Source organism: Thioalkalivibrio nitratireducens DSM 14787 (assembly GCF_000321415.2).
Lineage (GTDB): Bacteria > Pseudomonadota > Gammaproteobacteria > Ectothiorhodospirales > Ectothiorhodospiraceae > Thioalkalivibrio > Thioalkalivibrio nitratireducens.
The window spans coordinates 1,816,460-1,874,130 of the sequence record NC_019902.2 but is presented as its reverse complement, the minus strand read 5'-3'; the positions used below and the strand labels follow the sequence as shown (position 1 = coordinate 1,874,130).

At 66.2% G+C, this 57,671-nt stretch carries 45 protein-coding genes and 1 other RNA gene (2 of these 46 running past the window's edge); 32 read left to right on the top strand and 14 right to left on the bottom strand.

Translation table 11 applies throughout. The features are described from left to right. The 11 genes from TVNIR_RS08740 to TVNIR_RS08690 all read left to right on the top strand — a co-directional run. Window positions 1-122: the 3' end of a restriction endonuclease subunit S gene (locus tag TVNIR_RS08740; protein WP_083499411.1), read on the top strand. It extends 1,213 nt beyond the left edge of the window; 122 of the gene's 1,335 nt are visible here — the last part of the coding sequence; its start codon lies off the left edge, out of view; its stop codon occupies window positions 120-122. Next, window positions 115-2,790 carry a TrlF family AAA-like ATPase gene (locus TVNIR_RS08735; protein WP_015258645.1) on the top strand — a complete coding sequence of 892 codons (2,676 nt, stop codon included), beginning with the start codon at window positions 115-117 and terminating at the stop codon, window positions 2,788-2,790. Before TVNIR_RS08740 ends, TVNIR_RS08735 begins: the two co-directional genes overlap by 8 nt. Before the next feature lie 33 nt (window positions 2,791-2,823). After that, complete coding sequence (locus TVNIR_RS08730) at window positions 2,824-4,065, top strand: RNA-binding domain-containing protein (RefSeq protein ID WP_015258644.1); 1,242 nt, start codon at window positions 2,824-2,826, stop codon at window positions 4,063-4,065. Continuing rightward, window positions 4,062-4,289: a DUF1016 N-terminal domain-containing protein gene (locus tag TVNIR_RS08725; protein WP_015258643.1), complete on the top strand. Its 228-nt coding sequence runs from the start codon at window positions 4,062-4,064 to the stop codon at window positions 4,287-4,289. Before TVNIR_RS08730 ends, TVNIR_RS08725 begins: the two co-directional genes overlap by 4 nt. Next, complete coding sequence (locus TVNIR_RS08720; RefSeq protein ID WP_015258642.1) at window positions 4,286-5,779, top strand: Fic family protein; 1,494 nt, start codon at window positions 4,286-4,288, stop codon at window positions 5,777-5,779. The genes TVNIR_RS08725 and TVNIR_RS08720 overlap by 4 nt, the downstream gene beginning before the upstream one ends. A 4-nt stretch (window positions 5,780-5,783) precedes the next feature. Next, window positions 5,784-8,900: a type I restriction endonuclease subunit R gene (locus TVNIR_RS08715; protein WP_015258641.1), complete on the top strand. Its 3,117-nt coding sequence runs from the start codon at window positions 5,784-5,786 to the stop codon at window positions 8,898-8,900. After that, window positions 8,897-9,607, top strand: coding sequence for a M48 family metallopeptidase (locus tag TVNIR_RS08710; protein WP_015258640.1), 711 nt, complete (start codon window positions 8,897-8,899; stop codon window positions 9,605-9,607). The genes TVNIR_RS08715 and TVNIR_RS08710 overlap by 4 nt, the downstream gene beginning before the upstream one ends. Window positions 9,608-9,748: 141 nt before the next feature. Further along, window positions 9,749-10,969, top strand: coding sequence for a YcjF family protein (locus TVNIR_RS08705; protein WP_015258639.1), 1,221 nt, complete (start codon window positions 9,749-9,751; stop codon window positions 10,967-10,969). Further along, entirely contained in the window at window positions 10,966-12,525 is a 1,560-nt protein-coding gene (locus TVNIR_RS08700) for a GTPase domain-containing protein (protein WP_043739535.1), read from the top strand. Before TVNIR_RS08705 ends, TVNIR_RS08700 begins: the two co-directional genes overlap by 4 nt. A 201-nt stretch (window positions 12,526-12,726) precedes the next feature. Next, window positions 12,727-13,623: an NAD(P)-dependent oxidoreductase gene (locus TVNIR_RS08695; RefSeq protein WP_015258637.1), complete on the top strand. Its 897-nt coding sequence runs from the start codon at window positions 12,727-12,729 to the stop codon at window positions 13,621-13,623. A 503-nt stretch (window positions 13,624-14,126) separates the two neighbouring features. Next, window positions 14,127-14,573, top strand: coding sequence for an OsmC family protein (locus tag TVNIR_RS08690; protein ID WP_015258636.1), 447 nt, complete (start codon window positions 14,127-14,129; stop codon window positions 14,571-14,573). Between the two features lie 315 nt (window positions 14,574-14,888). Here TVNIR_RS08690 and TVNIR_RS08685 read toward each other — a convergent pair whose 3' ends face one another. The 3 genes from TVNIR_RS08685 to TVNIR_RS08675 all read right to left on the bottom strand — a co-directional run bounded on the left by TVNIR_RS08685 (window position 14,889) and on the right by TVNIR_RS08675 (window position 17,219). After that, on the bottom strand, window positions 14,889-15,251 hold the full coding sequence (locus tag TVNIR_RS08685; RefSeq protein ID WP_015258635.1) for an ArsC family reductase: 363 nt from the start codon (window positions 15,249-15,251) through the stop codon (window positions 14,889-14,891). Between the two features lie 52 nt (window positions 15,252-15,303). Continuing rightward, the gene (gene dapD, locus TVNIR_RS08680) at window positions 15,304-16,131 is read right to left on the bottom strand and encodes a 2,3,4,5-tetrahydropyridine-2,6-dicarboxylate N-succinyltransferase (protein ID WP_015258634.1); all 828 of its coding nucleotides are present in this window, start codon (window positions 16,129-16,131) and stop codon (window positions 15,304-15,306) included. A gap of 221 nt (window positions 16,132-16,352) precedes the next feature. Beyond that, window positions 16,353-17,219: a gamma-glutamylcyclotransferase family protein gene (locus TVNIR_RS08675; RefSeq protein WP_015258633.1), complete on the bottom strand. Its 867-nt coding sequence runs from the start codon at window positions 17,217-17,219 to the stop codon at window positions 16,353-16,355. Window positions 17,220-17,366: 147 nt separating this feature from the next. Between TVNIR_RS08675 and TVNIR_RS08670 the strand changes: the two genes are divergently transcribed. From TVNIR_RS08670 to TVNIR_RS19770, 10 genes are all read left to right on the top strand, one after another. Beyond that, on the top strand, window positions 17,367-17,819 hold the full coding sequence (locus TVNIR_RS08670) for an SUF system Fe-S cluster assembly regulator (protein ID WP_015258632.1): 453 nt from the start codon (window positions 17,367-17,369) through the stop codon (window positions 17,817-17,819). Window positions 17,820-17,853: 34 nt separating this feature from the next. Further along, on the top strand, window positions 17,854-19,302 hold the full coding sequence (sufB, locus tag TVNIR_RS08665; protein WP_015258631.1) for a Fe-S cluster assembly protein SufB: 1,449 nt from the start codon (window positions 17,854-17,856) through the stop codon (window positions 19,300-19,302). Window positions 19,303-19,394: 92 nt separating this feature from the next. Next, complete coding sequence (locus TVNIR_RS08660; RefSeq protein ID WP_015258630.1) at window positions 19,395-19,814, top strand: SufE family protein; 420 nt, start codon at window positions 19,395-19,397, stop codon at window positions 19,812-19,814. A gap of 141 nt (window positions 19,815-19,955) precedes the next feature. After that, window positions 19,956-20,705: a Fe-S cluster assembly ATPase SufC gene (gene sufC, locus TVNIR_RS08655; RefSeq protein WP_015258629.1), complete on the top strand. Its 750-nt coding sequence runs from the start codon at window positions 19,956-19,958 to the stop codon at window positions 20,703-20,705. Next, window positions 20,702-22,045 (top strand): Fe-S cluster assembly protein SufD, encoded by a 1,344-nt coding sequence (sufD, locus tag TVNIR_RS08650; protein WP_015258628.1) that lies wholly within the window; start codon window positions 20,702-20,704, stop codon window positions 22,043-22,045. Before sufC ends, sufD begins: the two co-directional genes overlap by 4 nt. Window positions 22,046-22,121: 76 nt before the next feature. Further along, window positions 22,122-22,667: a putative Fe-S cluster assembly protein SufT gene (gene sufT / locus TVNIR_RS08645; protein WP_015258627.1), complete on the top strand. Its 546-nt coding sequence runs from the start codon at window positions 22,122-22,124 to the stop codon at window positions 22,665-22,667. A gap of 286 nt (window positions 22,668-22,953) precedes the next feature. Then, window positions 22,954-23,274, top strand: a complete 321-nt coding sequence (locus TVNIR_RS08640) for a non-heme iron oxygenase ferredoxin subunit (protein WP_015258626.1) — start codon at window positions 22,954-22,956, stop codon at window positions 23,272-23,274. Window positions 23,275-23,614: 340 nt separating this feature from the next. After that, window positions 23,615-23,998 carry a HesB/IscA family protein gene (locus TVNIR_RS08635; protein ID WP_015258625.1) on the top strand — a complete coding sequence of 128 codons (384 nt, stop codon included), beginning with the start codon at window positions 23,615-23,617 and terminating at the stop codon, window positions 23,996-23,998. 149 nt (window positions 23,999-24,147) lie between these two features. Continuing rightward, window positions 24,148-25,479, top strand: a complete 1,332-nt coding sequence (gene tviB, locus TVNIR_RS08630) for a Vi polysaccharide biosynthesis UDP-N-acetylglucosamine C-6 dehydrogenase TviB (protein WP_015258624.1) — start codon at window positions 24,148-24,150, stop codon at window positions 25,477-25,479. An 83-nt stretch (window positions 25,480-25,562) separates the two neighbouring features. Further along, entirely contained in the window at window positions 25,563-25,760 is a 198-nt protein-coding gene (locus TVNIR_RS19770) for a hypothetical protein (RefSeq protein WP_157092231.1), read from the top strand. A gap of 91 nt (window positions 25,761-25,851) precedes the next feature. Here TVNIR_RS19770 and metK read toward each other — a convergent pair whose 3' ends face one another. Further along, the gene (gene metK / locus TVNIR_RS08625) at window positions 25,852-27,030 is read right to left on the bottom strand and encodes a methionine adenosyltransferase (protein ID WP_015258623.1); all 1,179 of its coding nucleotides are present in this window, start codon (window positions 27,028-27,030) and stop codon (window positions 25,852-25,854) included. 484 nt (window positions 27,031-27,514) lie between these two features. Further along, a complete protein-coding gene (locus tag TVNIR_RS08620) occupies window positions 27,515-27,970 on the bottom strand; it encodes a DsrE family protein (protein ID WP_052316631.1) in 456 nt (151 codons plus the stop codon). Between the two features lie 744 nt (window positions 27,971-28,714). Here TVNIR_RS08620 and TVNIR_RS08615 point away from each other — a divergent pair. Next, complete coding sequence (locus TVNIR_RS08615) at window positions 28,715-29,839, top strand: Fic family protein (RefSeq protein WP_015258621.1); 1,125 nt, start codon at window positions 28,715-28,717, stop codon at window positions 29,837-29,839. Window positions 29,840-30,237: 398 nt separating this feature from the next. Here the strand turns inward: TVNIR_RS08615 and ssrA are convergent. Further along, window positions 30,238-30,597: a transfer-messenger RNA gene (gene ssrA / locus TVNIR_RS19010) on the bottom strand. 103 nt (window positions 30,598-30,700) lie between these two features. Between ssrA and purL the strand changes: the two genes are divergently transcribed. Further along, window positions 30,701-34,588, top strand: a complete 3,888-nt coding sequence (gene purL / locus TVNIR_RS08610) for a phosphoribosylformylglycinamidine synthase (protein ID WP_015258620.1) — start codon at window positions 30,701-30,703, stop codon at window positions 34,586-34,588. Between the two features lie 72 nt (window positions 34,589-34,660). Further along, a complete protein-coding gene (locus TVNIR_RS08605) occupies window positions 34,661-35,143 on the top strand; it encodes a low molecular weight protein-tyrosine-phosphatase (protein ID WP_043739534.1) in 483 nt (160 codons plus the stop codon). Window positions 35,144-35,523: 380 nt separating this feature from the next. Here TVNIR_RS08605 and TVNIR_RS08600 read toward each other — a convergent pair whose 3' ends face one another. Beyond that, a complete protein-coding gene (locus tag TVNIR_RS08600; RefSeq protein ID WP_015258618.1) occupies window positions 35,524-38,673 on the bottom strand; it encodes an Rne/Rng family ribonuclease in 3,150 nt (1,049 codons plus the stop codon). A 622-nt stretch (window positions 38,674-39,295) separates the two neighbouring features. On the opposite strand from TVNIR_RS08600, the gene TVNIR_RS08595 reads away from it, so the two are divergent. The 3 genes from TVNIR_RS08595 to TVNIR_RS08585 all read left to right on the top strand — a co-directional run bounded on the left by TVNIR_RS08595 (window position 39,296) and on the right by TVNIR_RS08585 (window position 42,004). After that, window positions 39,296-40,255, top strand: coding sequence for an RluA family pseudouridine synthase (locus TVNIR_RS08595; RefSeq protein ID WP_015258616.1), 960 nt, complete (start codon window positions 39,296-39,298; stop codon window positions 40,253-40,255). Continuing rightward, complete coding sequence (locus TVNIR_RS08590) at window positions 40,252-40,935, top strand: HAD family hydrolase (RefSeq protein WP_015258615.1); 684 nt, start codon at window positions 40,252-40,254, stop codon at window positions 40,933-40,935. The genes TVNIR_RS08595 and TVNIR_RS08590 overlap by 4 nt, the downstream gene beginning before the upstream one ends. Before the next feature lie 100 nt (window positions 40,936-41,035). After that, window positions 41,036-42,004: a S49 family peptidase gene (locus TVNIR_RS08585; RefSeq protein WP_015258614.1), complete on the top strand. Its 969-nt coding sequence runs from the start codon at window positions 41,036-41,038 to the stop codon at window positions 42,002-42,004. Window positions 42,005-42,118: 114 nt separating this feature from the next. Here the strand turns inward: TVNIR_RS08585 and TVNIR_RS08580 are convergent, their stop codons facing one another. The 6 genes from TVNIR_RS08580 to TVNIR_RS08555 form a co-directional block, all read right to left on the bottom strand. Beyond that, window positions 42,119-42,778, bottom strand: coding sequence for a CsiV family protein (locus tag TVNIR_RS08580; RefSeq protein WP_015258613.1), 660 nt, complete (start codon window positions 42,776-42,778; stop codon window positions 42,119-42,121). A gap of 14 nt (window positions 42,779-42,792) precedes the next feature. Further along, window positions 42,793-46,263, bottom strand: a complete 3,471-nt coding sequence (mfd, locus tag TVNIR_RS08575; protein WP_015258612.1) for a transcription-repair coupling factor — start codon at window positions 46,261-46,263, stop codon at window positions 42,793-42,795. A 105-nt stretch (window positions 46,264-46,368) separates the two neighbouring features. Beyond that, window positions 46,369-46,578, bottom strand: a complete 210-nt coding sequence (locus TVNIR_RS08570; protein ID WP_015258611.1) for a YgaP family membrane protein — start codon at window positions 46,576-46,578, stop codon at window positions 46,369-46,371. Window positions 46,579-46,641: 63 nt separating this feature from the next. Then, window positions 46,642-47,517 carry a carbon-nitrogen hydrolase gene (locus TVNIR_RS08565; RefSeq protein ID WP_015258610.1) on the bottom strand — a complete coding sequence of 292 codons (876 nt, stop codon included), beginning with the start codon at window positions 47,515-47,517 and terminating at the stop codon, window positions 46,642-46,644. A gap of 24 nt (window positions 47,518-47,541) precedes the next feature. Then, the gene (locus TVNIR_RS08560; protein WP_015258609.1) at window positions 47,542-48,576 is read right to left on the bottom strand and encodes an agmatine deiminase family protein; all 1,035 of its coding nucleotides are present in this window, start codon (window positions 48,574-48,576) and stop codon (window positions 47,542-47,544) included. Window positions 48,577-48,587: 11 nt separating this feature from the next. Then, a complete protein-coding gene (locus TVNIR_RS08555; RefSeq protein WP_052316630.1) occupies window positions 48,588-48,920 on the bottom strand; it encodes a hypothetical protein in 333 nt (110 codons plus the stop codon). 373 nt (window positions 48,921-49,293) lie between these two features. On the opposite strand from TVNIR_RS08555, the gene TVNIR_RS08550 reads away from it, so the two are divergent. Further along, window positions 49,294-50,544: a lipoprotein-releasing ABC transporter permease subunit gene (locus TVNIR_RS08550; RefSeq protein ID WP_015258607.1), complete on the top strand. Its 1,251-nt coding sequence runs from the start codon at window positions 49,294-49,296 to the stop codon at window positions 50,542-50,544. Further along, on the top strand, window positions 50,537-51,244 hold the full coding sequence (locus TVNIR_RS08545) for an ABC transporter ATP-binding protein (RefSeq protein WP_015258606.1): 708 nt from the start codon (window positions 50,537-50,539) through the stop codon (window positions 51,242-51,244). The genes TVNIR_RS08550 and TVNIR_RS08545 overlap by 8 nt, the downstream gene beginning before the upstream one ends. 21 nt (window positions 51,245-51,265) lie before the next feature. On the opposite strand, the gene TVNIR_RS08540 is transcribed toward TVNIR_RS08545, so the two are convergent. Next, window positions 51,266-51,886: a DUF2062 domain-containing protein gene (locus tag TVNIR_RS08540; protein WP_015258605.1), complete on the bottom strand. Its 621-nt coding sequence runs from the start codon at window positions 51,884-51,886 to the stop codon at window positions 51,266-51,268. Window positions 51,887-51,999: 113 nt separating this feature from the next. Here TVNIR_RS08540 and TVNIR_RS08535 point away from each other — a divergent pair, with 113 nt between their 5' ends. The 3 genes from TVNIR_RS08535 to gyrA all read left to right on the top strand — a co-directional run. After that, a complete protein-coding gene (locus TVNIR_RS08535) occupies window positions 52,000-54,333 on the top strand; it encodes a DNA internalization-related competence protein ComEC/Rec2 (RefSeq protein WP_015258604.1) in 2,334 nt (777 codons plus the stop codon). Between the two features lie 47 nt (window positions 54,334-54,380). Continuing rightward, window positions 54,381-55,445, top strand: a complete 1,065-nt coding sequence (gene mtnA, locus TVNIR_RS08530) for an S-methyl-5-thioribose-1-phosphate isomerase (protein ID WP_043740427.1) — start codon at window positions 54,381-54,383, stop codon at window positions 55,443-55,445. 80 nt (window positions 55,446-55,525) lie between these two features. Further along, window positions 55,526-57,671: the 5' portion of a DNA gyrase subunit A gene (gyrA, locus tag TVNIR_RS08525; RefSeq protein ID WP_015258602.1), read on the top strand. 467 nt of this gene lie beyond the right edge of the window; 2,146 of the gene's 2,613 nt are visible here — the first part of the coding sequence; the start codon lies at window positions 55,526-55,528; its stop codon lies beyond the right edge, outside the window.

Genomic DNA, 57,671 nt, shown 5'->3' with positions numbered 1-57,671 from the left:
TCGAAGCCCTGCAACAACGACGCATCAAAGCCGCCGCGCTCAAGCAGGCTATGTTGCAGGAGCTGTTGACCGGCCGTACGCGACTAGTGGACCCAATACCGAAGGAGTGCGCCAATGGCTGAAACTGCACACACAAGCGAAATGACCTACACCAAGGCGCGTTTTATCAAATGCGCCTTGCAGGTCAATCCGGCCGACTATATCCGGTACCGAGGTCAGCAACAGACGCTCAGTGAGGATGAGTACAACCAGCAACTGCTGGAAGCGGCGCTGGAGGCCGGGGTTGAAGTGATCGGTGTCGCCGACCATGGTTCAGTGGCGGCGGTGGATAGGATTCGTGGGCTGTTTTCCCAGCACGGTATTGTGGTCTTCCCAGGGTTCGAAATCGCATCAAGTGAGAAGGTCCACTTTGTTTGTTTGTTTGATGAATCAACTGCCACTGATCTGATAAAGATGCACATGGGGGCGTTGAAAGTAGATTTTGAGCAGCCTGAGGTGCCGGTCTATAAGTCAGCCATTGAAATTATTGACTACGTCAATAATAAAGGCGGGTTCATCTATGCCGCTCACGTCACCAACGATGATGGCGTGCTCAAACGACGAATGAATCATGTCTGGAAGCACGAAAATTTGCGTGCTGCACAGATCCCAGGCTCAATCGGGGACCTTAAGGGGGTGGAAGGCGACTTCTACCGCCAGGTCTTGTTGAACAAGAATGCTGACTATCGGCGCCAACGCCCCATGGCGGCGATCAATGCCGCCGATGTCTGCAAGCCGGAACAGATCAAGGCCGATGGGACCTCGTGCCTGATCAAGATGAGCCGCCCCTGCTTCGCTTCGTTCAAGCAGGCCTTCAGTGATCCGGAGTCTCGGGTGCGGCTCAATTCCGACCGGCCAGAGCACTACGCCTCGGCCATCGAAGGGATCCGCTTCGTCGGCGGCTACCTGGACGAGGTGGATATCGAGTTCTCCGACCATCTGAATGCGCTCATCGGCGGGCGGGGCACCGGCAAGTCCACCTTGCTGGAATGCATCCGTTTCGCCCTGGACCTACGGCCCTTCGGCCAATCGGCACAAAAACAGCACGATGCCGTCATCAAGGCCAACCTGGGTCTGGAACGCGGACGGGTAGAGCTTTTCGTTCGTTCTGCGGCCATGCATGGCCGCCACTTCCAGATAAAACGTCGATATGGCGATCAGTCGGTGGTGTTGGATGAAGAGGGCAATGTCTCCCCCCACCAGCCCCATGATTTGTTGCCCGGCCTGGATCTGTTCGGCCAGAACGAGATTCACGAAATGACCCGCGATCGCTCAAGTCGCAACAAGTTGATGGAGCGCTTTCTGGATGGGGAGCAGGCCGACTATGATGCGACCATTGCCGAGGTTCTACAGCGGCTGAAGGAGAACCGGGAAAGCATCGTCAAGGCGTTGCAACAGCGCGAGGAGATCGAGGCGGATGTGGAGCGCCTGCCCAAGTTGCAGGATCAAGCGCGGCAGTTTCAGGCGCTCGGCCTGGACGAGAAGCTGAAGGTCATTCCCCGGCTGGAGAAAGAGAGACGACTCAACAGCCGTGGGACAGACGAAATCGATCGGCTCCGGGAGGCAATCAGCGGGCTCAAGGAGAGCCTGCCCGACACCACCTATCTTAGCGATGCCGCGCTGGAAGGTCTGCCCCATGCGGCCGTGCTGCGACGCCAGAAGGCGGTTCTGGACGGCTTGGTCGAAAAGGCGTGGCAAGCGATTGTGCAGCTGGAAGAGTCGCACCGGGAGTCAACACAGGGGCTGGCGCCGCTAAAGCAAGAGGTTGAAAAAGCCATTAAGGCGGAAGAGCAGAAATTGGAGGCGGCGTTCAAGGAGATTCCGGCCAGCCAGGGAAAAACCGGTCGGCAAATCGGTGCCGAGTATCAGGCCCTACTTCAGCGGATTGAGCGGATCCAGCCCAAACAAGCGATGCTGCAATCCCGCAAGGCCCAGATCGACGGACTATACAGCCGGCGCAAAAAACTCCTTCTGGAGCTTTCAGAGGCGTCCGGTGATCGCGCCGCCGTGATGCAAAAATCGCTAAAGCGTCTCAACCGGCGTCTGGACCAAAAAGTCCGGTTGATACTCACGAGTGAGGGGGATCGAGAGCCGCTGTTCGCATTCCTCTCCGCCTGTGATTTGGAGGGGGTGGGTCCCAAGCGTCTTGCCTGGGTAAAAGATGGCGACTTTTCGGCGGTATCCCTTGCTGAGAAGATTAGAACAGGCGCTGCTGCCCTACAGCAGACAGGGTGGGGAGTTACCCCCGGCGTTGCCGAGGCGTTGTGTCGCCTGCCGGAGCGCAAACTTCTGGAGATGGAGGAGCTGCTTCTGCCGGACCTCAACGAGATTGAACTGAACGTAACTCACGGTGGGCAGCATGTGCAATTTCGACCGATTGATGATCTTTCCACCGGGCAGCAGTGTACTGCTGTCTTGCACCTCTTGTTATTGGGCAATCAGGACCCGCTGATCCTGGACCAACCCGAAGACAACCTAGACAACGCTTTTATCGCCGAGCGAATCGTCAGCGAACTGCGCAACGCCAAACTGACGCGCCAGTTCATCTTTGCAACTCATAACGCCAATATCCCAGTGTTCGGCGACGCGGAGTGGATTGGCGTACTGAGCGTTGAAGAGGGCAAGGGCCGTATACTTCCGCAGCAGCAGGGGGCGATTGACCTGCCCGAAATACAACACCTTGCGGCCGATATCCTCGAAGGTGGCGAGGCCGCCTTTAATCAGCGTCGGGAAAAGTACGGCTTTGAATGATAGGACCGCACGCCACCTCCAGAGGAGAAACGCATGCTGAAGACTGAACTTCTGGAGATTATCGCTAATGGCGAGAACTCCGGTGTCGAGTTCAAGCGCGATGACATCCGACCGGAGCAGTTGGCCAGGGAGGTCGTGGCGCTGCTCAACTTTCAGGGTGGCATGGTGCTGTTGGGCGTTGATGACGATGGCACGATCTCCGGTATCCAGCGTGAAGGACTCGAAGAGTGGGTGATGAATACTATCCAGGCCCGGGTTCACCCGATGTTTCTTCCCTATTACGAAGAGGTCCGCCTGGATGATCAAAAAGTGGTGGCCGTGATCAGTTTCCCCCAGGGGATCTCCAAGCCCTATGTGGTGCGGGATCGGGGCAAGGAAGAGATCTATATTCGTGTCGGCTCCACCTCGCGGCTGGCCACCCGGGAGCAGCAGATGCGCCTGTTCGAGCTGGGCGGCATGCTGCACGCCGAGGTGATGCCGGTGCCGCGCACCGATATGAGCTCGCTGGATGATGCGCGGTTGTTGAACTACCTGCGGGACATTCTGCGTGATCCGGAGATCCCGGCGTCGGAGAAGGCGTGGCAGACCCGTCTGCTGGGCCTCGGTTTTCTCGCCGATGCGGGCGAGCGAATCTGCTGCACCATTGCCGGGTTGGTCCTCTTCGGCAAGAGCCCGCGCCGTTATCTGAGACAGGCGGGACTGAGGGTGTTCGCCTTTGAGGGTACGGAGAAGGCATATGGGGCAGAGCTGGACGAGATCCTGGATGCTCCCATGGTGGGTCGTTGGGATGTCACGGAGTCGGGAAAGGAGCTGGTGGACCGCGGCCTGATTGAGCGCTTTGTCGATGCCATCGGACCCTTTATCTCGCAGGAGGCCGGTGAAGTGGATAGCGGTTTTCGTCGCGAGACCGAATGGTTCTATCCGGTTGAGGCTGTACGAGAGACGCTGGTCAACGCACTGGCGCACCGGGACTGGACCCGTTTCGTCGAGATCGAGGTGGGCAGCTACGCCGACCGACTGGAGGTAATCAGCCCCGGGGCTTTACCCAACTCGATGTCCGTGGAGAAGATGATGGCCGGCCAGCGTTCGCCCCGGAACCCGTTGATCATGGAGGTGCTGCGGGATTACGGCTATGTGGACTATCGGGGGATGGGGGTGCGTACCAAGATCGTCCCCCTCACCCGGGCCCACAGTGGCAGAGATCCCGATTTTGTCGCCACGGAGGATCATCTCAAGACGACCCTGTATCGCAAATCGCCGGGAGGGAGCTCGTGAGCCGGACACCCGCCACAGACCCGGCGCTGGTCGCCGACCTGCGCCAGCTGATCGACGCCGCCCGCCAGCGGGCGGCGGTGGCGGTCAATGCCGAGCTGACGCTGTTCTACTGGCAAGTGGGTAACCGCATCAACCGGGAAGTGCTGCAGGCCCGTTTGCACCAATCCGTCGAGAATGCACGGGCGCGAATCGGCGCGGCAGCAGGCGAGGAAGACAAGGCATGAACCTGGTGGAACTCCTGGAGATCGCGGCTCGTGGTGAAGACAGCCGCCACCAGTTCAAGCGCAATGCCACCAATGCCGATGGCCTCGCCGCCGAATTGGCTGCTTTTGCCAACAGCGGCGGTGGCTGGCTGTTTCTGGGCTTCAATGACGATGGCAGCATCGCGGGGTTGAACGCCGCCGATATTCGGCGGTTGAACCAGCTATTGGGCAATGCGGCCTCACAGCATGTGCGCCCGCCGGTGCATCCGCTGACCGAGAACGTGCAGACGGATCAGGGTATCGTCATGGTGGTGGAGGTGCCCGACGGGCTGGCCAAGCCTTATCTGGACAATCAGGGCCGCATCTGGGTCAAGCAGGGTGCGGATAAGCGCCATGTGACCTCTCGCGAGGAGATGCAGCGGATGTTCCAGCGCGCCGCGCTGGTCTATGCCGATGTGGTGCCGGTGGCGGGCACCTCGACGGACGATATCGACGATAAGGCGTTCAGTGCCTACTTTGATCGGCGCTATGGGGCGAGCAGCGAGTTTTCCGGCCTGACTCGGGAGCAGTTGTTGCAGAACCTGGGCCTGGGCGATGGGAAGGACCTGAACCTGACCGGACTGATGCTGTTCGGCCGCAACCCCCAGCGCTGGCGTCCTGCCTTCGAGGTGAAGGCCGTGGCGTTTCCTGGCAAGGTGCTACACGACACCCGCTATCTGGACAGCGAAGACATCAAGGGCACCCTGCTGGAGCAGTTCCGGGGTGCCTTCGCTTTTATCAAGCGCAATTTACACCATGTGCAGCGCGGGCGCGGTTTCAACACGCCGGGGGAGCTGGAAATCCCCGAAATAGCGCTGGAAGAACTGCTGGTGAACGCGCTTATCCACCGGGACTATTTCACCAGCGCCTCGGTCCGCGTCATGGTGTTTGCCGACCGGGTGGAGATTGTCAGCCCCGGCAATTTGCCGGATAGCCTTAGCCCGGAGGATATTCGCCGGGGCAGAACGATTCGGCGCAATCCCACGCTCACCGAACACGCCAGCCATATCCTGCCGTATCGTGGCATGGGCAGCGGCATCCCCCGCGCCCTGGAAGCCTGGCCGCAGATCGATCTGGTGGATGATCCGGCAGGCAATCAGTTCAGCGCCGTGATCTGGCGGCCTGAGGCGGAGTGGACCGAAGAAGTGACTGACCGTAAGGCCACACCAGTCACCGACCAAGTCACCGACCAAGTCACCGGGGAAGTCACCGGGGAAGTCACCGGGGAAGTCACCGGGGAAGTGGAACGGTTGGCTAGAGCCATTCAGGGCGAGATGAAGCGATCTGAGTTACAGGCGGCCCTGGAGCTGAAGCACGAGGACCACTTCCGGGAAGCCTATCTGCGTCCCGCCCTGGACACTGGTGTTATCGAAATGACGATTCCGGACAAACCTCGTAGCAGCCGACAGAAGTATCGTCTAACCGCTTTGGGCAAGGTGCTACTGAAAGCCAGCCAGGACAAGAAGGAGTAGCCGCATGGTGAGCCGAGCCCGCCCTGAACGCCTGACGCAGAACCGCGTGGTCGATCTGTTCACCCGCACCGAGGCAGAAGGTGGGCTGGGTTATCGCCACTTGGGCGACTGGCACCAGCGTGAGAACAACCGGCCCATCGAGCCGGAGCTGTTGCGCGCCAATCTGCGCGAGCGAGGCTATTCCGAGGCGCATATCGCCGCAGCCCTGCAGAAGCTGGAGGCGGCCGCCGATGTCACCGGGGTAACGCTCTACCAGGCCAATCTGCGCAGCTACAACCTGCTGCGCTACCCGGTGAAGGTGCTGCTCTCTCCGGGGCAGCCGCACGAGGATGTGCATCTGATCGACTGGGAACGGCCCGAGCGCAATGACTTTGCCCTGGCCGAGGAAGTCACGCTCAAGGGCGGGCACGAGCGCCGGCCCGATCTGGTGCTGTATCTCAACGGCATCGCGGTGGCGGTGATCGAGCTCAAACGCAGTTCGGTGGAGGTGGCCGACGGCGTGCGCCAGCTCATTACCAACCAGGAACCGATCTTCAACGAACGCTTCTTCAGCACCGTGCAACTGTTGCTGGCCGGCAGCGATGCCCAGGGCCTGCGCTACGGCACCACCGGCACGCCTGAGCAATTCTTCGTGCAGTGGAAGGACGAGGAAGGTGGCGGCGAAACCTCGCCGGGCGTGTTGCTGGACAGGCCGCTCGTGCAGATGTGCGGCAAGCCACGGCTGCTGGATCTGATTCACAACTTCGTGATCTTCGATTCCGGCCAGAAGAAAGTGCCCCGGCCGCACCAGTATTTCGGTGTCAAGGCCGCTCAGGCGCGCATTGCCGAGCGCGAGGGCGGGGTGATCTGGCACACCCAGGGCAGCGGCAAGAGCATTCTGATGGTGCTGCTGGCCAAGTGGATCATGGAACACGACCCAGCCGCCCGCATTCTGGTCGTGACCGACCGCGACGAGCTGGACAAGCAGATTGTCGGCGTGATGCGCAATGCCGGGGTGGTGGGCGAGGATGATCCGTCCCCGCGCATTACCTCGCGCGCCCAGTTCGTGGAGAAGCTGGGCGCGACCACGCCCCGGCTGCTGTGCGCGCTGGTCCACAAGTTCGATCCGGGCGATCTCAAAGGGGATCCGCCTCCGGTACACGGGCGCTTCCATGTGTTCGTGGACGAGTGCCACCGCACCCAGGGCGGGGCCATGAACCGGCAGATGAAACGCTGGCTGAGTGAGGCGATCTTCATCGGCTTTACCGGCACGCCGCTGCTGCGCAAGGACAAGCAGACCACCCGCGAGGTCTTCGGTACCTACATCCACACCTACAAGTTCCCGGAGGCGGTGGCCGATGGCGTGGTGCTGGATTTGAAATACGAAGCCCGCGATGTGCCCCAGCGCCTGACCTCGCAACAAGCCATCGACAACTGGTTCGAGCAGAAGACCCGCAACCTCAACAACTATCAGAAGGCGGTGCTGCGCAAGCGCTGGGCGACGCTAGAAGAGCTGATGAGCGCCGCCGAGCGCAAGCAGCGCATTGTCGCCGACCTCATCGAGGACTTCAGCCTCAAGCCGCGCCTGAACAATGACCGCGGCACGGCCATCCTGGTGGCGGCCTCGATCTACGATGCCTGCCACTATTTCCGGCTTTTCCAGAACACCTCATTCGGCCCGCACTGCGGCGTCATCACCTCCTTCGAGCCCAACTACAACGCCATTTCCCGCGAGTCGGCCAGCAGCGACGAACGCTACAAGTTCGACACCTACAAGCAGTATGTGTTGGAGGACGGTCAGAGCACCGTGCAGTACGAGACCGAGATGAAGCGGCGCTTCATCGAGGAGCCGGCCAACACCAAGCTTCTGATCGTGGTGAGCAAGCTGCTGACCGGCTTCGATGCGCCCTCGTGCAGCTACATCTACCTGGACAACGAGCTGCGCGATCACAACCTGTTCCAGGCCATCTGCCGCACCAACCGGCTCGACGGCGACGACAAGGATTACGGCCATATCGTCGATTTCAAGCAGCTTTTCGGCGATGTGCAGCAGGCCATCGCGGTCTACAGCTCCGACGAGCTGGATCTGGATGACGGCGGTGCGGCCGAGAACAATGTCGAACTCAAGGACTGGCTGAAGGAAGGCCGCAAGAAACTCGACACCACCCGCGAGGCACTCAAATACCTCTGCGAGCCGGTGCCGCCGCCGCGCGAGGTCGAGCACTATCTGCACTATTTCTGTGGGGATGCGGGTGTGCCGGAGGCGCTGGACGATACCGAGGTGCTGCGGGTGTCGTTTTACAAGGCGGTGGCCAGCTTTGTGCGGGCGTTTTCCGCCATCGCCCAAGAGCTGGAGGCTGCCGGCTACACGGCGGGCGAGATCGCCGATCTGCAGGACGAGGTGGCCTTCTTCAGCGAGGTGCGTGCGGCGATCAAGCGCCACTCGGGTGAGGAGCTGGATGTCAAGCCCTACGAGGCGGACATGCGCCACCTCATCAATACCTATATCCAGGCCGACCCGGCCAGCAATTTGGGCGCGGTGGACAGCTACTCCCTGGTGGAATTGATCGTCGAAACCGGCATTCACGATGCGATCGCCAGGAAACTCAACCAGAAGGGAAAACTGTCGAAAAATGCTGTCGCTGAAGGCATCATCAACAACGTCCGTAAGACCATCATCCGCAACCAACTCACCGATCCGCGATTCTATGAACAGCTCTCCAAGCTACTCGATGATCTGATTACGGACTGGCGCAAGGAGACAGCGTCCTACAAGCAGTTCCTGGAGCGGGCCGAGGCGCTGGTCAAGAAGATGGCGCAGGGGCAGAGCGGTGAGGATATGCCGCCCGAACTGGCCGGCCGGCGCGAGGCCCAGGTGATCTATAACAATCTACCGGGCATCCTGGCCGAATCGCGCCCGGTCAGTGAGGTGCGTGAGCTGTCCCCGGACGAGGAACGACAGCCTCTGAAGATGGCGCTGGCGATCGACCGCGCCATGCGCGAAGAGGCTCCGGCCGGCTGGCGTGGCGACGATGCGCGCGAGCGGCAGGTGCTCAATGCGCTGTTCCCGATCCTCGGGCGAAACCGGCAGGCCACCCAAGCCGTGTTCGAGCTGATCCGGAATCAGGCGGGCTACCCATGACCGAAACGATCACCCTGGGCGAGATTGCCATTGAAGTGACTCGCAAGCCCGTGCGGAACGTGCATCTGTCCGTACACCCGCCGGACGGTCGGGTGACCCTGGTGGCTCCGAGTGAAACCCGCCTCGAGGTGGCCCGCGCCTATGCCATTGCCAAGCTGGGATGGATTCGTGATCAGCAGGCGAAACTGGAAAACCAGGCGCGGGAAACGCCTCGGCTATTTGTCGAGCGGGAAAGCCACTACCTGTGGGGCCGTCGCTATCTTCTCTCGGTGGAAGAGCGAAAGGCGCGCCCCGGCGTCAAGTTGGATCACAAACGCATCATCCTGACCGTCCGGCCCGGTGCCGACCTGGTCAAACGCGCAGAGATCATGCGTGCCTGGCAACGGCAGCTCCTGCACGAAGCCGTACCGCCCGTGATCGACAAGTGGGAGCGCAAGCTGGGCGTGTCGGTGGCCGGGTATTTCCTGCAGCGCATGAAAACCAAGTGGGGAAGCTGCAACCCGAGTGCCGGTCATATTCGGCTCAATACCGAACTCGTGAGAAAGCCCAAGGACTTGCTCGAATATATCGTTGTGCATGAAATGCTGCACTTGATCGAGCCTACTCATAACGAACGCTTCATCGCGCTGCTGAATGAGCATTATCCAGTCTGGCGCGAGGCGCGAAATGAGCTTAATGAACTGCCACTGGGCGCTGAGAATTGGTGAACGCTGTTCTTCGGTCCGTAGAACACTCGAGGCCCAACAAGGCGCTACGCCAAACGGCAATTCCACTGTGCTTTATGGCCGCCGATGAGCTTCAGCGTTCGGCGGCTACACCATGGGAGGGGCCGCCGGCCGGATAAGTCGATGCAGTGGAAATTGCCCAACTGGGACTGGAAGGCGTTTCGGGACGCTGTGCTGCGGCCGGAACCGGTACCGGCGATCGATGCCGAGATCGCCGCGCGTGCCCGCGAGCAGGCCCCGGTGCTGTGGCTGTTGGGCAAGGTGCAGTCCGGCAAGACTTCGATCATCCGCGCGGTCACCGGGCATCCGGATGCCGGGATCGGTCTCGGATTCCGGCCCTGTACCGCGCGTTCGCGCGTCTACGACTTTCCCGAGGACGTTCCGATCGTGCGCTTTCTCGATACCCGGGGCCTGGGTGAAGTGGACTACGATCCGGCCGAGGATCTGGAGTTGGTCGCGCGCCGGGCCCATGCGGTGCTGGCGGTGGTGCGCGCGATGGAACCGGAGCAGTCCGCGATCCTCGAGGTTCTGCACCGGGTCCGGCGCGAGCACCCGGACTGGCCGGTGATCCTGGTGCAGACCCGCCTGCACGACGGCTATCCGGACGGGCGCGACCATCCGCCGTATGCGGCGCTGACCACCGACCCGGCGCTCGAGAACCTGCGCCGGGCCCTGCAGACACAGGCAGCCGCCTTCGCAGACCTGCCGGGTCAGGGCGAGTTCGTGGCGGTGCCGGTGGACCTGACCCGGCCGGAGGAGGGGTTCACCGATCCGGAGTACGGGCTGGGCGCGCTGGTCGCGGCGCTGGACCGTGTCTGTGCGCAGGCGCGCGCGGGGATGCTCCGCGAACTGGCTGCGGCCGCTCGCGCTTCGCGCATGGGACAGGTCCATCCCCATCTGCTCGGCTACGCGACCGCGGCCGGGATCACCGACCTGGTGCCGGTGGTCGGTCTGGTGACGGTGCCGACCCTGCAGGGGAAGATGCTGCACAGCCTGGCGTCGCTGTACGGGCTGGAGTGGGATCGGCGCACCCTCTACGAGTTCCTCGGGTCGCTGGGTTCGGGTGCGCTTTTGTTCGCCGGCGCAACGTTCACGGCCCGGCAGATTGGCAAGCTGGTTCCGGTCTATGGCCAGACCGCGGGAGCAGTCGCCGCGGGTGCGGCCAGTGCCGCGGTCACCTACGCGCTGGGTCGAGCGGCCTGCCAGTATCTGGAACAGGTATGGATCGGCCAGCCGGATCCCGACGGGGTCGCGCGCACCTACCAGGGCGCCCTGAAGGAGGCGTACCGGATGTTCCGCCAGAACGGCGGTGCGTCGCCATTGGCCGGCCGGGGGCATATATGAAGACGGCGTGGATGCGTCGGCATCGGGTCTGGTTCGGGCTGGCGATGCTGGTGCTGTTCGTGCTGCCGTTCCTGGCCCTGATTCCGCTGGGCATGTTCTGGCTGTTTCAGCAGGGCTGGCTGCTGTACTGGCTGGGGGTTGCGGCGCTGCTGGGGCTGGCGGCGCACCTGCTGCTGCGCCAGCTGCAGCCGGCGGAGCCGGGATCGGAAGCGCAGACCGCGGCGCCCGCGACGGATTCGCCCCCCGAACCGGACTGGACCCCACGGGATCGGGCGGCGTGGCGCTCGGTGCAGGAAGTGGCGGCCGGCGCCGGGCCCGAGTCGATCAACGACCGCGAACGCATGCTTCAGCTTGCGCGCGAGACGATCGAACGCGTGGCCGCCCACTACCATCCCGACGATCCGCGGCCGATCTGGAATTTCACCGTGCCCGAGGCCCTGTTGCTGAGCGAGCGCATCGCGGCCCGGTTGCGCCGGGTGACGCTGGACAGCGTTCCCGCGGCACATATGGTGCGCGTGGGGCAGGTGGTGCAACTCTGGGAGCATCGCCAGCTGGCGCTGAAGGGCGCGCGCGTCGCCCGCTATCTGAACCGGATCTGGCGCGTGGCCCGGACCGTCGACCCGTTCTCGGCCGTGCTGGCGGAGACGCGCGACCGGGTCTTGCGCGCGGCGCTGGGCGAGGCCGGCGCGTGGTTGCGCGGCCGGGGCACGCGCATCTGGGTGGAGGAAGTGGGAAAGGCCGCGATCGAACTCTATTCCGGGCGGCTGCGGGCCGACGCGCGGCAGTTGCAGGAACTGGCGGCCGCCGATACCGGACTCGATACGGTCGCGGACGGAGCGATGCCGGGGGCGCTGCGGCTGCTGGTGGCCGGTCAGTCGCAGTCCGGCAAGTCGAGCCTGATCAACGTGCTGCTTGGCGAAGTGGCCGCGCCCGCGGATGTGCTGCCGGGAACCGCCGAGGCCTTGGGTTACCGGCTGCAGCGCCCCGGCGCCGGCGAGTTCCAACTGATCGACACCCCGGGGGTCGGCCCCGGCACCGATCTTGCCGACCTCGCCGAACAGGCATTCGCGTGTGACCTGATCGTCTGGGTAGTGGCCGCGCACCGCGCCGACCGGGCGCTGGACCGCGCCGGCCTGGACGCGATCCGTGGCCACTTCGCCCAGCACCCGGAGCGCAGCCTTCCGCCGGTGCTGATCGTGGCCAGCCACATCGACCGGCTGAGCCCGGCGCGCGAGTGGTCGCCGCCCTACGACCTGGAACGCCCGGCGGGGGCCAAGGCGGGTTCGATCCGGGAAGCGCTACTCGCGATCGGAGACGATCTCGGCGTGGAACCGGGCGATATCGTGCCGATGCGCGTCGATACACCGGCGGAAGCCTACAACGCCGATTTGCTGTGGGCGGTGCTGCAGGAGCGCTTGGTGCATGCCGGTCACTCGCGCCTGCAGCGTCTCCATCTCCGCGCCGGCCAGCGCGACTGGAAGAAGATCCTGGACCAGGCGGCCAACGCTGGCCGTCTGCTGACGCGGCTCGCCACCCACCGACCGCCCGCCTCGTAGGTTGTGCCGCAGGCACCGCAGGCACGACACCCACTCCCGAGCGTGATGCTGCGGTCACCATCCCAACGCCGGCACCACTCCAGGCGGTTTTGCCACCCGTAGCCAGTTAGATATGCTGCCCGCGTCCCGCCACCCGCGGCGCTGCAGGGCCTGGATGGGGGCAGTACAATGATTCTCCAGCCCATCACAGGAGGCGCAACGATGGCCAGCCCGAAGGTTTCGGACGATCTTCTGCCCGTCGGCTACGTCGGCCTGGGCATCATGGGCGCGCCGATGGTGCGCAACCTGCTGCGCGCCGGCGTTCCGGTACACGTGTGGGCGCGGCGACTCGAGCAGGCGCAGCGCCTGGTGGGCGATGGTGCCGTGCCCGAGGAGAGCCTTGCGAGCCTGGTCCGTACCGTGCGCGTGCTGTTCCTGAACGTTTCCGATACCCCGGACGTGGAAGGGCTGATGCTCGACGAGGGCGGCATCGTCGCGAACGCGCGGTCCGGGCTGATCGTCGTCGATCACAGCACGATCGACCCGATGCGGGCCCGGCACATTGCCGAAAAGGCCCGGGAGGCCGGCGTGACCTTCATCGATGCCCCGGTTTCCGGCGGTGAGCGCGGCGCGATCGAGGGTACGCTGACGCTGATGCTCGGCGGTCCCGAGGCCGACATCGACCGCATCGGCCCGTTGCTGGAACGGGTCGGGCGCACGCTGACCCGCGTGGGCGACAGCGGTGCCGGCCAGATCGCGAAGGCCTGCAACCAGTTGATCGTGGGCGAGACCCTGGTCGCGATCGGCGAGGCCTTCGCACTTGCCGAAGCCGCCGGCGTCGATCCGGCGCGTGTGCGCGAGGCGCTGCTCGGCGGCCTGGCGAACTCGAAGGTATTGCAGATGCACGGCCAGCGCCTGCTGGACGACGACTTTGTGCCGGGGTTCATGGCACACCTGCATGCAAAGGACATGGGCATCGTCGCCAACACCGCTGCAAGCCTGGGCCTCGACCTGAGTGGGGCCGAACGCGTCCGGGCCGCGCTGGCGCGCGCGCTGGAACACGGTCACGCCTACGACGATTCCACCATCCTCGCCCGCTACTGTATTCCCGAACGCTGAAGCGAACCCCGCCGCTTCACGCACTGTGGGCCCGGGCGCTTCGTCGTTCCCGGCGCAACATCGGGGTGTCCGGCTGCGATCGCAGGTTCTTGTGATCGGGGCTCCTCTGCCAGTCGGTCCCACCCCGGACCTTTGGTGTGAAATGACAGTCACGGAAGGACGCGGACAACACGGAAAATAACCGAAATGCAACGTCTTGGGTATTTTTCTGTGCTGGCGTGGCCCGTTTTCATCCTTCGGGGTGCCTCACGCCCGAGGGCTGGGAAAGAACGCCAAAGGATCCGACGTTCGTGTCGCGGCGCCTCGTAGAGACGCCGGCAGCCCCGGCAAATCGTGTTTTGGGGCGTGCGAGCGAACCGCGACGAGCCTTTCTCGCGGCCGGAACCACTTCCCAAAGGAGATATCGCCTTCCTGAGGGATTTCCAACTGTCCTATAGTTGTTTTGCAACACGCGGGTGGTGTTATTCGCCCCGCCCGAGCGAGACCTGACCGGGATCCCTGCGATGACTGACCACGGCGACGATGCCGCCAGCCTGACCCTCTGCCGGACCACGCAAGGACGGGTGCGGATCCTGCATCCCTGCAGCGACGACCCCACCGGCTCCGCTGGCCAGGGAAAGCCGCTCGGCTACAACCCGGTGCAACATCTTGCCATTGCGCTTGGCTGCTGCATGACCGAGTTCGCGCGCCGATTCCTCGAACGCCGCGATCTGCCCGAGACGCTGATCGCGACGCTCGACTGGAAACTGGACGGCCGCCACTGCCGGATCTCGCGCATGGACCTGACCCTGCGTCTCGCCACCGTGCTCTCGGGCGAGGACCGGCACATCCTTGACCGGATGATGAACCACTGCCCGGTGCACCAGGCGATGCACGGCAACGTCCCGGTACACATCCACCTCGAACGACTGGCCGACGAGGAACGCCGCCTCGCCGAGAACGACGGCTGAGCGCCATCAGGAACCGCGGCCCTGGGCTGGGCCGCAGGCCATGGAAGCGCCGGATGGCGGATGACGGCCTTCGGCCTCTTCGCCCTACACCTCTTTCATCCTCAGGGGTGGCCGCGTGCGCCATGAGAGTGAAATGACAGCCACGGAAGGACACGGAAATCACGGAAGATGAAACAAATCAAACCCTTTTTCCGGTGTTTGTCCGTGCTGTCAGTGGCTCGCCTTTTCATGTTGCAGTCCGGTAGGGCGGAATAGCGCAGCGTCATCCGCCACACGGCGTTCGCAGTGCCCAGGCGCCCCGGTCGCCCATGGAAGCTAACGTCGTGCGCCCAGCGCGGTCGCGGTGGTTTCGTCCCAGCCGACGCTCACCTGGCCCGAATGCTCGATCACCGGGCGCTTGATCAGCGTGGGTTCCGCCAGCATCAACGCCCGCGCGCCGCTTGCGTCGACGGTCGCACGCGTGTCGGCCGGCAGGCGCCGCCAGGTCGTGCCGCGGCGGTTCAGCAGGGCCTCCCAGCCCACGGCGTCGAGCCAGCGGTCCAGCGTGTCGGGGTCGAGGCCATCCTTGCGAAAATCATGAAAACGGCAGGCCACGCCGGCCTCCCGAAGCTCCCGGCGTGCCCGGCGCACCGTGTCGCAGTTCGAAATGCCGTAGAGCACGGGCTCTGCCGCGGTCATGCCCCAAGCCTCGGCAGGACACCGGGTGCCGTGGCTTGTCGTGGCCCGGGCATCAGGCCTGCACGTCCCGCAACAGCGCGTTCAGACCCACCTTGGCCTTGGTCTTCTCGTCCACGCGCTTCACGATCACCGCACAGTAGAGCGAGTACTTGCCGTCCTTCGAGGGGAGATTCCCCGACACGACGACGGCCCCGGCCGGTACCCGGCCATACGTGATCTCGTCCCTCTCGCGGTCGTAGATGCGGGTGCTCTGGCCGATGTAGACCCCCATCGAGATCACCGCGCCTTCTTCCACGATCACGCCTTCGACGATCTCCGAGCGCGCGCCGATGAAGCAGTTGTCCTCGATGATTGTGGGTGCCGCCTGCAGGGGTTCCAGTACACCGCCGATGCCGACACCGCCGGACAGGTGCACGTTCTTGCCGACCTGTGCGCAGGAACCGACCGTGGCCCAGGTGTCGACCATCGTTCCTTCATCAACATACGCACCAATATTCACGTAAGACGGCATGAGCACGACGTTCGGTGCGATGTACGCGCCCTTGCGTGCCGTTGCCGGCGGAACCACGCGCACGCCGCCCGAACGGAAGTCCCGGCTGCTCGTATCCGCGTATTTCGACGGCACCTTGTCGTAGTAGTTGGTGAAGCCGCCCTTGATGAACTGGTTCTCCTCGATGCGGAACGACAGCAGCACCGCCTTCTTCAGCCACTCGTGCACGATCCACTGTTGGCCGGATCTCTCGGCGACGCGCAAGACCCCGCGGTCGAGCTGGTCGATGGTTTCGCGGACCGCGTCCTTCACGGTGGTCTCGACGTTGCGCGGGGTGATCTCGGCACGGCGCTCGAAGGCGCTCTCGATGATGTTCTTCAAATCATTCATTTGAGATGGTTTCCTCTAGTGGAAATTGATGGGTGTTTCCGTTTTCGCAGTATACCGGACCGTGCTCCCCGAATACCCCAGCGCCACACGACACCGGGGCGCGGTCCATGTCCCACGTCGGTTGGTCGTGCCGCCACAGGAGGCGCAACGGCATTGAGCCTTGCGCGACGGCGGATCGGACCGTCGGGAAATGGGCCAGCACCTTGCGCCTGCGGTACACGCTACACGGGGGGTGTCCGGGTGATTTGGAGGGCACGCGTGATCGGGCCGTCGGGCCAGCCGAACTCGGCGTAGCCGCGGCGCAGATGGGCGAGGTACTCCTCGCGGACGGGGAGGCCGGCGGTTACCCGGGCCGGGTGGGCGACCCACGCGTGCACCAGCCAAAGCCCGTGACGACCTTCCGGGCGAAACGGCAGCCCGATGCGCAGGTAGTCGCCAGGCGTGCCCTCGAACCGGTCCATCGCCTCGAGTTGCTCATGGCTCAGCCGACACAACGCGCCCCGGCAGGCACCGGAGCCGCTGAAGTGCAGATTCGCGACCACCGAACCCCCGGTGGCGGCATGTTTCTCGAAACGCAGTTCGAAGTCCGGCAAGATTCCGCCAGTGCGGGAACCCACCGGCCCGATCCGGCGTTCGATGCGCTCGCGGCTGAGGTTCGACCCGTAGGCAACGACGGGTTGCGGCCCGTTCCGCTGTTCCAGCAGGTGGCGGCGGTAGTCCCCGTGGCGAATCCGGCCCGCGGGATCCGGTTCCCGGTTGAATACGTAGGTGAATGCCGGGTGGCCGGAGGCGCCGGACAGCGGTTGTACCGGCACCTGCTCGCGCAGGTACAGTGAGCGCTGCGCGTCCTGCGGGTCGTAATCTTCGATGCGGTCGATCCGCGCCAGCGTCGGTTCGTCCACGTCGTAGACCTCGCCGGTTACTCTGCCGCTGCCATGGCGCAGCCCCGGCCAGGCGCCCAGGTCGAACAGTTGTCCCGGAATCCAAGCCAGGCCCAGAAAGCGCGCATCGCGCAGCACCTGCGCGCGGGCCAGTCCGCGCAGCAGGGTTCCATAGGCGAACAGCCGGCAAGTCGTTTTTCCGTGCATTGCAGAGTGTTTCTTGAACGGGGTTGTTGCACTCGCGAGACTGCGCCCCAGCTTAAGAGAAATCGAACACCTGGGGCGGCACCGCCCCTCCTTTTTGCGGTAAAATAGGACCAATTCAGTACTGTTTAACCAGGAACGGCCATCACGATGTTGCGCATCAGCAAGCTCAGTGACTATGCGATCGTACTGCTCTGCGAAATCGCGCGCGAGCAGGACGGCCAGGGCGCGACCGCGCGGCAGCTCGCCGCGAATACCAGGATCGCGCTGCCGACCGTGATCAAGTTGCTGAAGCTGTTGAAAGACCACGGCGTGCTGCTGTCCATGCAGGGCCGCAACGGCGGCTACCGCCTCGCTCGGCCCGCGGCGCACACGAATCTTGCGGTGATCATCGAGGCGGTCGAGGGGCCGATCGCGCTGACCGAATGCATGAACGACGATCTCGACTGCCAGATCCATCACAACTGCAACACGCGGCCGCACTGGGCGCACATCAACGCGGCGTTTCGCCAGGCGCTGTCGGTCGTCAACCTGAACGATCTCACGCACGGCACGATGCCGGTACCGGTGTCCTGGGGCGAGCCCCACACCCCGGCACTGTGACCACACGACCCAAGACCCAATTCGAGGCGAGAACATGTCCACGCAACCACACGACGTCGAGCAACTCATCAAGCGCGAGTACAAGTATGGGTTCAGCACCGATATCGACCAGGAGGTGCTGCCGCCGGGTCTGAACGAGGACGTGATCCGCGCCATCTCGGCGAAGAAGCGCGAACCGGAGTTCATGCTGAACTGGCGGCTCGAGGCGTACCGCCACTGGCTGACGATGCGCGAGCCGAACTGGGCCCACGTGCATTACCCGAAGATCGACTTCCAGAAGATCTCCTACTACGCCGCGCCGAAGTCGAAAGACGACGCGCCGAAGAGCCTGGACGAGGTCGATCCGAAGTTGCTCGAGACCTACGAGAAGCTGGGCATCCCGCTGCACGAGCGCGCGCGTCTCGCCGGCGTCGCGGTCGACGCGGTATTCGACAGCGTTTCGGTGACGACGACGTTCAAGGAAAAGCTGGCCGAGGCTGGCGTGATTTTCTGCTCGTTCTCGGAAGCGGTGCAGAACCATCCCGAACTGGTCGAGAAATACCTCGGCACAGTGGTCCCGTCCGGTGACAATTACTTCGCGGCGCTGAACGCGGCGGTGTTCTCCGACGGCTCGTTCGTCTACGTCCCGAAAGGCGTGCGCTGTCCGATGGAATTGTCGACCTACTTCCGCATCAACGCGATGAACACCGGCCAGTTCGAGCGCACGCTGATCATCGCCGAGGAAGGTTCCCACGTGAGCTATCTCGAGGGCTGCACCGCACCTCAGCGCGACGAAAACCAGCTGCACGCCGCGGTGGTCGAATTGATCGCGCTCGACGACGCCGAAATCAAGTACTCGACGGTGCAGAACTGGTACCCGGGCGACGAGGAAGGCAAGGGCGGCATCTACAACTTCGTGACCAAACGCGGCGAGTGCCGCGGGCGCAACAGCAAGATTTCCTGGACTCAGGTCGAGGCCGGCTCCGCGATCACCTGGAAGTATCCGAGCTGCATCCTGAAGGGCGAGAACTCGGTCGGCGAGTTCTACTCGGTCGCGGTCGGCAACAATTTCCAGCAAATCGACAGCGGCACCAAGATGATCCACATCGGCCGCAACACCCGCAGCACGATCATCTCGAAGGGGATCTCGGCCGGCCGGGCAAACAACGCCTACCGCGGGCTGGTGAAGGTGCTCGGCGGCGCCGAGGGTGCCCGCAACTACACCCAGTGCGACTCGCTGCTGCTGGGCGACCGCTGCGGTGCGCACACCTATCCGTACATCGAGGTGAAACATCCGAGCGCGCAGGTCGAGCACGAGGCGACCACCTCGAAGATCGGCGATGACCAGATCTTCTACCTGAAGCAGCGCGGCATCTCCGAAGAGGACGCGGTGAACATGATCGTGAACGGCTTCTGCAAGGAGGTCTTCGGCGAACTGCCGATGGAGTTCGCGGTCGAGGCCCAGGCGCTGCTCGCGGTGTCGCTGGAAGGCGCGGTCGGCTGACGGCTGCGCCCCTGGGCGCCGTTCCGGGGATAGGCCGATGCGGTGGACGACACCAGCCCGCAAACGATGAACCAGAGACAACGGGAACACCGATGAACGTGCAGGAACTGATGGAAGCCTTCGAGATGCTTCCGGACTGGGAAGACCGCTACAAGCTGATCGAGGATCTCGGGCGGCACCTGCCGAACCTGCCCGAAGACCAACTGACCGAGGACAACCGGATCAAGGATTGCAACACCCGGGCCTGGCTGATCGCGCACCTGAACGACGAAAACCCGCCGAAGCTGGTGTTCGAGGCCGACGCGGAAACGGCGACGGTTCGTGGCCTGATGGCGCTGATGCTGCTGCCGTTCCGGGGCAAGACGCCGGAGGAAGTGCTGGCGACCGATCCGGACGACCTGTTCGGTCCGATGGGGCTCGAGAGCGCGCTCAGCCCGACGCGCCGCGCCGGCATGGAGGCGCTGCTGTTCCGCGTGCGCGAACTCGCGGTCGAGCACGCCGCGACCGCCTGAAGCGATGAGCTGCGTTCCAACAATGCGTAGGGCGGAACAGGCCACAAGCCGTCATCCGCCGATGCGGACTGCGATCGGGCACACACGAGAATTCAACCGAGGGGCCGAACGGCCTGAATGCTTTTCCCAGGAGAACACGCCATGCTGAAGATCCACAACCTGCAGGCCCAGGTAGGCAACACGCCGATCCTCAAGGGCATCGACCTCGAGGTGAAGCCCGGCGAGGTGCACGCGATCATGGGCCCTAACGGCTCGGGCAAGAGCACGCTGTGCCAGGTGCTCGGCGGCCGCGACGGCTACGAGGTCACCGGCGGCAGCGCCGAGTACCTCGGCAAGGATCTGTTCGAGCTCGAACCCGAGGAGCGTGCCCGCGAAGGCCTGCTGCTCGGCTTCCAGTACCCGGTCGAGATCCCGGGCGTGAAGAACATCTACCTGTTGAAGGAGGCCTACAACGCGCAGCGCAAGCATCGTGGCGAGCCCGAGGCCGACACCTTCCAGTTCCTGAAGCTGGTGCGCGAGAAGCTGCAGACCATGCAGATGGACGAGAGCTTCCTGCACCGGGCGGTGAACGTCGGTTTCTCCGGCGGCGAGAAAAAGCGCAACGAGATCCTGCAGATGCTCGTGCTCGAGCCGAAGCTCGCGCTGCTCGACGAGACCGACTCCGGCCTCGACATCGACGCGCTGAAGGTCGTCTCCGAGGGCGTGAACAAGCTGCGCTCCCCGGACCGGGCGATCGTGCTGGTGACCCACTATCAGCGCCTGCTGAGCCACATCGAGCCCGACTTCGTGCACGTGCTCTCCGGCGGGCGCATCATCAAGTCCGGCGACAAGTCGCTGGCGCACGAACTCGAGCGCAACGGCTACCAGGGCATCATCGAGGAGGCGGCATGAGCGCGAACGCCCTCAGCAAGCACTACGCCGACCAGGTCCAGCACCTGCAGGAAGTCCTCCCCGAGGGTATGCCCGAGTGGCTGGCCGGGCGCCGGCGCGGCGCGGCGGTGCGCTTCGCCGAAGCGGGTTTCCCGGATCCGCGCATGGAAGAGTGGAAGTACACCAACGTACGCCCGATCGCAACCAAGCCGTTCGTCGCCGCCGCCGGTGATGCGGAGGTTTCCGCCGATACCGTGCGGGCGCTGGGTTTCGGGGGCCTGGATGCCTACCGCATGGTCTTCGTCGACGGGCGCCTGCGGCGCGACCTATCGGATCTCTCCGAGCTGCCGGAAGGCGCGGTGGTACAAGGTCTCGGAGAGGCCCTCGCGACCGATCCCGATCCGCTGGAGCCGTTCCTGGCGACACTCGCGCACGACCGCTTCTCGAGCTTCGCGGCGCTGAACACCGCGTTCATGAACGACGGCGCGTTGGTGCGGCTGGCGCAGGGCATCCGCCTCGAGCGTCCGCTGCACCTGCTGATGCTCGGTTCTGCCGGCGATACCCCCATCTGGAGCCATCCCCGTGTGCTGATCCAGGCGGGCGAGGGCGCCGAGGCTACGGTGATCGAGCACTATGCCGATCTGCCCGGCGCCAACGGCTTCACCAATACGGTGACCGAGTTGCGCGCGGAGGCCGGGGCGCGGGTGCGCCACTATCTGCTGCAGGACCATGCCGACGGCGCCTACCATGTTGGCAGCGTATTCGTTCAGCAGCGCCGCGACAGCCGCGTCACCTCGCACAACGTCAATCTGGGCGGCCGCCTGGTGCGCCACGACCTGAACGTCGACCTGACCGAGCCGGGTGCCGAGATCGAACTGCTCGGCCTGTTCCTCGCCGGCGGGCGCCAGCACGTCGACACCCACACCCGGGTGCACCACCTGTCGCCGAACACCACCAGCCGCGAGCGCTACCGCGGCATCGGCCAGGGTCACGGCCGCGGCGTGTTCAAGGGCCGGGTATTGGTCGACCAAGGCGCGCAGAAGACCGACGCGCAGCAGCACAGCGCCAACCTGCTGCTGTCGCCGAACGCCGAGATCGACACCAAGCCGGAGCTCGAGATCTACGCCGACGACGTGAAATGCGCCCACGGTGCCACGGTCGGGCAGCTCGACGAGACCTCGCTCTACTACCTGCGCAGCCGTGGAATCGGTACTGAGCAGGCGCGCGAGATGCTGGTCTTCGCGTTCGCCGACGAGGTGCTGGAGAGCATGGACCTGGAGCCGGTGCGCACGAATATCGAGGCGCGCCTTGCCGCCCGCCTGCCCGGTGGCATGGCGCTGGAGGCCGCCGCGTCGGCGTAGGACGCTTCGCTCTTCCGCCTACGGGGAACACATCCGGTTTATCCGGCGATTGAACAGCGATTGAGGACACCAGCAGATGCACGTTCAGGAAACGATCAAGCTGAGCCGGGACTGCCCGGCGGTGGCCGTGCCCACGGGACAGCGCGTGCTGCTGGGCGAGGGCGGTGAGGTGGGTCTGGTGCAGGCCCTTGGTGGCTCCTACACGGTGATGGCGCAGGGTCGCCTGTTCCGCGTCGATTCGAAGGACGCCGATGCTCTCGGCAAGGAGCCGACGCCCCCGCCGCAACTGCCCGAGGACGCGTCCGACGAGAAGGTCGAGAAGCTCGTCTGGGACCAGATGCGCAACTGCTACGATCCGGAGATCCCGATCAACATCGTCGACCTCGGCCTGATCTACCGCTGCGACATCGAGCGCAACGCCGACGGCGGGCGCAAGGTGTCGATCGACATGACCCTGACCGCTCCCGGATGCGGGATGGGCAACGTACTCGCCGCTGACGTCTGGCAGCGGGTGATGGAAGTCCCGACGGTCGACGAGGCCAAGGTGGAACTCGTATTCGACCCGCCCTGGGATGCCTCGCGCATGTCGGAAGCCGCCCGCCTGCAGACCGGAATGTTCTGAGGCCCGAAGCGACGAGATACGGCCGTTTTCCATGACGCTGTTCACCCCTTTCCCGCTTTCGGCCGAGGGGCCGGGGGTGAGGGTGAGTCCAGTGTGGTCGGGCCGTGCATCGACCCCTTCCCAGAAAAGCTTCCACGGTTGCGGGGGAGGTGCCTTCTCCCGTCACCCGCTGGCAGGAGAGGGGCACTGGGTTGGAGCTGTCATGGACCCGAAAATGGCTGCGGCGCGGGCGTGCGCCGGGCGGGCAGGTTTCAAGCACAACGAATCTGGAACACGGAGTCAAGCGATGAGTGATTGGGTGAACGTCGCCCCTGCCGGAGAGATCGAACCGGGAAAACACCAACTCGTGGACGTCGACGACGTGCCGATCGCGGTATTCAACATCGACGGCAGCTACTACGCCATCGAGGATCTGTGCTCGCACGAGGAATACCCGATTGCGGAAGGCGAGGTAAAGGACAACCGGATCACCTGCCCGCAACACGGTGCGGAGTTCTGCCTGCGCACCGGCGCGGCACTGACGGCGCCGGCCTACGAACCCCTGACCACCTTTCCCGTGCGGATACATGAAGGCGTGGTGCAGGTGCGCGATGATCGCTGGGATTGAGTCATGCAAGGGCACAGCGCTTTGCGCGACGGCCCGTGCGGGGTGGGGTGACGCGGTGACAGTGCACCGACCGGAGGTTCCAACCCCGGAGCAACCGCAGGCTGGGGCGTATGGTCAAACGATACAGCACCACACGACACCGGCCCGCAGGCCGGGCAAAGCTCAGCGTGCGCGACAGGGCACGGCACCGCCGGCCGGCGGGCCGGAAGATTGGCAACGTGCCGAACACGACGCGGGCAGCGCCGCCACCGACCTGGTCACGGGCCGCAGGGCAGAACGAACGACACACCGAACACCAACGGCAACCGCATGGCCGAAGAATGACCAGGAGAACCTGCAGATGAACGCAACGGTGATAGAAACCCGGGACAACACCGCCGACGTGCCCGAGACCGACCGTGTCAAGGCAACCGACAAGGCGGTGCGGCATATCCTGAAACAGATGGAAACCGATCCATCCGCGATCGGCTTCCGGCTCGAAGTCAAGCGGACCGGCTGTTCCGGCTGGATGTACGTGGTCGACCTTGCCCGCGAACCCCGCGACGAGGACCTGATCTTCAATGTCGCCGACGGGCTGGACATCTTCGTCGACAAGAAGAGTTTCGAGTTCGTGCATGGCACCGAGATCGACTTCATTTCCGAGGGGCTCACCCGGCACCTTGTATTCAACAACCCCAACGTGACCGCCGAATGCGGCTGCGGCGAAAGCTTCTCGATCGACTGACCCGCCCGGCGTACCCGCGCCGGCCTGATCCCACCCAGCCAGTGCGCCCGGCGCATGGGCCGCAGGGCAGCGGCCGGGTCGCCTCTGGCCCGCTTTTCGCGGATCCCGTATCCTCTCGCCCCTGAACTGGCCTCGCAGGGACGCATACCATGTCCGGAAACGAAACGCTTGCCGTGATCGGCCTCGGCTACGTCGGTCTGCCGCTGGCGGTGGAGTTCGGGCGCCGCCGCCGGGTGATCGGCTTCGACAAGAGCGCCGAGCGAATCGCCGAACTGCGCGCCGGTCGTGACAGTACGCTAGAGGTGGAGGCTGCGGACCTGGCCCAGGCCACCGGCCTCGAGTTCACCACCGATCCGCGGCAGTTGCGCGAGGCGACCATCTACATCGTCACGGTACCCACGCCCATTGACGCGGGCCGGCAGCCGGATCTGGCGCCGCTGATGCATGCGAGCGAGACGATCGGCCGGGTGCTGAAGCCGGGTGACACCGTGATCTACGAGTCCACGGTGTACCCGGGAGCGACCGAGGAGGTCTGCGTGCCGATCCTGGAACGGTCCTCCGGGTTGCGCTACATCAGCACCGAGAGGAGGGGGACCGATCCAGAACTGCCCCCCGGACAGACCGTGGCCGCTGACAACGGCTTCTACTGCGGCTACAGCCCCGAGCGTATCAACCCGGGTGACCGCGAGCATCGCGTGACCACCATCCGCAAGGTCACCAGCGGCTCGACGCCCGAAGTCGCCGAGCGCGTGGACGCCCTCTACCGCGAGATCATCACCGCCGGCACCCACAAGGCGTCGAGCATCCGCGTGGCCGAGGCGGCGAAGGTCATCGAGAACACCCAGCGCGACGTGAACATCGCGCTGATCAACGAACTCGCACTGATCTTCAACCGCCTGGGTATCGACACCGAGGAGGTGCTGCAGGCGGCCGGCACCAAGTGGAACTTCCTGCCGTTCCGTCCGGGCCTGGTCGGCGGCCATTGCATCGGCGTCGACCCGTACTACCTCACCCACAAGGCGCAGCAGATCGGCTATCACCCGGAGATGATCCTGGCAGGCCGGCGCATCAACGACGGCATGGGCGCTTACGTCGCCGGCCAGCTGGTGAAGGCCATGCTCAAAAAGCGTATCCAGGTGGAAGGCAGCCGGGTGCTGGTGATGGGGCTCACGTTCAAGGAGAACTGTCCGGACCTGCGCAATACTCGCGTGGTGGACATCCTGCATGAACTGGCCGAGTACGACGTGCAGGTGGACGTCTGCGACCCTTGGGCCAGCGTCGAGTGCGCCCGCCGCGAATATGGTATCGAGCTGATCCGTGGCCCCGAACCCGGGCAGTACGACGCCATCGTGCTCGCGGTGGCGCACCGCCAGTTCAACGCGATGGGCGTTTCCGGGATCCGCGCCCTCGGCAGGCCCCGGCACGTGCTCTACGACCTCAAATACGTCTTCCCCGCGAACGAGACCGATCTGCGCCTGTAGGCGCGGCCGGCAGCCGTTGATTCCCCGCGTTGCGCCGGCTGACGCCAGGCCATCGTGGAACCTGCGGCCGTGCCTTGCATTCCATGACCGGCGACGCGGTGACGGCCGATATTGCCGACCCACGGAAAGCACGGACAGAGACGAAAAAAGATTTGATCCATTTCATCTTCCGTGACTTTCGTGTTCTTCCGCGGCTGGATTTTCACGCTAACTGTCATGCCGCCGGGCGCGCGGCACCCCCGATGATGAAAGATAATGGGCGTGCTGTCGCGTCGGGCTGAGGTCGCGATATTATCTGATGGCGCCGGACCGCGCACGCTAACGGGGGCGCGGTGCTGCCAGCGCCGGCGATCGCGCATGGGGTTGGCACGGCTACAGCCGTAACGCCGTGCGCAGATCGTCTACCCGGTTCGTCTGCTCCCAGGTGAAACCGGGTTCCTCGCGTCCGAAATGGCCGTAGGCGGCGGTCGCCGCATAGATCGGCCGGAGCAGATCCAGATCGCGGATGATCGCGGCCGGGGTCAGGTCGAATACCTCCCGCACCGCTTGTTCGAGGCGATCCTCGTCCACCTGCTGCGTACCGTGGCCGTCGACTCGGATCGACACCGGATCCGGTCGCCCGATCGCATACGCGAGCTGCACAGTGCAGCGGGTTGCGGCGCCTGCGGCGACCAGGTTCTTGGCCACCCAGCGCGCGGCGTAGGCCGCCGACCGGTCGACCTTGCTTGCATCCTTGCCCGAGAACGCGCCGCCACCGTGTGGACAACTCGCGCCATAGGTGTCGACGATGATCTTGCGCCCGGTGAGCCCGGTGTCGCCCTGCGGCCCGCCGATCTCGAAACGCCCGGCGGGATTGACCAGGCAGCGCATCTCCGGCGCACGCAGGGACTCGGGAATCACCGGCTCGATCAGGTGGCGGATGATCTCGCTCTCGACCTCGGCGTCGGAGATCTCGCCCTGTAGCTGGGTCGAGAGCACCACCGTTTCCACCTGCGCCGGGCGGCCATTCGCATACCGCACCGATACCTGCGACTTGGCGTCCGGACGCAGCCACGCGAATTCCGGAAGCCGGCGCAACTCCCGCTGGCGCCGCATCAGCCGGTGCGCCAGCTGGATCGGCAGCGGCATGCGTTCGGGCGTCTCGTCACAGGCATGGCCGAACATCAGCCCCTGGTCGCCCGCGCCCAGCGCGCCGCCCTCGCGATCCACGCCCTTCGCGATCTGCACCGACTGCCCGTGGATGCGGACCAGCACCTCGCAGCGGTCCGGGTCGATTCCGGGGAACCCCGCATGGTAGCCGGTGTTCCGGAGCACGTCCCTCGCCAGGCTCTCCAGTTCGTCCCGCACGCGTTCGAGATCGGCCTCCCGCGCGAGCCGGAACTCCCCGGCGAGCACCACGAGCCCCTCGGTCAACAGGGTTTCGCAGGCCACCCGGGCCCTGGGTTCGAGTTCCAGGCAGCTGTCCAGCACCTGGTCCGAGATCCGGTCGGCCAATTTGTCCGGGTGCCCGTCGGAAACCGATTCGGAGGTAAACAGCCAGGATCGTGTCATGCGGGGAAGGCCTCCACAGTGCGCCGGACAGCGGGATCAATGGGTGCCCATGGTGCCACCGGTCTTCGCAGGCGGCCATAGCCGGTGCATTCTCCGGCCTGCACGAACGACCAACGCAGGGCGGCATCGGAACAGCGCTGTAAAGTGCGCCAAACGCAGCAGCCCCTGGGGCAGGGCGGCCCGGCACTTACTGGCGCACCCACCGGTCGAACGCGCGAACTGCCGATGGCCCGGGGTCTGGGGGGCGGGTAGCAAGGCGACGCTACCGCCGGCCCCGCCCCCTAAGTAACCTTCGCGCATGCGCATGGCGTCGCCAGCGTCGAGCAGGTGGGTATGGAGTCCGGCACCGTGGGCGGCCGGCGATACCACGGCGACGATGCCCCGGGGCACCGGTGCGCAGGGTACCAAGACGTGGACCGGTGTACTTCTCCGATCGCTTGTCCAGACGCGTTTCGATGCGATCGCCCGGTTCGCCCAATGGGTCTTACCAGGTAAGGGTTTTCACGTTCGGGTCAAAGAGGATACCGAGTACTAGGTCGGGATTCCCCATTTCCACGCCTTCAATGAAGTCGGCCGGTGTGAGCCCGCCCGCCTGCGCGCATGCGGCACAGGCGATCACCCGCCCTCCATCCTTGATGAACGCCCGCATCGTGTCCTGGATGGAATGGCCGCTCTCCGTCATTGGTCCGTGCACATCGGAGGCCCGCTTCCTGTCTGCCAGGTAGATGCCGCGGACGTTGAGCCAGATCGCAACGGGTTCGTGTCCGGATTGGAGTACTCGTTGGTGGGCGAAGTAGATGGCCTTGCTTGCTGACCATGTATCGTCGGTAGTCAGGTTGATGAACAACCCCTGCCGGGGGTCATCGGCGTGCGCATTCGTTACCGCGAAGGCAGAGAGAAAAAAAGCCAGCAGGGCAAGAAGTGCAACAGATCGTTTCATAACGGTTCTCCGTTTTGTTGATGATTGTGTAGCCGCGGCTGGGTGCGAGCGGGAGATGCGGCTCGTAGCATTCCGCGCGCAGGGGTGCGGGCTGGCAGGCGGCACAGGGGCAGGTATCCCGTAGAGCACGATCCGCGATGGGGGACACCATGATCGGGAACAGCAAGGCGAATGACTTGCCCATTGCATGCCACCTGACGGCCAGCAACGCCCCGAACCAAAAGCAGAAACCATGCCAGTAACCCGGATGGCGGTCACGCTGGGGTTGCAAGCGTCGAACACCCGGTAAGATGGTGCATTTGACATGCCCATGGGTAGCTGCTGAGCCAAATGCAGCAGTTTGCGGTCCAGGCGAGGGCTCCGCTGGCGGCATTGCCCCTCCGCGTGCACAGCCACGTGGCAGGGGCTCATCGCGCCCGGTTCGGTTGCGGGCCAATCCAGCCCATGCTCCGCTAAGGAAGTGGGGTGGGTGCTATGAAGCCCATTCGGCTGCGCGGACAATCGGGCAGATTTTCCGCTCTGATTGGTGGTCGGAAAGGCCGCTCAAACCCGTCTGTTTTTCGAGGCCAGTGGTAATCCCGAAACGGGAATCGAACCCGTGTCCGTCGCCCCGACCAACAGCACACCCATTCAGACCCATTTCGAGATGAGGCGACCCGTCGTGCGGCGATTGGCGCCACCTTTCTCCGCATTTTTTGCGGCGAAAGACTTGCGTGTACGGAGAATGCAGCCCATAATCTCCGCATGAATAGCGGTGATTATAAATACATCTGGCAGGCCAGTGACTGGCCGAATTGGCGCTTCGACCTGGCAACGCTCGCCGGTCCCATGGCCGAGGTCAGCCGCGCCCAGGGGTTCTTGATGGGCCGCCTGGCCGACGTGGGCATGGCCCTGCGCGATCAGGCCAGCCTGGCGGCGCTTACCGAAGACGTGGTCAAGACCAGCGAGATCGAGGGTGAGCAGCTCAACGTCGAATCCGTGCGCTCGTCCATCGCCCGCAGGTTGGGCGTGGATATTGGCGCCCTGGCCCCGGTCGATCGACACGTCGAAGGCGTGGTCGAGATGGTGCTCGATGCCACGGCCAACTGCCATGCGCCGGTGTCGCGTGAGCGGTTGTTCGGCTGGCATGCCGCGCTGTTTCCCACTGGCTACTCCGGCCTTACCAAGATCAAGGTCGGCGGCTGGCGCGACGATGCCAGCGGTCCGATGCAGGTGGTGTCTGGCCCCATCGGTCGCCAACGGGTGCATTTCGAAGCGCCGCCCGCCGATCGCCTCGAGGCCGAAACCAGCCGCTTCCTCGACTGGCTGAACGGGCCATCGAACGAACCGCTGCTGCTCAAAGCTGGCCTCGGCCATCTGTGGTTCGTCACTCTGCACCCGTTCGACGATGGCAATGGCCGTATCGCCCGGGCCATCGGTGATCTGTTGCTGGCACGCGCCGACGGTAGCCCGCAACGCTTCTACAGTTTGTCGGCGCAGATCCAGCGCGAACGCAAGGCTTACTACGACATCCTGGAGCAGACCCAGAAACGGTCGCTGGACGTCACCGAGTGGCTTGCCTGGTTCCTCGACACGCTCCATCGCGCCGTCGATCAGGCGCAGCACACACTCGACTCCGTGCTGACCAAGACGCGGTTCTGGCAGCGTTGGGCGACCACACCACTGAATGGGCGGCAGGTGAAGTTGCTGAACAAGCTGCTCGACGGGTTCGAAGGCAAGCTCACCAGCAGCAAGTGGGCGGCTATTGCCAAGTGTTCGCCGGACACGGCACTGCGTGACATCAACGACCTGCTTGCACGAGGTGTGCTGCGGAAATCGGATGCGGGTGGGCGCAGTACCAGCTACGAACTGAACGATCTCCCGTCGTAGGCGCGTCGTCTGCATTGACTTGGCTGGCGGACCGAACAGCGCCTTCATGGACTCCTGCCAACTCATGCGCACGGTGACGGTTTGGGGTCGCGCACCGTCCCCCACGCCCGCGGGCAGCGGTTGTATGCCCTTAGCTACCCAATGCTGCGAAAGAACCCGCATGAACAGTCCCCGCGTAAGTCATTGGAAAAGCGTTAGAAAAAAGTTCCGAACTCGCGGACTTCGTTCTCGGCTTCCGCGCAAGGGGGAGAGAAAGAGGGCGGGGAGAGGGTGAAATGGCGCGGACACGGGCGTGGGGGTGGTGTTCTCCGAGTCCGCAGGTTTCCGCGGGAACCCGCGCAGACACGTAAGAATCCAATGAAAAAGGCACCCGTAGGTGCCTGTTTTCATTGCTGTGTTGGTGGAGACGGCGGGAATCGAACCCGCGTCCGCAAGACCTCCGCCCTCGGCTCTACATGCTTATCCGCGTCTTTGTTTTAACTGGTGGCTACCCGACGGGCAGGGAAGACCACCAGCGATCCCGGTTGAGTTTTAGTGGATCCGCCCCGGGAAGCTTCTCCACGATCCTGCGAGATCGACGCCCGGGTCTGGACGCGCAGGCGCGGCTCCAGTCGGACGGCACCCTACCGGGTTTTAAGCGGCGAGTGCGTAGTTGTCGTCGTTGGCAACTATTGGTTTGCAGCCGTTTTTACGAGGTCAGCTACAGCCTCGGCATGCACCTCAGGTTTCGTGACCCACGTCGAAGCCATGTCGTCCCCTAGGTAACGGTATGACAGTCTACCCCATTTCAGGTTCCCTGCCACCGGAAATTGTTTCGCCTTGGGTACAATGGCGCCTCATTCTGGCCCAGGGGAGTGCCCGATGCGGGTGTTCGAAGGTGGAAGTGCGTTCTCGCCGTTCCGGATCCGCCAGCGCGAGGCGCTGATGGACGCACTGCAGCCAGGAGCGTGGCAGCTGGCGGCCCGGTTCGTGTATTTCGTCGAAACCCGACGGCAGTTGGCGTCCGCAGAGACGGCCCAGCTCGAGGATCTGCTGCTGGGCGAGGGCGAACCCTGGGCGGGTGCCGGCTTCGATGCGGTGCGCTCGCTGTTCGTGGTCCCGCGGCTGGGCACGATCAGCCCCTGGTCGTCCAAGGCCACCGAGATCGCGTTGCATGCCGGCATGGAGGACGCGATCGGTCGGATCGAACGCGGCATCCACTGGTTCATCGGCGGCGACGCGGCGGCGGATCTGGCCGTCGACGCGCTCGGGGCACCGCTGCACGACCGCATGACGGAAACCGTGGTGGCGGACGCCGCGGCCGCAGCGGCGCTGTTCAGCGAGGAGGGGCCCCGTCCGCTGCGCAGCATCGATCTTGGGGCGGATCCGCAGGCGGCGCTGCAGGCCGCCAACCGGGAGCTGGGGCTGGCGCTGTCGGACGACGAGACCGCGTACCTCGCACGGGCCTACGCCGAGATGGGGCGGGCACCGACCGATGCCGAGCTGATGATGTTCGCGCAGGCGAACTCCGAGCACTGCCGGCACAAGATCTTCAATGCCGCCTGGACCCTGGACGGCGAGGCGCAGGAACAGACGCTGTTCGGGATGATCCGCCATACCTACAACGAGAGCCCTGGCGGGGTGCTCTCGGCCTACTGCGACAACGCCTCGGTGATCGAGGGCCACCGCGGCGTGCGGCTGATGCCCGATCATGTCAGCGGCGAGTACCGGCGGCAGGAGGTGGACCTGCCGATCCTGATGAAGGTCGAGACCCATAACCATCCAACCGCGATCTCGCCGTTTCCCGGAGCCGCGACCGGGTCCGGGGGCGAGATCCGCGATGAGGGAGCGACCGGACGCGGTTCCAGGCCGAAGGCCGGACTGACCGGATTCAGCGTGTCGAACCTGCGTATTCCCGGTTTCGAGCAGCCCTGGGAGGCGGACCACGGCCGCCCGGGCCGGATTGAATCGGCGCTTGGGATCATGATCGAGGGGCCGATCGGGGCGGCTGCGTTCAACAACGAGTTCGGGCGTCCTGCGGTGGCCGGGTATTTTCGGACGCTGGAGACCGAGGCGGGAGAGGGCCGCTTGCGGCGGCTGTTCGGCTACCACAAGCCGATCATGATCGCTGGCGGCATGGGATCCTTGCGGCGCGAACACGTTCACAAGCAAGGCCTGCCGGCAGGGACGCCGGTGGTGGTGCTGGGCGGGCCGGCGATGCTGATCGGGCTTGGCGGCGGAGCCGCATCGTCGGTGGCGAGCGGGGCCAGTGCGGAGCAACTGGATTTTGCGTCGGTGCAGCGTGGCAATCCGGAGATGGAGCGCCGCTGTCAGGAGGTGATCGACCGCTGCACCGCGATGGGCCCGGAAAACCCGATCCTGTCGATTCACGACGTCGGGGCCGGGGGCCTGTCCAATGCGATCCCCGAGATTCTCGACGACGCGGGCCGCGGGGGGCATATCGAGCTGCGCGAGGTGCCGTCTGCAGAACCCGGGCTGTCGCCGCTGGAGATCTGGTGCAACGAGGCCCAGGAGCGCTATGTGCTCGCGATCGCGCCGGAACGGCTACCGGCCTTTCGGACGATCGCGGAACGCGAACGGGCGCCGGTCGCGGTGGTCGGTGAGGCCACGGAGGCAGCTCACCTACGGGTGGACGACCGCCTGCTGGGAGTTCCGACGGTGGACCTGCCGATGGCGGTGCTACTCGGCCGGACTCCGCGCATGCACCGCAGCGACCGGCGCCTTCCCGGGCGGGGTTCGCCGTTCGATCCCGGTGCGCTCGACCTGGACCGGGCGCTCGCGCGCGTGTTGCGGCTGCCAGCGGTGGCGGCGAAGCATTTCCTGATCACGATCGGCGACCGCTCGGTCGGTGGTCTGACCGCGCGTGACCAGATGGTGGGTCCGTGGCAGGTACCGGTGGCGGACTGCGCAGTCACACTGACCGATTTCGAGGGTTTTACCGGCGAGGCGATGGCGATGGGCGAGCGGACACCGCTCGCGATCCTCTCCGCTCCCGCTTCGGGGCGCATGGCGGTGGGCGAGGTGATCACGAATCTGGCCGCTGCCGATATCACCGATACTGCGGAAATGCGGCTTTCCGCGAACTGGATGGCGGCCGCCGGCGTGCCCGGCGAGGACGCGGCGCTGTTCGATACCGTGCGCGCGGTGGGCGAGGAACTGTGCCCACGGCTGGGGATCAGCATTCCGGTGGGCAAGGACTCGCTTTCGATGCGCACAGTCTGGGAGCAGCACGGCAAGCCGCGCGAGATGCTAGCACCGGTGTCGCTGATCGTTTCCGGCTTCGCGCCGGTACGGGATGTGCGGCGCACGCTGACTCCAGTGCCGGACGCTGCGTCGGATGGCCCGCTGTGGTTGATCGATCTGGGCGAAGGGAACGCGCGCCTCGGCGGCTCGGCACTCGCGCAGGTGCAGGGCGAGGTCGGCGACGTGCCGCCCGACCTGGTCAGCCCCGAGCGCCTGCGGGGGTTCGTCAGCGCGATCCGGCGGCTGCAACGCGAAGGGCGGATTACCGCCTATCACGACCGGTCGGACGGAGGGCTGATCGTGACGCTGCTGGAGATGGCGTTTGCCGGGCGCTGCGGTCTCGAGGTGCAGGTTCCGGAGGGCGTCGAACCGATCGGCTGGCTGTTCAACGAGGAACTCGGCGCGGTGGTGCAGCTGGCCCCGGGAGCCGAGTCCGCGGTACGGGAAGCGTTCGATGCAGTGAGCCTGGCCACCCACCTGCACGCGGTGGCCGAACCGGATCCGGATGGCCGCGTGCGTGTACGGCAGGGAGTCGGCACATTGCTGGACAGCGACCGGGCGACGCTGCAGCGCCAGTGGCAGGAAACGAGCTTCGAGATGCAGCGGCTGCGCGATGCGCCGGACTGCGCGGACGAGGAACTCGCGCGGGTGGACCGGGACGGTGGCCTGAAGGCCGCTCTCGCGTTCGACCCGGCCGAGGACGTCGCCGCACCGTTCATCGCGACCGGCGCACGGCCCCGGGTCGCGATCCTGCGCGAGCAGGGGGTCAACGGGCAGCTCGAGATGGCGGCGGCCTTCCACCGCGCCGGCTTTACGCCGGTCGACGTGCACATGACCGACCTGCTGGCCGGACGGCACGATCTGGCGCAGTTCAAGGGGCTTGCCGCCTGTGGCGGTTTTTCCTACGGCGACGTTCTCGGTGCCGGTGGGGGCTGGGCGAAGACGATTCTGTTTCACGACGCGCTGCAAAACCGCTTCCAGGCGTTTTTCGAGCGCTCCGACAGCTTCGCGCTCGGGGTCTGCAACGGCTGCCAGATGTTCTCGCACCTCGCGCCGCTGATCCCCGGTGCGGAGCACTGGCCCCGCTTCGTGCGCAACCGGTCCGAGCAGTTCGAGGCGCGCCTGTCGCTCGTCGAGGTTCCGGAAAACCCGTCGGTGCTGCTGGCGGGGATGGCGGGATCGGTGCTTCCGGTCGTGGTTTCGCACGGCGAGGGCCGCGCGCGATTCGCAAAGGGCGGGGATCTGCAGCGGCTGGTGGAAACGCGGCAGGTGGCGCTGCGCTACGTGGAGGCAGACGGCCCCCCCGCCGAGCGCTACCCGGCGAACCCCAATGGATCACCGGACGGTGTCACCGGCTTCACCTCCGCGGATGGCCGGGTCACGATCATGATGCCGCACCCGGAGCGGGTGTTCCGCACCGTGCAGCATTCGTGGCACCCGGCGAACTGGGGCGAGGACGGCCCGTGGCTGCGGATGTTCCGCAACGCGCGGGCCTGGGTCGGCTGAAGCAGACCCGCCGTGGCGGGCGGTCAGAGCGCCGGACGATGATCGAGTCGAGGAGAGAAGAGGCCGAAAGCTTTGGAAAAGATATCCGTATTGATGGTGTGCATGGGCAATATCTGTCGTTCCCCGATGGCCCACGGGGTGTTTGTCGAGCGCCTGCGCAAGGCGGGCCTGGACGCGGTGGTGGAGGTGGATTCCGCGGGTACCCACGGGTATCACGTCGGTGCACCCCCGGATCGGCGCGCGCAGGCAGCTGCGGGCGAGCGCGGTTACGACCTCGGGGCACTGCGGGCCCGGCGCTTGACTCCCGAGGACTTTCATCACTTCGACTACATCGTCGTGATGGACGAGGAGAACCTGCACAATGCCCTTGCGCTGCAGCCCGCCGGCGCCAGGGCACGTGTGCACCGGTTCCTGGAGTTTGCCCCGCAACGCGCCGAACGCGAGGTTCCAGACCCGTACTATGGCGGAACCCAGGGGTTCACACAGGTGATGGACCTGGTGGAGGATGCGGCGACGGGTCTGCTGTCCCACCTGCGGGATCGGCACGGGCTCTAAACTGAGGCGCACGCGGCCCCCAGGTTACGGATCACCGGGGCGTGCCGCGAGGCCGTGGGGGCTGAGGCACTGGTGGCCCCTTCCCGCGCCGTGTCAGCACAAGAATCTCGACGAATTCCGGATGCGCGCGGGGAAGATCAGCCCAGCGTGATCCGCCGTGCGGTGTTCGGAGCGCCCCGGCGCGCGGCAACCCCAGCGTGTGCATGGCGGATGACGGCCTTCGGCCTTTTCCGCGCTACGCGTGGCGGAGGCGGGCCACTAGGGCCGAACAGCGCAGCGTCATCCGTCACTCGGTGTTGGCTCCGCCCCGGCGGGTGCGGTGGCGGTGCCACCGATGCCGGATGACGGATGACGGGCTGCGGCCTTTTCCGCCAAGCTTGTCAGCTGTCGTTCGCGGCCGGCTTGGGTTCGCTCGTCGCCGGCTGCTGCGGGTCGCCCGGCTCACTGTCGTCGGCGCCAGCGGTGTCCGAGCCGGAAGATACGGGGTCTGCCGGCTTGGCGCGGGCGCGGCGTTTCCGCGGCTTGGGCGTTTTCTCGCCGGCGTCGGCACCGGTCGGGCCCCCAGGTGTTTCGGTGCCGGCGTAGGCACTTTCCGGATCGCCGGATGCCGCGTCCGTGGCTGCTGCATCCTTGCTCGCGGAGCGTGGTTTGCGGGGGCGCCGGGGGCGTTTGGGCTTGGCCTCCTGAGGCTGTGCGACCCCGGTGCTCTCGTCCTCGCCAGCGGGTTCGTCGGCTGCCGTGGAGGCTGCGGATGGTCGCGGTTCCGGCTGGGGGGGCTCTGGCGGTTCCGCGGGTTCCCGGTCGGCCGCAGGCTGCTCGGCCGCGGACGGGGCGCGGGACGTGGGTGGCGCCGGTGTTGCCTCGGGCCCGGCGGCGTTCCCCTCCGGCTGTCGTTGCTGCGCTCCGGCGCTGTCGGCCTCGGGGGCTGCGACCACGGGAGAGCTCCGGCCTTCATCGGCTGCCGCTGGTGGAACCGGCGCCGCGGCGGATTCGCGGTCGGCATCCGATGGACCGGCCTGCGTCTGAGCAGAAGCCCGCAATTCGGCCGGCCCGGTGGCCTTGGTGCTTTCGGCTGGCGTTCGCTTCGGTTCCGCGGGAACCTCCGGAGTTTCCGGCGGGATGGACGCCGCCATGCGTGCGAGTGCGGCCCGCGCTTCGCGCTGGCGGATCTCGGCGGCGGTCGGCGAAGGCTCGGATGCTGCGTTCGATGTCGCACCGGCGCCGGTGGAATCCTGACTCGCAGGTTCGGCCGCAGTTGCGTCGGGTCTTGCTGGTGCGTCGGGTTTCGGGGTGAGGTCGGTCGGTACACGGGTGGCGGTGGCAGCAGGCTCCGCTGCCTCTACGCCCGCCGATGCGGCCGTATCCCGGCCGGATGCCGGTCGTTCGGTCTCGGTGCCCCCGGCGCTTTCGCTCTCGGCTCCGTTGCTCCGCCCCTTGTTGCGCCGCCGCCCGCCGCGGCGCGAGCGGCGACTGCGGGTGCTGCGGGACGCATCCCCGCGTTCCTCGTCTGCGGTCGTCGCGGATTCCGCAGGCAGGGTACCCGTGGCCTCATCACCTTGCGCTGCCTTGGGTTGATCCTGCGTGCGCCCGCTGCGGACCGACGCCGGTGCTGCGCCAGTGCCGGGGTCTGCCGGTTTTCCGGTCAGGGTTGGAGTTTCCTCCGCGGCTTGCGTACGCTCCTTCCGGCCGCGGCTGGAGCGCCGGCTGCGGCGCTTGTCCGGGCCGTCAGCCGTATCGGTCTGTTGCCCTGCGCCGCGCCGTGGCGCAGGCTCGGACTGCCCGGTGCCCGCGGGCTCGCTCTCGCCACCGTGCCGGGGCCCGGGGAACAGCGAGTTCCAGATGCGCGCAAAGAACCCGGGTTGAGCGACCGGAGTCGGAGGCGAGCGCAGGCCCTCGTGCGTTGCGGCAGCAGGGGCGGCGGCAGGCACCGGGCCGGGAAGGGCGATCCCCTGGACCAGGGGGCGCTCGGGCCGGCTGCGCCGGTCGTGCTCCGGCAGGGTTTCGTCGTCGGCGTCGTCCCCTAGCATTTCGAACGAGCTCTTGTCGGCCAGATCTTCGTCGCGTCCGTCATCCCGGACCCTGCGCAGTTCGAAATGAGGCGTCAGCAGTTGCGGGGCCGGAAGGATGCTCACGTCGACGTCGTGGCGATCCTCGATGTCGGTGAGGGATTCACGCTTCTCGTTGAGGAGGAAGGTGCCGACATCCACCGGCACCTTCGCGAGCACGAGGCTCGTGCGCTCCTTCATCGCCTCTTCCTCGATCAGGCGCAGGATCGAGAGCGCCAGCGATTCGACGCTGCGGATCTGGCCATGGCCCTGGCAGCGCGGGCAGGTGATGTGGCTGGATTCGCCAAGCGACGAACGCAGCCGTTGCCGCGACATCTCGAGCAGTCCGAAGCGGCTGATGCGCCCCACCTGAACGCGGGCCCGATCCATCTCGAGCGCCTTGCGCAGCCGGGTTTCGACCTCGCGCTGGTGCTTGTTCGAGGTCATGTCGATGAAATCGATCACGATCAGCCCGCCGAGGTCGCGGATCCGCAGTTGCCGGGCCGCTTCTTCGGCTGCCTCGAGGTTCGTGGTGAGCGCGGTTTCCTCGATGTCGCCGCCCTTCGTGGCGCGTGCGGAGTTTACGTCGATCGAGATCAGGGCCTCGGTGTGGTCGATCACCAGCGCGCCGCCGGAGGGCAGGGCGACCAGGCGCTCGAACGCGCTCTCGATCTGGCTCTCGACCTGGAACCGGTTGAACAGCGGCACCGGGTCCGAATACAGCTTGATCTTGCGCAGGCTGTTGGGCATCACCCGCTCGACGAACTCGAGCGCCTGGCGGTAGACCATCTCGTCATCGATGATCACTTCACCGACGTCATTGCGCATGTGGTCGCGCAGGGCCCGGATGATGACGTTGCTCTCCTGGTGGATCAGCGCCGGGGCATCGGCCTCGGTCGAAGCCTGCAGGATCGCCGACCACAGGGCCGTCATGTAGTCGAGATCCCACTGCAGTTCTTCCGGGGTCCTGCCGACGCCGGCGGTGCGGGCGATCACGCCCATGCCCTCGGGAATGTTCAGTTCGGCCAAGGCCTCACGCAACTCGGCGCGGTCGTCTCCTTCGATGCGCCGGGAAACGCCGCCTGCGCGGGGATTGTTCGGCATCAGGACCAGGTAGCGGCCGGCGAGGCTGACGTAGGTCGTCAGCGCAGCACCCTTCGTGCCCCGTTCCTCCTTCTCGACCTGCACCAGCAGCTGCAGCCCTTCCTTCAGGAACTCGCGGATGGGCTTGTCGGAATCCTCGGGGGCGCCGACAGCCGAGCGTGCGATTTCCTTGAACGGCAGGAAGCCATGGCGCTCGGCGCCGAAGTTGACGAACGCGGCTTCGAGACTCGGTTCGACCCGGGTGATTCGGGCTTTGTAGATATTGGCCTTCTTGCGTTCGCGCGAGGGCAGTTCGATATCAAGGTCGTAGAGGCGCTGGCCGTCGACCATCGCCACACGCAGCTCTTCCGGCTGCGTAGCGTTGATGAGAATCCGTTTCATTCATTGAGCTCGTCTGGGTGTCACCGCTCCCCGCGGACGACCGCACGAGCGGTACGCGCTGGCCGCCGGGCGCTGGCGCAATCTGCCGCGTCCGCCCCGTTGCGGGCAGGAGGGCATGCAGCCAGGCATGGGCGAGTACCAGCGTCAGCATGTGTTCGCAGGCACGTGCCAGGGGGGGCAGGACTGAGTTATAAGGTTAGGTATCACGTTCGCTTGTAACGCGGGCCGGCCGGCCAGGGGCCTTGCCGGAGGGTGATTCAGGGGCGGTTGCGCAGGACATGCGCAACGGGCCGAACGCCAATTTAGGGCAAAACTCGCTGACTGGCAAGCGAAAACAAGAGATCGTAGGTGTCGGCGGGCACCGGTGCATCCTCGCACCCTCGGTGCATGGCGTTGCGCCCCACGGGTTGCGCGTATCGGAGGCACGGGTAGATACTCCATGATTCGCCAAGCGCCGTAGGGTGGGCCAAGCGCAGCGGGCTCACCAGGGTAACCCCGGCGCTTGACCGACTGGACTGGCGGCGCGCAACGGATGCCGCCTTCCGGCAGACCGGCGCCGGGGTACTCCTCGCGGCATCCGGCTTTTTCACCATGCCTCGCCGGCAACGGGTAGACTGCACGCATGGAACATCAGCAAGGGCCACGCGTGTTGTCCGTGCCCCCCCAGGCCGAGGGACAGCGGCTCGACAATTTTCTTCTCCGGCACCTTCGGGGTATTCCCCGGAGCCTCGTCTATCGCCTGGTACGCAAGGGTGCGATCCGCATCAACGGCCGCCGCGCGAAGGTGGAAACGAGGGTGGCCGGCGGAGACCAGGTGCGCGTGCCGGCACTGCATGGCCCACCGAGCCCGGATGCAGTCGCGATTCCGGAAGGTGTGCTTCGGATCCTGCGCAAGGCGGTCGTGTTCGAAGACGACGACTACCTGGTGCTGGACAAGCCGGCCGGGCTGGCGGTGCACGGGGGCACCGGGCTCGCGTTCGGGCTGATCGAGGCGATGCGCGAACTGCGGCCCGGGGTGGCACTGGAACTGGGACACCGTCTCGATCGCGAAACCAGCGGCTGCCTGGTCCTGACCAAGAGCCGGCGTGCGTTGACCGCGCTTCATTCCGCTCTGCGGGCCGGTGGCGTGGAAAAGCGCTACCTGGCGCTGCTCGTGGGCCGCTGGCAGGGCGGGGCCCGGCACTGCGACCTGCCAATTGCGCGCGGCCGCGACGATTCGGGGCGACGGCGAATGCGCAGCCCGGCGCAGGAGGAAGGCGACGTGGCCCGAAGCGCGACGAGTCTGTTCACCCCGCTGGAGGGGTTCGGGGATTTCACACTGATGGAAGTCAACATCGGCACCGGCAGGACGCACCAGATCCGGGTGCATGCGAGCGCGCTGGGCCATCCGGTGGCCGGGGATCACGACTACGGCGACGCGGAGGCGAATCGCAGGGCGCGCGCGGCCGGCCTTCGGCGCATGTTTCTGCACGCGCAGGCGATCCGCTTTCCGGACTGGCAGGGCGAGATCCAGCTGTATTCCACCCCCCTTCCGGGGGATCTGCAGCCGGTACTCGATGCACTGGCCGGCGGTGACCGATGATCCCGCGCAGCGACGCGAATGCGCTGGCGCTGGTCGTGTTCGACTGGGACGGCACGCTGATGGATTCGGTGGCCCGGATCGTCAACAGCCTGCGGCAGGCCATCGGCGACATCGGTGCGGAACCAAGGAGTGAGGCCCAGCTGCGCGATATCATAGGCCTCGGGGTCCGGCAGGCGACCCAGGCGCTCTACCCGGGGACCGACGGCGCGTTCACGGAAGCGCTCGCCCATGCCTATCGTTCGCACTACCTGGAGCGCGACACGACTCCGACCCCGCTCTACCCTGGGGCCGAGCAGGTACTGGCCCAGCTCGCAGAGCGGGGTTTCCTGCTCGCGGTGGCCACGGGGAAGTCGCGGCGCGGGCTGGACAAAGCGCTGAAGGAGACGGGCCTTGGCCGGTTCTTCGATGCCACTGCCACCGCCGACGAACACCCGTCGAAACCCGACCCGGGCATGCTGGGCTATCTGGTCGATCGCCTGGGTGTGGACCGCCGGGATGCGGTGATGATCGGCGACAGCTCCTACGATCTCGAGATGGCCCGGCGGTTGGGTGTCGCCGGCATCGGCATCACCCATGGCGTCCACGGCGCCGAGATCCTGCTGCGCCATGCCCCGTTTGCCTTGGTCGGATCCCTGGAGGAACTCCCGCCGCTGCTGGAGGTGGGACAGGGCAGCGGCTGAACTTCGCCCGGGCGTCGTGATCTGTCCCGTATTGTTGCCGGAAGCGGTCGCCCGCAGACCCGGATCCGTCACCCATTTCGATTCCTGAAGGAAGAACGTCATGTCTACCTGGAACGCACAAGATCCTGTCCAGTGGGAGCGTCAGACGCTGGAGAAACTCCTGCAGGCGCAGGTCACCGAGCAGCGCCGGGCCCGGCGCTGGGGCATCTTCTTCAAGCTGCTCGTTTTCATCTACCTGTTTGCGCTGCTGTTCCTGGTTCGCGGTGCCGATCTGGGCCTGTCCGAGTGGCTGGACCGCTATGCGGAGCCGACCCGGCATGTGGCGGTCATCGACATCGAGGGGCTGATCGCGAGTGCGACGCGGGTGAACGCGGAAGACATCAACCGGACGCTGCGCAGGGCCTTCGAAGACGACGAGACCGCGGCCGTGATGCTGCGGATCAATAGTGGCGGCGGCAGCCCGGTACAGGCCGGGATGATCCACGACGAAATCCTGCGCCTGCGCGAGCTGCACGAGGCGATCCCGGTGTACGCGGTGATCGAGGACATCGGTGCGTCCGGTGCCTACTACATCGCAGTGGCGGCCGACGAGATCTACGCGGACAAGGGCAGCATCGTCGGTTCCATCGGCGTGCGGCTCGACAGTTTCGGACTGGTGGGATTGATGGAGCGGCTGGGCGTCGAACGGCGTCTGTTCACGGCGGGCGAGAACAAGGGCTTCCTCGATCCGTTTCTGCCGCTGCAGCAGGATGAGGTCGACCACATCGAGGGTGTGATCGGCCAGATCCACCAGCAGTTCATCGATGTGGTCCGCACGGGCAGGGGAGGCCGGCTTTCGAACAACGACGACCTGTTCAGCGGGCTGGTTTGGACCGGGGCGGACTCGGTCGAACTGGGGCTGATCGACGGGCTCGGCAATGATCGGTCGGTCGCCCGCGACGTGATCGGCATCGAGGAGCTGGTCGTGTTCAAGCCCAAGCAGAGGGCGTGGAAGATGCTGCTGGACGACCTGGGAATCGCGGTCGCGGACCGGATTCTGGGCTGGGAATCGATTCCGCAGTGGCGCTGACCGGTCGGCGCCGGGGACTGCCGGGCGCGCTGCACTCCGGCTTTAACTCCGGCTTCAACCGCGGGGTGGGGCCGGGCCGTTCCAGCAGCCTGTAGGACTCGCCCTGCGACCTGACTAGAGCCGGGTGACCCGGGCGATGATGCCGACCACCGGGTGATCGAGATAGAACAGGTCGTCGCCGGAATTCATGCGCTGGCTTCCGCGCACGGGGATCGCCAGGTAGATGTCGGGATCATCCCCGGGGGCGTGGGGCACGTGATAGGCCAGGTCGGTTTCCAGGTGCAGGAAGCGGCCGACCCAGACCCGAAGACGCCCCTCGAGTTCGTAGCGTTCGTGCTCCGGGATCACGGCCCACAGCCCTGTGGGCGCCTCGCCCGGCACGGATTCCGGTTCCCGGGTTCCCAGGTATCGCCCCTCCTGAATCCGGATCCACGGCGTCGAATGGAAGTCGCGCCCCAGCTGGTCCCAGGCCAGGCGCGCCAATACCCGGCCCTGGCCGGAGCGTTCGAGGCGGTCGGCGACATGATGCAACTCGAAGCCCGCGTGTGACGGGCGCACCGCGCCTTCGCCGATGCCGAAGCCCGACAGGTCGGCCCGCATCGGACGTGCGACGTCTTCGATGAACGCCCGGCTCTCGGGCCCCAGGTGTTCGAAGATGACGAGCTCGATGCGGTAACGCCGGCCGACCTGGGCGTGGCCGGCGGCGGGCAGCGCGGCCAATAGCGGCAGTGCCAGCAACTGGCGGCAGAAATGGCGTCGTGAGGTCAGGGGCATCGGGCGGTCCTCGTTCAGGCGGCCTTGCGTTCGGTCGCGATCTCGTTCAGCAGGCGTTCCACCGCTTGTACGCGGTGCTCCAGGTCCGGCATCTCGGCGTTGAAACGGAACGCCGTCTGGCCGTCCAGCCGGTAAGCCCGGGGATCGGACTGGACGAGCCGAATCAGCGCCGCGACGTCGATCTCGGGTTTCGGCCCGAACAGCAGGCGCCCCCCGGCGGGACCGAGTTCGAGCTTGCGTACCCCAAGGGACGCCAGTTTCAGGCGCAGCCGGGTCGCCGCCATCAGCGCACGCGCGGGATCTGGCAGGAGACCGAACCGGTCGATCAGTTCGATTTCGAGGTCGCGCAGCGCGGCGCTGTCGGAGGCGCTGGCAAGCCGCTTGTAGAGGATCAGGCGTGTGTGCACGTCCGGTACGTAGTCCTCGGGCAGCAGCGCGGGCAGACCGAGTTCCACCTCGGTGACCGAGGCGCCGGCGTTCTCGAGCTCCGGCATCTGTCCCGAACGCAGTGCATTCACCGCACGGTTCAGCAGGTCGTTGTACAGCGCGAAACCGACCTCGGTGATCTGGCCGCTCTGCTCCGCACCGAGCAGTTCGCCCGCACCCCGGATCTCCAGGTCGTGGCTGGCCAGTGCGAAGCCAACGCCGAGATCCTCGAGCGATGCAATCGCTTCGAGCCGCTTGCGTGCATCGGCGGTCATCGCCTTGGCCGGCGGCGTCAGCAGGTAGGCATAGGCACGGTGGTGCGACCGGCCGACGCGTCCGCGCAGCTGGTGCATCTGGGCCAGGCCCAGCCGGTCCGCGCGGTTCATGATGATCGTGTTCGCGGTCGGGACGTCGATCCCGGTCTCGATGATCGTGGTGCAGACGAGCACGTTGAAGCGGCGATGGTAGAAGTCCAGCATCACCTGTTCGAGTTCGCGCTCGCGCATCTGACCATGGGCGATACCGATGCGCGCCCCCGGCAGCAGTTCCTGCAGCCTTTCGGCGTTGCGCGCGATCGTCTCGACCTCGTTGTGCAGGAAATACACCTGGCCGCCGCGGCGCATCTCGCGCAGGCAGGCCTCCTGGATGATCGCGTCGTTCCATTCGTGCACGAAGGTCTTGATCGCGAGGCGTTCCCGCGGCGGGGTGGCGATGATCGACAGGTCGCGCAGGCCGGCCAGGGCCATGTTCAGCGTGCGCGGGATCGGCGTGGCGGTCAGCGTGAGCATGTCGACCTCGGCGCGCAGCTTCTTCAATGCCTCCTTGTGGCGCACGCCGAAACGCTGTTCCTCGTCGACGATAATCAGGCCGAGGTTGCGGAAGTCGAGCCCGCCCTGCAGCAGCTTGTGGGTGCCGATCACGATATCGACGCGGCCCTGCGCGAGGCCCTGCAGCACCGCGGCCTGGTCGCGCGCGCTGCGGAAGCGCGACAGCGACTCCACGCGCACGGGCCAGTCGGCGAACCGGTCGCTGAAGTTCTGGTGATGCTGCTGGGCAAGCAGCGTGGTCGGGACCAGCACCACGACCTGCCGTTGGTTCTGCACCGCGACGAAGGCCGCGCGCATTGCGACCTCGGTCTTGCCGAAGCCGACGTCGCCGCAGACGACCCGGTCCATCGGTTGGCTGGCCGCCATGTCCGCGAGCACGGCGTCGATCGCCTGGGCCTGGTCCGCGGTCTCCTCGAACGGAAACGCTGCGGCGAAGGCGTGGTAGTCGGGGGTCTCGACCACGAACGAAGTGCCGGCACGGGCGGCCCGGCGGGCATGGATCTCGAGCAGTTCGGCGGCGACGTCGTGCGCCTTCTCCGCCGCCTTGCGCCGGGCGCGGGTCCACTGTTCGCTGCCCAGTCGGTGCAGCGGTGCGTGCTCGCTGTCGGCTCCGGTGTAGCGGCTGATCAGGTGCAGCGACGACACCGGAACGTAGAGCTTGGCCCCGTCAGCGTATTCGAGCGCGAGGAACTCGGCGGGCTGGCCGCTAATGGTCAGGGTTTGCAGGCCGAGGTAGCGCCCGATTCCATTCTCCTCGTGCACGACCGGGGCTCCAGCGTGCAGGTCGCTGAGGTTCTGGATCACCGCGTCGGCGTCACGGGTCGGCTTCGCCCGCCGCCGCGACTGCTGGGCACGTTCGCCGAATAGCACCGACTCGGGCACTACCGCGATCGATTCGGGCAGCCGGAAGCCCTCGGACAGGCTGGCGACGGTCAGCATCACCGGGGCTCTGGCGTCCAGGAACCCCGGCCAGTCCTCCACGGCGATGGTGGCGACTTGCTGTTCCCGGAGTAGCGTGGCCAGCGCCTCGCGCCGGCCCGCGGACTCGGCGGTCAGCAGCACGCGCGGCTGTTCCGCGATGAACGCCTTCAGGTGCCCGGCAGGGTCCGCCCGACCCTGGCGGATGCCCAGATCCGGCAGCGGCGCGCGTCGGAACGTCAGGCTGCGTCCGCGTCCCGCCGGCAGGGGCGCCGGCTGCGGTCCCGTGGCCACGCCCGGGAGGCGTGCCAGGGATTCCTGCAGCGCGGCCTCGTCCAGGTAGAGTTCATCCGGTGCCAGCAGCGGCCGCTCGACCTGGTGGCCGAGCTGTTCGTAACGGGACAGCACCTCGGCCGCGAACCGGGACGCGGCGCCGGCGACGTCCCCGAACTGTACGACCCCGGAATCGGGGCAATAGTCGAACAGCGTATCGAGACCATCGAAGAACAGCGGCAGATAGGACTCGATCCCGGCAGAGGCAATCCCCTCGCTGACGTCCCGGTACACTGCGTGACGCGACGGGTCTCCGGCAAAGCGGGCCCGGTAGCGGCCGCGGAAGGCCTTGATTGCTTCCGGATTCATCGGAAACTCGTGGCTGGGCAGGATCTCCAGGCGTTCGATCTTTGCTGTGGAGCGCTGGGTCTCCGGGTCGAAATGCCGCAAGGAGTCGATTTCGTCGTCGAGAAACTCGACCCGCACCGGCGCTTCCGCACCCATCGGGAACACGTCCATGATCTCGCCGCGCAGTGCGAACTCGCCGTGCGTGAGAACCTGGTGTACCGGCTGATAGCCGGCATCGGCCAGCGACTCGCGCAGGCGGCTACGGTCGAGACCCTGCCCGACAGTGAGCACCAGGCACTGGCCGAGCAGCCACTGGCGTGGCGTCAGGCGCTGCATCAACGTGGCCACCGGGACCACCACGATGCCCCGCTTCAGCGCAGGCAGGCGGTACAGCGTGCGCAGGCGTTCGGAGACGATGTCCTCGTGGGGCGAAAAGACGTCGAACGGCAGCGTCTCCCAGTCCGGTAGTTGCAGAATCGGGATACTGTCATCGGTCGCAAAGAAGTTCCATTCCGCGATCCACTGGTCGGCGGCCTCGGTGCTCTCGGTGACCACCAGAAGCGGGCGTGGAAACTCCGGGACCGCACGCGCGAGTGCGAGCACCGAGGAGCTGAACCCCAGGGCCGCCCAGGTCTCGAATCCCGAGGACGGCAGGCGTCCCGGGTTCAGTGGATCGCGGGCGGCTTCGGGCATGATGCAGTCACTGTGGTCGGGTTGAAACGTGGAGTATACCGGGGCCGCGCCGTGGGTCGCAGCGGGCGGCGCGGCCCCGGGGGAAGGCCCCCGGCGCGGCGCGGATTAGTGGCGTTTCGGGGTCTTGCAGGTGCTCATACCCAGCAGGCCATAGGCGGGACACCAGCGGAACAGACCGGTGGCCAGCGGGATGATGCCGAGCAGCCCCCACAGGGTCTGTGGCCCGGTGAATACCAGCGACAGCAGTATCACGCCGACGATGATGCGCAGGCCGCGGTCGATGGCGCCAACGTTCACGGTGGGTGTCAGGGTCATGGTCCAGCGTCCTCCGGTTCTCGTGAGCGGTTGGATCGTCCAACGGCCCCGGGGTTCATCGGCTCAGTCGCAGAACCGGCGCAGCAGTCCGTCGTAGGCATCGATGCGCCGGTCGCGCAGGAACGGCCACTGGCGACGCACCTGCTCGGTACGCCCGGGGTCGATCTCGGCGTGCAGCGTTTCGGGCGACTCGGTGTCGGCCTGGGTCAGGAGCTCGCCCTGCGGGCCGGTAACGAAGCTCGAACCCCAGAACGCCGCTCCGGCGCCGGCCCCGGATGGATCCGGCTCGAACCCGACCCGGTTGCAGGCCAGCACCGGCAGGTTGTTGGCGACCGCATGGCCGCGCTGCACGGTGATCCAGGCCTCCCGCTGCCGGGCCTGTTCTTCTGGGGTGTCGTGCGGATCCCAGCCGATCGCGGTCGGATAGATCAGCATCTCGGCCCCGGCCAGCGCCATCAGCCGGGCGGCCTCGGGGTACCACTGGTCCCAGCAGACCAGCACGCCGAGCCGCCCGGCTGACGTATCGATCGGCTGGAAACCCAGGTCGCCCGGGGTGAAGTAATACTTCTCGTAATAGCCGGGATCGTCCGGGATGTGCATCTTGCGGTAGCGCCCGGCGAGTTGCCCGTCTCGTTCGAACACCACGGCGGTGTTGTGGTAGAGCCCTGCGGCACGGCGTTCGAACAGCGAACCCACCAGCACGACCCGATGCTCGCGGGCGATCGCCGCCAGCGCCTCGGTAGAGGGGCCGGGCAGGGGTTCGGCCCGATCGAACTCCGCGGGGTGTTCGACTTGGCAAAAGTAGGGGCCGGTGTGCAGCTCGGCCAGCACCACCAGCCGGGCACCCCGTTGCGCGGCTTCGCCGACGCGGGCCCGGGTCTCGGCGAGATTCGCTTCCCGATCGGAGGCGTTGCGGTGCTGGATCAGTGCGATGCGCATATTTGGAATGCTCCCTGGCCGACCTCAGGCCGGCAAGATACCCTGCGGAAACTGCATCGTCAGGCAGTGCAGGCTGCCGCCCTGGCGGATGATCTCGCGGCAGTCGATGCCGACCACGCTGCGGCCTGGAAACGCGGCCGCGATGGTTTCGAGGGCGATGTCGTCGGCCGGGTCGCCGTAGACCGGAACCAGTACGGTTTCGTTGATGATCAGGAAGTTGGCGTAGGTGGCCGCGTAGCGATGGCCGTCCTCGACGATCGGGGCTGGCAGCGGCAGCGGCAGCAGGCGATACGGCTCGCCCGATACCTGACGAAGATTCTCGAGTTCGCCGGCCATCGCGGCCAGATCCCGGTAATGAGGGTCGTTGCGGTCGGTGCACACGACGAACGCGATCGTCTCCGGATCGCAGAAGCGCGCCAGGGTGTCGATGTGGCCGTCGGTGTCGTCGCCTTCCAGACCGCCGTGCTCCAGCCAAAGCACGCGGATGGCACCCAGGTGTTGGCCGAGCTGCGCCTCGAGTTCCGCCCGCGACAGGCCCGGATTACGGTTGGGTTCGAGCAGGCAGCGGCTCGTCGTCAGCACCGTTCCGGCCCCGTCGGACTCGATGCTGCCGCCCTCGAGCACCAGGTCCACCGCTTCCACCGGCACCGTGCCGAAGCGTCCCTGCGCCGCGAGGTTGCGCGTCAGCAGATTGTCGTGCCCGGCCTCGAACTTGCCGCCCCAGCCGTTGAAGGTGAAGTCGAGCAGGATCGGCCCGTCGTCCTGCAACACGGTGATCGGGCCGTGGTCGCGCGCCCAGGTGTCGTCGGCCGGGGCGATGCCCAGCTGCACGCGGTCCAGGTCGGCACCAGCGTGTGCGAGTTGCGCCAGCACCTGCGCCCGGTGGTCGGCGTCCTGGCACACGACCAGCAGCGACTCGTGGCGCGCGATGCTCGCGCCGATCGCTGCGAACACCGGTTCCACGGCCGCAAGGCGCGGTGCCCAGTCGGTGCCGGGATGCGGCCAGGTCAGCTGGACTCCGCTCTGGGGCTCCCACTCTGCCGGAAGCCGCCGGGCCACGGGCGATCCGGTCACGGCGCCAGCGGGCAGTTCGGCTCGTGCACGACGCTGTGCAGCACGAGAGATCCCTCGAACACGACTGAGAAGCCCTTGTAATCCCAGCGCGAGATGTATGGCTGTGCGCGTGTGCTGGCGCCCACGGGGCCCAGTTGCCGCAGCGGTTCCCCATGCCGGGAGATTACGGTCTCGCGGTGTTCCCCGCGCCGGGGCAAGTTGAGTTGCCGGCTGACGTCGCGCGTGCCGGACTCTATCTGCACGGACTCTGCGAACGCCGGTGCGGGCGCTGACCACAGCAGACCCGGCGAGAAGGCGGTCGGCAGGCCCCACTGGATTCTTCCAGGCATCGGTGCATTCCTCGTGCAACGGTCTATGCGGATTCTAGCAGCCTGTCGGAGTTAGGCTGTTCCCGCTGCCCCGCTGCCCCGCTGCCCCGCTGCCCCGCTGCCCCGCTGCCCCGCTGCCCCGCTGCCCCGGTGGGAATGGCGGTGCATTTTTTCTGAGTTCTCGTCGTGCAGGCTCGCTGTGTGCGTCGAAACTGTGTAATGCTGCCGTCAGGTCTCCCATATCGGCTTGATATGGGTACCTCAATCCGACGGGCTGCCAGCATCCGGTTTCAGGGGTGAGTGCGCCCGTCATGCTGCTTCGCCGGCTGCCGCGGGCGGTCGATTCCCGGCGGGCGCGGTAGGCGCGCTGCCGGCCCTCTGGCATGATTTGCCGATGTTCAAGCCCCTTCCCGTTGCCATCGGCCTTCGCTACACGCGGGCAAAGCGCCGCAACCATTTCATTTCATTCATTTCCGTGGTCTCGATGGTCGGCCTCGTGCTGGGTGTGACCGCGCTGATCACCGTGCTGTCGGTGATGAACGGCTTCGAGCGCGAACTGCGCGAGCGCATTCTGGGCATGGCCTCGCATGCGACGATCCAGGCGCTCGACGGTTCCCTACGGGAATGGGAAGCTGTCCGGGAGCAGGTGGAGGGCGCCGACCCGCGGGTGCTGGCCGCCGCACCCTATGTCTCGGGCGAAGCGATGCTGAGCGCTTTCGGCAATATTTCCGGTGCGCTGATCCGGGGCATCGAGCCCGCGCTGGAACGGCGGGTGGCGCGCATCGGCGAGCACATGATCCGCGGTGAACTGGAGGATCTCGAGTCCGGCGAGTTCCGGATCGTGCTGGGACTGGAACTGGCTGCGCAGCTGGGGGTCCGGATCGGCGACCGGGTCGTGCTGATGGCGCCGCAGGCCGCGGTCACCCCTGCCGGGGTATTGCCGCGCATGCGCCGCTTCGAGGTGGTCGGCCTGTTCGAGGTCGGGATGTACGAGTTCGATCGCGGGACGGCATTCATTCACCTCGACGATGCGCGGGCGATGTTCCAGACCGGAGAGGGTGTCACCGGGCTGCGTCTGCACCTGACCGACCTGATGCAGGCGGGTGTGGTCAGCCGCGATATCGCGCGGTCGCTGGAGGGGATGTTCCGGGTGGGGGACTGGACTCAGCAGCATGCCAACCTATTCCGCGCGATCCAGATGGAGAAGGTCGTGATGTTCATCATCCTGTCGCTCATCGTTGCGGTGGCGGCATTCAATATCGTCTCGACGCTGGTGATGCTGGTCACCGACAAGCAGTCGGACATCGCGATCCTGCGCACGCTTGGGCTGAAGCCGCTGAGCGTGATGCTGGTGTTCATCGTGCAGGGTGCGGTGATCGGGCTGGTGGGCATCGTGCTCGGCGTGATCGGCGGTGTCAGCCTGGCGCTGAACATCGACGTGGTCGTGCCGCTGATCGAGCGGATCACCGGCACCCAGTTCCTGGCTGCGGATGTCTATTATATCAGTGATCTACCCAGTGAACTTCGAATGCAAGATGTGATTCGAATCAGTGTCCTGGCGTTTGTGCTGACGCTGCTGGCCACGCTGTTCCCGGCGTGGCGCGCAGCCCGCACCCGCCCCGCGGAGGCGCTGCGTTATGAGTGACGGAAACGCGGCGGCAGACGCAGTCGTACTGGAAGCGCGAGGGCTGGAGCGGCGTTTCCGCGAGGGCAGCCTCGATGTGTCGGTTCTGAAGAAGATCGATCTCGAGATCCGTCGTGGCGATCAGATCGCGGTGGTCGGGGCCTCCGGTTCCGGAAAGAGCACGCTGCTGCAGCTGCTCGGCGGGCTCGACTTGCCGACCGGGGGAGGGGTATCGATTCATGGCGAGGACTGGTCGGCGATGAGCGACACCCGGCGCGGCGTGATGCGCAACCGGCACCTGGGCTTCGTCTACCAGTTCCACCATCTGCTACCGGAATTCACCGCACTCGAGAACGTGGCGATCCCGCTGATGATCCGCGGGCTCAGCACCCGGCGGGCGCAGGCGGAAGCAGCCGGGTGGCTGGACAAGGTGGATCTGTCCGAGCGGGAACGGCACAAGCCGTCGGAGCTCTCGGGCGGGGAGCGTCAGCGCGTGGCGATTGCGCGTGCGATGGTCACCCGGCCGGCGGTGATCCTCGCCGATGAGCCCACCGGCAACCTGGATCGAGACCGGGCCGGGAAGGTTTTCACGCTGCTGCAGGCGATGAATCGGGAGACCGGAACTGCGCTGGTGCTCGTCACGCACGATCCTGCGCTGGCCGCACGCATGGACCGGACGCTGCATCTGACGGATGGGCAGTTGCAGGGCGCAGGCGACTGACGGCCGGAGCGCGCTTGCACTTCAGCCCGGTGGGCCGTTTCTTCCGGGCGCGTTGTCGCGGATGTCGCGATCGGCCGCAGGCCTCCGGTCCCTTGCGTAGGGGTTCTGCTGGCTGTGAACCAGGCGCCGGTGCAGCCGTGCGCGCCGAAGTTTCAGCCGTTCGACGACGCTGAACCACCAGAGCAGCCGAATCACGATGTAGCCGGTCAGCGATGCGGCCACGGCGAGCAGCAGGCTGCCGGTCAGCAGTGGCTTCCAAATTGTCAGGAGATCCCCGGCAAACCACTCCAGCGACATTTCGACCTGGAACGAACGCCGCGGCTCGTCGAGAATCCAGCGGCCGATGGTGTAGGCTGTATAAAAGATCGGCGGCATGGTCAGGGGATTGGACACCCAGACCAGCAGCACCGATATCGGCAGGTTGACCCGCACCACGATCGCGATCGTGGCGGCGAGCAGCATCTGCAGGGGTATCGGTAGGAACGCGACGAACAGCCCCACGGCAAACGCACCCGCGACGGAGCGCCGGTTCAGATGCCACAGATCCGCTGCGCGCAGGCGTGGCCCCAGCAACCCCAGCGCACGGTGGGCCCGGACCGACTCGTAGGCCGGGAACCACTTCTTGATCAGTTTCTTCGCCATCGTTCGCTGCACGCCGCCGGGCGCGGGGGTGGGTGCGGCCGGCCGGGAGGCCGGCGGGCGGCCCGTGGGCCCGCCGCATCCGATCATATTGCCGTTGCCGGTCGGATGGAACCATGATCCTACTGGCGTTCGGGGTACTCGGTGGGGCGGTTGCGGTGCATCGGTTCGCGTTGCTGCCCGACTGGCCCTGGGCGGCCCTGCTGGTGCCGTCACTGGCGCTGCTGTTCTGGGCCCGTCTGCAGCTGCCCGCCGGGCTGTTGCTCGGAGCCGTGTTGGCCGCGATCCACGGCCAGGCGTGGCTCGACCGGGCGGTGCCCTGGGAGATGGCCGGTGCCGAGGTCACCGTGTCCGGTCAGATCCACGGCCTTCCGGATCATTCCCGCGAACGCTCGCGGTTCGTGCTGCGCATCGACCGGGTGCATGCCGGGCCGCAGGAGTTCCGCGCGCAAAGGCTGCGGGTAACGCAGTTTCCGGCCGAGCCCGAACTCCGGGCCGGAGACCGGCTCAGCGTCACGCTCCGGATCCGGCCGCCGCGGGGGCTGCACAATCCTTCCGGTTTCGACTACGGCACCTGGCTCTACCGCGAGGGCATCCACGGCCTGGCGAGCGTACGCGGCGGGGTGATTCACGAGGGACGCGCGCACACCGCGCTCGTGTCGTCGACGTTGCACCGGGCCCGGGAGACGGTCCGGGACGCGATGCAGGCCGCCTACCCCGGGGCTCGGCACCCGGGGGTGATGCAGGCGCTGGTGATCGGCGAGCGCGGGGCCATGGAGGACGACGAGTGGCGCCTGTTCCTGCATACCGGGACCAACCATCTGATGGCGATCTCCGGCCTGCATGTGGGGCTGGTCGCGGGGTTCGCGGTGCTGATCGCACGTGTGCTCTGGCGACGGCTGGCCGGGCTGTGGCGGCGGGTCTCGATGGGGCTGTTTACCGCCGTCGCGGCCGTCGTCGCGGCCTCGATGTACGCGGGGCTGGCCGGCTTCAGCATTCCGACACAGCGCGCGCTGATTATGTTGCTGATGGTCACCGCGGCGATCGTCGCCGGCCGCGACCCGCTGTCGTGGCGCGTCTATGCCGCGGCGCTGTTGGTGGTAATCGCGATTCACCCGCCGAACGTGCTCGCGCCCGGGTTCTGGTTCTCGTTCGGCGCGGTGGCGGTGATTCTGCTGCTGGTGCAGGGGCGCGTGGGCCGACCGGGCCTGTCCGGCTGGCTCGGTCTGCAGGTATTGCTGGCGCTCGCGCTGCTGCCGCTGAGTCTCGCCTGGTTCCAGCTCGGGGCCTGGATCGCCCCGGCGGCCAACCTGATAGCGGTCCCGGTGGTCGGGCTGCTGGTGTTGCCGACGCTGCTTGCGGGCGCCGGACTCGCGCTGGTCTCGCCGGCACTCGGCAGCCCACTGCTGTGGTGGGCAGACGGCTGCCTCTTCCTGTTGCTGCAGGTGCTCGAATGGATGCTGCGGGTTCCGGGGGCGGTGTCCCAAACCGGTGTGCGCGCATTTGCGGCCGTGTTGGCCGGTGCCGGTGTCGTGCTACTGCTGTTGCCCCGCCTGCGCGTGCTCGCTCCCTGGATCCTGTTGGCCTGGCTGCCGCTGGTGCTGCCCCCGGCGCCACGGCTCGACGAAGGTGTGTTCCGTGCCGAACTGCTCGACGTCGGGCAGGGGCTGGCCGTGATCGTGCAGACGCGCCGCCACGTAGTGCTGTACGACGCGGGTCCGGCCTGGGAAGGCGGCTTCGACTCCGGGGAATCCATCGTACTGCCGGCATTACGGCGCCTGGGAGTGCGCCGCGTCGACCGTATCCTGGTCAGTCACGAGCATCGGGATCATCGCGGCGGGGTGGCGGCGGTGGTGGAAGCGATGCCCGTCGGGAAGGTCCTCAGCCGGCGCCCGGACCTGCACGAAGGCGAGGAGGCCTGCGAAGCCGGTCTTGCCTGGGAGTGGGACGGCGTGCAGTTCCAGACGCTGCATCCGCCGGCCTTCTGGGACGACGGCAACGCGGCCTCCTGTGTGCTGTCGGTACGCGGTCCCGGGGGGCGGCTGCTGCTGACCGGAGACCTGGAGGGATTGGGCGAGAGCGTGCTGGTGCGTGCCGAGCGGGAAGCGCTGGCGACCGACCTGCTGCTGGTTCCTCATCACGGCGCCCGCGGCGTTCTCGGGCGGGGTCTGCTGGAGGCCGCCGCACCGCGCGCCGCCTGGGTCAGCCGCGGTTTCGACAACCGCTTCGAGCATCCGTCCCCCGACGTGACCGAGCGGCTGCGGCAGGGCTGCGTGCCTTTGCTGGATAGCGCCGAGCGGGGGATGCTCTGGCTGGAGGCGGGGCCTGACGGCATTCGTCTGAGTCCGGGCAGCCGTGCCGAACGACCCCGGTTCTGGCAGCCGCCGGTGCCGCCGCTGCAACTGCTCCCCGACCATTGTCCCGATCCCGGTGACCGGTTGCGCCGGTAACGGTGGGAGCCATCCGGCCATTGAGTCGGCCATGTAGAATGGGCACGATGATCGATACGCTGCCCGATACCATCCGCCCGATCCGCTACGGCGACGGGGCGCTCTACCTGCTCGATCAGCGCCTGCTCCCCGGCGAGACACACGAGAACCGCTATGTGGATGCCGCCGGCGTGGCGGCGGCCATCCGGGATATGGTCGTGCGTGGGGCGCCGGCCATCGGCATCACCGCGGCATTCGGCGTGGTGCTGGCCTGCGGTGCGGCCGCTGGAAGCGGGCGGGCGGACTGGCGGGGGCAGGTAGAGCAGGCAATCGCGCAACTGGCAGCCTCGCGCCCGACCGCAGTCAACCTGTTCTGGGCACTCGATCGGATGCGGGAGGTACTGGCATCGTGCCCGTCGGCCGGTGAGGCCCACGCCCGGGCGCTGGCCGAGGCGGAGCGGATGCTGGCGGCGGACATCGCGGCCAACCGTCGCCTCGGGGCAGCCGGCGCGGAGCTGATCGAACCGGGACGCGCGGTGCTTACCCACTGCAACACCGGGTCGCTGGCGACCGGCGGTTTCGGGACCGCGCTCGGGGTTATCCGCTCCGCCTGGGCACAGGGCCGGATCCGCGAGGTGTTTGCCGACGAGACTCGCCCTTGGCTGCAGGGGGCTCGGTTGACCGCCTGGGAACTGCTGCACGACGGCATTCCGGTGCACCTGCTCTGTGAGGGCGCGGCCGCCAGCCTGCTGCGTTTGGGGCAGGTGGGCTGGGTGATCGTGGGTGCCGACCGGATCGCCGCGAACGGTGATACCGCCAACAAGATCGGAACCTACGGGCTGGCGCTGCTGGCCCGCGAACACGGCGTGCGTTTCATGGTGGCGGCGCCGGTCAGCACCATCGACTTCGACACCTCGGAGGGTTCCGGGATCCCGATCGAGATGCGTCCGGAATCCGAGGTGCTGGAATTGGCCGGCCGAGCCATTGCGCCCCCCGGATCCCGGGGCTGGAATCCGGCCTTCGATGTGACCCCGGCAAGACTGATCGATGCGATCGTGACCGAGCACGGCGTGGTGCAGCGGCCGGATCGGGAGCGGCTGGTTGCACTGCGGGAGGGGATCGCGTCGCGATGATTCCCACGGCGGTGCGCGCCGTGTGCCCCCCGCTATGGTAGAATTGCGCGTTTACTATCCCCGGAGCCCTCCGCGCGCCGATGGCTGAATTCGCCAAGGAAATCTTCCCGGTCAACCTCGAGGACGAGATGCAGCAGTCCTACCTCGACTATGCGATGAGCGTAATCGTGGGTCGGGCGCTGCCGGATGTCCGCGACGGTCTGAAGCCGGTACACCGCCGCGTGCTGTACGCGATGCGCGAACTCGGCAACGAGTACAACAAGCCGTACAAGAAGTCGGCGCGCGTGGTCGGCGACGTGATCGGCAAATATCACCCGCACGGTGATTCCGCGGTCTACGACGCGATCGTGCGCATGGCGCAGCCGTTCTCGGTGCGCTATATGCTGATCGACGGCCAGGGCAACTTCGGCTCGGTGGACGGCGACGCCCCCGCGGCGATGCGTTACACCGAAGTGCGCATGGCGCGCATCGCCCAGGAACTGCTGGCCGACATCGACAAGGAGACGGTCGACTTTGTCGACAACTACGACGGTTCCGAGCGCGAACCGTCGGTGTTGCCGAGCAAGTTTCCGCACCTGCTGGTCAACGGCTCGGCGGGGATCGCGGTGGGCATGGCGACCAACGTGCCGCCGCACAACCTCGGCGAGGTGATCGACGCCTGTGTGGCACTGATCGACGATCCGGAGATCGGCGTCGACGGGCTGATGGAACACCTTCCGGGCCCCGATTTTCCCACTGCCGCGATCATCAACGGTGTCGACGGGATCCGCGACGCCTACCGAACCGGCCGCGGCCGCGTCTACATCCGTGCCCGCACCCACACCGAGCCGCTCGAGGGGGGGCAGCGCGAGGCGATCATCGTCAGCGAACTGCCCTACCAAGTGAACAAGGCCCGGCTGATCGAGAAGATCGCGGAACTGGTGAAGGAACGCCGGATCGAGGGGATCAGCGAACTGCGCGACGAGTCCGACAAGGACGGCATGCGCATCGTGATCGAACTCAGGCGCGGCGAGGTGCCCGAAGTGGTGCTGAACCACCTGTTCATGCACACTCAGATGCAGAACGTGTTCGGCATCAACATGGTCGCGCTGGTCGACGGCCAGCCACGGCTGCTCGACCTGCGCCAGATCCTCGAAGCTTTCCTGCGCCACCGCCGCGAGGTCGTAACCCGCAGGACGATCTTCGACCTGCGCAAGGCCCGGGAGCGTGCGCACATCCTCGAGGGGCTTGCGGTTGCGCTGGCCAACATCGACGAGATCATCGCGTTGATCAAGGCCGCGCCGAACCCTGCCGAGGCCAAGGCCGGTCTGCTGGGGCGCGCCTGGCCGCCGGGCATGGTGACGACCATGCTCGAGCGCGCGGGCGCACATGCATCGCGTCCCGAGGAGCTGGCGGCCGAGTTCGGTCCGGGTGAGGACGGCTACCGCCTGTCCGAGGCCCAGGCGCAGGCGATCCTCGACCTGCGTCTGCACCGGCTGACCGGCCTCGAACAGGAGAAGATCCTCGACGAATACCGCCAGCTGCTGGAACTGATCGACGACCTGCTGGACATCCTCGGTTCCGGCGAGCGCCTGCAGGAGGAGATCCGCAACGAACTGCTGGCGGTCCGGGAGCAGTACGGCGATATCCGCCGCAGCGAGATCCGGGAAGCCCATGCGAACCTGACCCTGGCGGACCTGATCGGGGAAGAGGACGTGGTGGTTACCCTGTCGCACGCCGGTTACGTCAAGTACCAGCCGCTGACCGCCTACCGTGCGCAGCGCCGCGGCGGTCGCGGCAAGGCCGCGACCAGCTTCCGCGAAGAGGATTTCATCGATCGCGTGCTGGTGGCGAATACGCACGACACCATCCTCTGCTTCTCCAGCCGCGGCCGGGTCTACTGGATCAAGGTCTACGAGTTGCCGCAGGGGAGCCGGGCCGCGCGCGGCAAGCCGATCGTGAATCTGCTGCCGCTGGAACAGGACGAACGCATCAATGCGATCCTGCCCGTACGCGGCTACGCCGAGGACCGGTTCGTGTTCATGGTGACTGCGGGCGGAACGGTCAAGAAGACGCCACTGACCGACTTTTCCCGCCCGCGGACCGCCGGCATCATCGCGGTCGATCTGCGCGACGGGGACCGCCTGGTCGACGTCGCGCTGACCGACGGCGATCAGGAAGTGATGCTGGTGACCTCTGCCGGCAAGGCGGTGCGGTTCCCCGAGACCGACGTGCGTGCGATGGGGC

Coding starts and splice junctions, on each gene's coding strand:
- TVNIR_RS08690 (WP_015258636.1), top strand. CDS start 14,127: ATGACTGACCACGGCGACGATGCCGCCAGCCTGACCCTCTGCCGGACC.
- sufC (WP_015258629.1), top strand. CDS start 19,956: ATGCTGAAGATCCACAACCTGCAGGCCCAGGTAGGCAACACGCCGATC.
- TVNIR_RS08715 (WP_015258641.1), top strand. CDS start 5,784: ATGGTGAGCCGAGCCCGCCCTGAACGCCTGACGCAGAACCGCGTGGTC.
- TVNIR_RS08555 (WP_052316630.1), bottom strand. CDS start 48,920: ATGCCTGGAAGAATCCAGTGGGGCCTGCCGACCGCCTTCTCGCCGGGT.
- TVNIR_RS08685 (WP_015258635.1), bottom strand. CDS start 15,251: ATGACCGCGGCAGAGCCCGTGCTCTACGGCATTTCGAACTGCGACACG.
- sufB (WP_015258631.1), top strand. CDS start 17,854: ATGTCCACGCAACCACACGACGTCGAGCAACTCATCAAGCGCGAGTAC.
- TVNIR_RS08585 (WP_015258614.1), top strand. CDS start 41,036: ATGTCTACCTGGAACGCACAAGATCCTGTCCAGTGGGAGCGTCAGACG.
- TVNIR_RS08730 (WP_015258644.1), top strand. CDS start 2,824: ATGCTGAAGACTGAACTTCTGGAGATTATCGCTAATGGCGAGAACTCC.
- TVNIR_RS08565 (WP_015258610.1), bottom strand. CDS start 47,517: ATGCGCATCGCACTGATCCAGCACCGCAACGCCTCCGATCGGGAAGCG.
- TVNIR_RS08670 (WP_015258632.1), top strand. CDS start 17,367: ATGTTGCGCATCAGCAAGCTCAGTGACTATGCGATCGTACTGCTCTGC.
- TVNIR_RS08705 (WP_015258639.1), top strand. CDS start 9,749: ATGCAGTGGAAATTGCCCAACTGGGACTGGAAGGCGTTTCGGGACGCT.
- TVNIR_RS08620 (WP_052316631.1), bottom strand. CDS start 27,970: ATGAAACGATCTGTTGCACTTCTTGCCCTGCTGGCTTTTTTTCTCTCT.
- dapD (WP_015258634.1), bottom strand. CDS start 16,131: ATGAATGATTTGAAGAACATCATCGAGAGCGCCTTCGAGCGCCGTGCC.
- TVNIR_RS08535 (WP_015258604.1), top strand. CDS start 52,000: ATGATCCTACTGGCGTTCGGGGTACTCGGTGGGGCGGTTGCGGTGCAT.
- mfd (WP_015258612.1), bottom strand. CDS start 46,263: ATGCCCGAAGCCGCCCGCGATCCACTGAACCCGGGACGCCTGCCGTCC.
- purL (WP_015258620.1), top strand. CDS start 30,701: ATGCGGGTGTTCGAAGGTGGAAGTGCGTTCTCGCCGTTCCGGATCCGC.
- TVNIR_RS08735 (WP_015258645.1), top strand. CDS start 115: ATGGCTGAAACTGCACACACAAGCGAAATGACCTACACCAAGGCGCGT.
- TVNIR_RS08545 (WP_015258606.1), top strand. CDS start 50,537: ATGAGTGACGGAAACGCGGCGGCAGACGCAGTCGTACTGGAAGCGCGA.
- TVNIR_RS08635 (WP_015258625.1), top strand. CDS start 23,615: ATGAACGCAACGGTGATAGAAACCCGGGACAACACCGCCGACGTGCCC.
- tviB (WP_015258624.1), top strand. CDS start 24,148: ATGTCCGGAAACGAAACGCTTGCCGTGATCGGCCTCGGCTACGTCGGT.
- mtnA (WP_043740427.1), top strand. CDS start 54,381: ATGATCGATACGCTGCCCGATACCATCCGCCCGATCCGCTACGGCGAC.
- sufD (WP_015258628.1), top strand. CDS start 20,702: ATGAGCGCGAACGCCCTCAGCAAGCACTACGCCGACCAGGTCCAGCAC.
- TVNIR_RS08660 (WP_015258630.1), top strand. CDS start 19,395: ATGAACGTGCAGGAACTGATGGAAGCCTTCGAGATGCTTCCGGACTGG.
- TVNIR_RS08595 (WP_015258616.1), top strand. CDS start 39,296: ATGGAACATCAGCAAGGGCCACGCGTGTTGTCCGTGCCCCCCCAGGCC.
- TVNIR_RS08695 (WP_015258637.1), top strand. CDS start 12,727: ATGGCCAGCCCGAAGGTTTCGGACGATCTTCTGCCCGTCGGCTACGTC.
- TVNIR_RS08570 (WP_015258611.1), bottom strand. CDS start 46,578: ATGACCCTGACACCCACCGTGAACGTTGGCGCCATCGACCGCGGCCTG.
- TVNIR_RS08580 (WP_015258613.1), bottom strand. CDS start 42,778: ATGCCCCTGACCTCACGACGCCATTTCTGCCGCCAGTTGCTGGCACTG.
- metK (WP_015258623.1), bottom strand. CDS start 27,030: ATGACACGATCCTGGCTGTTTACCTCCGAATCGGTTTCCGACGGGCAC.
- TVNIR_RS08675 (WP_015258633.1), bottom strand. CDS start 17,219: ATGCACGGAAAAACGACTTGCCGGCTGTTCGCCTATGGAACCCTGCTG.
- TVNIR_RS08550 (WP_015258607.1), top strand. CDS start 49,294: ATGTTCAAGCCCCTTCCCGTTGCCATCGGCCTTCGCTACACGCGGGCA.
- TVNIR_RS08600 (WP_015258618.1), bottom strand. CDS start 38,673: ATGAAACGGATTCTCATCAACGCTACGCAGCCGGAAGAGCTGCGTGTG.
- TVNIR_RS08720 (WP_015258642.1), top strand. CDS start 4,286: ATGAACCTGGTGGAACTCCTGGAGATCGCGGCTCGTGGTGAAGACAGC.
- TVNIR_RS08590 (WP_015258615.1), top strand. CDS start 40,252: ATGATCCCGCGCAGCGACGCGAATGCGCTGGCGCTGGTCGTGTTCGAC.
- TVNIR_RS08615 (WP_015258621.1), top strand. CDS start 28,715: ATGAATAGCGGTGATTATAAATACATCTGGCAGGCCAGTGACTGGCCG.
- TVNIR_RS08700 (WP_043739535.1), top strand. CDS start 10,966: ATGAAGACGGCGTGGATGCGTCGGCATCGGGTCTGGTTCGGGCTGGCG.
- TVNIR_RS08710 (WP_015258640.1), top strand. CDS start 8,897: ATGACCGAAACGATCACCCTGGGCGAGATTGCCATTGAAGTGACTCGC.
- TVNIR_RS19770 (WP_157092231.1), top strand. CDS start 25,563: ATGACCGGCGACGCGGTGACGGCCGATATTGCCGACCCACGGAAAGCA.
- sufT (WP_015258627.1), top strand. CDS start 22,122: ATGCACGTTCAGGAAACGATCAAGCTGAGCCGGGACTGCCCGGCGGTG.
- TVNIR_RS08540 (WP_015258605.1), bottom strand. CDS start 51,886: ATGGCGAAGAAACTGATCAAGAAGTGGTTCCCGGCCTACGAGTCGGTC.
- TVNIR_RS08640 (WP_015258626.1), top strand. CDS start 22,954: ATGAGTGATTGGGTGAACGTCGCCCCTGCCGGAGAGATCGAACCGGGA.